The organism is Paenibacillus sp. 01T424, assembly GCF_056398745.1.
Genome location: NZ_JBFTPZ010000052.1, coordinates 1 through 48,036, shown reverse-complemented (window position 1 = coordinate 48,036; position 48,036 = coordinate 1). Strand labels below are relative to the sequence as shown.

General features: G+C 45.8%; 32 protein-coding genes and 1 pseudogene. 6 read left to right on the top strand and 27 right to left on the bottom strand.

Annotated elements, in window-relative coordinates; translation table 11 throughout:
* Positions 1-1,011 precede the first annotated feature (1,011 nt).
* On the top strand, positions 1,012-1,941 hold the full coding sequence (locus tag AC1DPK_RS29130; RefSeq protein WP_477512445.1) for a LacI family DNA-binding transcriptional regulator: 930 nt from the start codon (positions 1,012-1,014) through the stop codon (positions 1,939-1,941).
* A 121-nt stretch (positions 1,942-2,062) separates the two neighbouring features.
* Positions 2,063-3,340 carry an MFS transporter gene (locus tag AC1DPK_RS29125; protein WP_477512443.1) on the top strand — a complete coding sequence of 426 codons (1,278 nt, stop codon included), beginning with the start codon at positions 2,063-2,065 and terminating at the stop codon, positions 3,338-3,340.
* A 20-nt stretch (positions 3,341-3,360) separates the two neighbouring features.
* Here the strand turns inward: AC1DPK_RS29125 and AC1DPK_RS29120 are convergent, their stop codons facing one another.
* Positions 3,361-5,232, bottom strand: a complete 1,872-nt coding sequence (locus AC1DPK_RS29120) for a beta-L-arabinofuranosidase domain-containing protein (protein ID WP_477512442.1) — start codon at positions 5,230-5,232, stop codon at positions 3,361-3,363.
* A 146-nt stretch (positions 5,233-5,378) separates the two neighbouring features.
* Here AC1DPK_RS29120 and AC1DPK_RS29115 point away from each other — a divergent pair, with 146 nt between their 5' ends.
* On the top strand, positions 5,379-6,197 hold the full coding sequence (locus tag AC1DPK_RS29115; RefSeq protein ID WP_477512441.1) for an SDR family oxidoreductase: 819 nt from the start codon (positions 5,379-5,381) through the stop codon (positions 6,195-6,197).
* Between the two features lie 92 nt (positions 6,198-6,289).
* Here AC1DPK_RS29115 and AC1DPK_RS29110 read toward each other — a convergent pair whose 3' ends face one another.
* The 17 genes from AC1DPK_RS29110 to AC1DPK_RS29030 all read right to left on the bottom strand — a co-directional run bounded on the left by AC1DPK_RS29110 (position 6,290) and on the right by AC1DPK_RS29030 (position 31,158).
* Positions 6,290-7,435: a glycoside hydrolase family 76 protein gene (locus AC1DPK_RS29110; protein WP_477512440.1), complete on the bottom strand. Its 1,146-nt coding sequence runs from the start codon at positions 7,433-7,435 to the stop codon at positions 6,290-6,292.
* A gap of 32 nt (positions 7,436-7,467) precedes the next feature.
* On the bottom strand, positions 7,468-8,535 hold the full coding sequence (locus AC1DPK_RS29105; protein ID WP_477512439.1) for a glycoside hydrolase family 76 protein: 1,068 nt from the start codon (positions 8,533-8,535) through the stop codon (positions 7,468-7,470).
* Between the two features lie 246 nt (positions 8,536-8,781).
* Positions 8,782-9,924, bottom strand: a complete 1,143-nt coding sequence (locus AC1DPK_RS29100; protein WP_477512438.1) for a GntR family transcriptional regulator — start codon at positions 9,922-9,924, stop codon at positions 8,782-8,784.
* A 126-nt stretch (positions 9,925-10,050) separates the two neighbouring features.
* On the bottom strand, positions 10,051-11,160 hold the full coding sequence (locus AC1DPK_RS29095) for a glycoside hydrolase family 76 protein (protein WP_477512437.1): 1,110 nt from the start codon (positions 11,158-11,160) through the stop codon (positions 10,051-10,053).
* A gap of 44 nt (positions 11,161-11,204) precedes the next feature.
* The gene (locus AC1DPK_RS29090; protein ID WP_477512436.1) at positions 11,205-12,146 is read right to left on the bottom strand and encodes a carbohydrate ABC transporter permease; all 942 of its coding nucleotides are present in this window, start codon (positions 12,144-12,146) and stop codon (positions 11,205-11,207) included.
* Between the two features lie 5 nt (positions 12,147-12,151).
* Positions 12,152-13,117 (bottom strand): carbohydrate ABC transporter permease, encoded by a 966-nt coding sequence (locus tag AC1DPK_RS29085; RefSeq protein WP_441878535.1) that lies wholly within the window; start codon positions 13,115-13,117, stop codon positions 12,152-12,154.
* 24 nt (positions 13,118-13,141) lie between these two features.
* On the bottom strand, positions 13,142-15,742 hold the full coding sequence (locus AC1DPK_RS29080; RefSeq protein ID WP_477512435.1) for a DUF5696 domain-containing protein: 2,601 nt from the start codon (positions 15,740-15,742) through the stop codon (positions 13,142-13,144).
* A 29-nt stretch (positions 15,743-15,771) separates the two neighbouring features.
* The gene (locus AC1DPK_RS29075) at positions 15,772-17,898 is read right to left on the bottom strand and encodes a YIP1 family protein (RefSeq protein WP_477512434.1); all 2,127 of its coding nucleotides are present in this window, start codon (positions 17,896-17,898) and stop codon (positions 15,772-15,774) included.
* A gap of 21 nt (positions 17,899-17,919) precedes the next feature.
* The gene (locus AC1DPK_RS29070; RefSeq protein ID WP_430055165.1) at positions 17,920-18,792 is read right to left on the bottom strand and encodes a carbohydrate ABC transporter permease; all 873 of its coding nucleotides are present in this window, start codon (positions 18,790-18,792) and stop codon (positions 17,920-17,922) included.
* Between the two features lies 1 nt (position 18,793).
* The gene (locus AC1DPK_RS29065; RefSeq protein ID WP_076268836.1) at positions 18,794-19,756 is read right to left on the bottom strand and encodes a carbohydrate ABC transporter permease; all 963 of its coding nucleotides are present in this window, start codon (positions 19,754-19,756) and stop codon (positions 18,794-18,796) included.
* A gap of 39 nt (positions 19,757-19,795) precedes the next feature.
* The gene (locus AC1DPK_RS29060; protein ID WP_477512433.1) at positions 19,796-22,615 is read right to left on the bottom strand and encodes an extracellular solute-binding protein; all 2,820 of its coding nucleotides are present in this window, start codon (positions 22,613-22,615) and stop codon (positions 19,796-19,798) included.
* A 176-nt stretch (positions 22,616-22,791) separates the two neighbouring features.
* A complete protein-coding gene (locus AC1DPK_RS29055; RefSeq protein ID WP_339206816.1) occupies positions 22,792-24,297 on the bottom strand; it encodes an ABC transporter substrate-binding protein in 1,506 nt (501 codons plus the stop codon).
* A 91-nt stretch (positions 24,298-24,388) separates the two neighbouring features.
* Positions 24,389-25,654: a glycoside hydrolase family 125 protein gene (locus AC1DPK_RS29050; protein WP_477512444.1), complete on the bottom strand. Its 1,266-nt coding sequence runs from the start codon at positions 25,652-25,654 to the stop codon at positions 24,389-24,391.
* Positions 25,655-25,900: 246 nt separating this feature from the next.
* Complete coding sequence (locus AC1DPK_RS29045; protein WP_477512432.1) at positions 25,901-27,562, bottom strand: alpha-amylase family glycosyl hydrolase; 1,662 nt, start codon at positions 27,560-27,562, stop codon at positions 25,901-25,903.
* A 4-nt stretch (positions 27,563-27,566) separates the two neighbouring features.
* Positions 27,567-28,406 (bottom strand): sugar ABC transporter permease, encoded by an 840-nt coding sequence (locus AC1DPK_RS29040; protein WP_076268893.1) that lies wholly within the window; start codon positions 28,404-28,406, stop codon positions 27,567-27,569.
* Between the two features lie 2 nt (positions 28,407-28,408).
* Positions 28,409-29,722, bottom strand: coding sequence for a carbohydrate ABC transporter permease (locus tag AC1DPK_RS29035; protein WP_076268830.1), 1,314 nt, complete (start codon positions 29,720-29,722; stop codon positions 28,409-28,411).
* A 125-nt stretch (positions 29,723-29,847) separates the two neighbouring features.
* Entirely contained in the window at positions 29,848-31,158 is a 1,311-nt protein-coding gene (locus AC1DPK_RS29030) for a sugar ABC transporter substrate-binding protein (RefSeq protein ID WP_441878547.1), read from the bottom strand.
* A 495-nt stretch (positions 31,159-31,653) separates the two neighbouring features.
* Here AC1DPK_RS29030 and AC1DPK_RS29025 point away from each other — a divergent pair, with 495 nt between their 5' ends.
* Together AC1DPK_RS29025 and AC1DPK_RS29020 are read left to right on the top strand one after the other, a co-directional pair.
* The gene (locus AC1DPK_RS29025; RefSeq protein ID WP_076268828.1) at positions 31,654-32,682 is read left to right on the top strand and encodes a LacI family DNA-binding transcriptional regulator; all 1,029 of its coding nucleotides are present in this window, start codon (positions 31,654-31,656) and stop codon (positions 32,680-32,682) included.
* Between the two features lie 4 nt (positions 32,683-32,686).
* Entirely contained in the window at positions 32,687-34,630 is a 1,944-nt protein-coding gene (locus AC1DPK_RS29020; protein ID WP_477512431.1) for a glycoside hydrolase family 15 protein, read from the top strand.
* Between the two features lie 109 nt (positions 34,631-34,739).
* Here the strand turns inward: AC1DPK_RS29020 and AC1DPK_RS29015 are convergent, their stop codons facing one another.
* Together AC1DPK_RS29015 and AC1DPK_RS29010 are read right to left on the bottom strand one after the other, a co-directional pair.
* On the bottom strand, positions 34,740-37,031 hold the full coding sequence (locus tag AC1DPK_RS29015; protein ID WP_477512430.1) for an alpha-amylase family glycosyl hydrolase: 2,292 nt from the start codon (positions 37,029-37,031) through the stop codon (positions 34,740-34,742).
* 146 nt (positions 37,032-37,177) lie between these two features.
* Positions 37,178-38,197: a LacI family DNA-binding transcriptional regulator gene (locus AC1DPK_RS29010; RefSeq protein WP_477512429.1), complete on the bottom strand. Its 1,020-nt coding sequence runs from the start codon at positions 38,195-38,197 to the stop codon at positions 37,178-37,180.
* A 414-nt stretch (positions 38,198-38,611) separates the two neighbouring features.
* On the opposite strand from AC1DPK_RS29010, the gene AC1DPK_RS29005 reads away from it, so the two are divergent.
* Positions 38,612-39,058: a Dps family protein gene (locus tag AC1DPK_RS29005; RefSeq protein WP_430055183.1), complete on the top strand. Its 447-nt coding sequence runs from the start codon at positions 38,612-38,614 to the stop codon at positions 39,056-39,058.
* Positions 39,059-39,151: 93 nt separating this feature from the next.
* On the opposite strand, the gene AC1DPK_RS29000 is transcribed toward AC1DPK_RS29005, so the two are convergent.
* The 7 genes and pseudogenes from AC1DPK_RS29000 to AC1DPK_RS28970 all read right to left on the bottom strand — a co-directional run.
* On the bottom strand, positions 39,152-41,899 hold the full coding sequence (locus tag AC1DPK_RS29000) for an ABC transporter permease (RefSeq protein ID WP_477512428.1): 2,748 nt from the start codon (positions 41,897-41,899) through the stop codon (positions 39,152-39,154).
* Between the two features lie 2 nt (positions 41,900-41,901).
* Positions 41,902-42,579 (bottom strand): ABC transporter ATP-binding protein, encoded by a 678-nt coding sequence (locus tag AC1DPK_RS28995; protein WP_477512427.1) that lies wholly within the window; start codon positions 42,577-42,579, stop codon positions 41,902-41,904.
* A 97-nt stretch (positions 42,580-42,676) separates the two neighbouring features.
* Positions 42,677-43,987: a sensor histidine kinase gene (locus AC1DPK_RS28990; RefSeq protein ID WP_477512426.1), complete on the bottom strand. Its 1,311-nt coding sequence runs from the start codon at positions 43,985-43,987 to the stop codon at positions 42,677-42,679.
* Entirely contained in the window at positions 43,984-44,688 is a 705-nt protein-coding gene (locus tag AC1DPK_RS28985) for a winged helix-turn-helix domain-containing protein (protein ID WP_441878562.1), read from the bottom strand. The genes AC1DPK_RS28990 and AC1DPK_RS28985 overlap by 4 nt, the downstream gene beginning before the upstream one ends.
* 136 nt (positions 44,689-44,824) lie before the next feature.
* Positions 44,825-45,457, bottom strand: coding sequence for a fumarylacetoacetate hydrolase family protein (locus tag AC1DPK_RS28980; RefSeq protein ID WP_477512425.1), 633 nt, complete (start codon positions 45,455-45,457; stop codon positions 44,825-44,827).
* A gap of 45 nt (positions 45,458-45,502) precedes the next feature.
* Positions 45,503-47,452 carry an ABC-F family ATP-binding cassette domain-containing protein gene (locus AC1DPK_RS28975; protein ID WP_477512424.1) on the bottom strand — a complete coding sequence of 650 codons (1,950 nt, stop codon included), beginning with the start codon at positions 47,450-47,452 and terminating at the stop codon, positions 45,503-45,505.
* Between the two features lie 158 nt (positions 47,453-47,610).
* Positions 47,611-48,036: pseudogene (locus tag AC1DPK_RS28970) on the bottom strand (class II fumarate hydratase); the annotation flags it as partial.

Here is a 48,036-nt window from a genome sequence, read left to right as displayed (position 1 = left end):
CCTATGTGTGCTTACAGACCAGTAACCATAGCTAGTTTCTCGCTGTAAGAACACATACGTGCTTACAGCCTCTTTTCCACCTTCCGCATACGCCGAATTCGCTCAATAAGCATCTATGTGTGCTTACAGAACAGTAACCATAGCTACTTCTCGGCTGTAAGAACACATACGTGCTTACAGCCTCTTTTTCTACCTTCCGCATACGCCGAATTCGCTCAATAAGCACCTATGTGTGCTTACAGACCAGTAATCATAGCTAGTTTCTCGCTGTAAGAACACATACGTGCTTACAGCCTCTTTTCTACCCGCCGCATGCGCCGATTTCGCTCAATAAGCACATATACGTGCTTACAGACCAGTAACCATAGCTACTTCTCGGCTGTAAGAACACATACGTGTTTACAGCTTGTTTTCTACCCGCCGCATGCGCCGATTTCGCTCAATAAGCACATATACGTGCTTACAGACCAGTAACCATAGCTAGTTTCTCGCTATAAGAACACATACGTGCTTACAGCCTCTTTTCTACCTTCTGCATACGCCGATTTTGCTCAATAAGCACCTATGTGTGCTTACAGGCCAGTAACCATAGCTAGTTTCTCGTTGTAAGAACACATACGTGCTTACAGCCTCTTTTCTACCCGCCGCATGCGCCGAAATTACTCAATAAGCACCTATGTGTGCTTACAGTCCAGTAACTATAGCTAGTTTCTCGTTGTAAGAACACATACGTGCTTACAGCCTCTTTTCTACCCGCCGCATACGCCGAATTCGCTCAATAAGCACCTATGTATGCTTACAGCTGTTACTACTACTCGTTACACCGAGATACGTCTGAGGAAATCTTTAATAAATTGAGTCTAGACATTTAATTGACATTCATGCAATAATTACTTAAACGATTAAGTGACTACTTTTAAGCATGCCATTTCCGATTTAATAATCCAACAGTCATTATCAAGCTTTAGCAAGCTCTCACGATTCCAATCGTATTAAGGTTGAAGGAGTTGTATCCCCATTAAAAAAGCTACGCTTAAGGACATTGCAAAGGCTGCTCAAGTATCTGTAGCTACTGTCAGTTATGTACTCAACAATGTCTCCAATCAGACGATACCTGAAGAAACAAAATGCCGTGTCCTCGATGCCGCCAAGCAATTGAATTATGTACCCAACCTTGCTGCCAGATCGCTGGTCAAGCAAAAGTCTGGATTGATTGGCATTCTGATTAACAGAGCGGAAAATGAAGGCTTCTGGAAGCAGTTCCGTTATTCTCAGTTTATTAATCGGCTGGAGCGGCTGCTGTCAGATCGCGGCTACCACGTTGTATTATTCAGCTTGGATGCCTCAAGCCCAAATCTCGATATTATCTCGGAACGCAAGCTGGACGGCGTATTTGTTGTTGATGTTAAGGAGGAAAACTTCCACCTGATTTCTAGCCACTTCTCTACTGGCGTCCCTCTAATCGTGGTGGACAGCATGATTGAAGATCCCTTATTTTATAAGGTTAATTACGATTATACTGATGCCTTCACTCATGCATTCGCATCGCTCTTACAGCCTAAGGAGAGCTTTTTGATAATCGACAGCTTCAACAATGCAGACCTCGTTAACCATATTTGTACTCATTCAGGAATAGGACGCAATCAAATCCACGTTATGGACGAAGAGCATGACTTAAAGGCATTCCTAGAACACAATTCGGATCGGACCGGCATCATTCTGAACGAATTTGTTGCCATCTTAGCAGCTAAGTACGTTGATCCAAAAAGCTTAACTGTCATTTGCACGGCAGGCTGTCCAGAAATCGCCCCTGCTTCCGCTTCCAAGATATCGTTTGGCGATCGCAAGCCAGAAGAAGCGTTCCAGCTTATGATGCAGCTGCTGAATGATCTGAAGACTGGCCCTGCAAACAAATATGTTCTTGTAAAAGCTGATATATAAGCAAACGCAGAGTAATCTCTGCTTTTTCTAGGATAACTTAAACGATTAAGTCATCCTCTATATCCTTAATAACTGCTGTTAATTATTAACCAAGTCAATCATTCTTATAGGAGGTTATATTATGCTCGGATTAGCAAAAGAATCAAGTGGCGGCGCTCCTAATCTTCAACCGCAAGAAGGTACTGCTTCATCTCTGTGGAAAAACCGAAATTTCATTGCCGTATTCTCCAGCTACAGCCTATCGCTGCTAGGCAATACCTTTCATAGCATTGCGCTAAATCTGTGGGTGCTGCAAACGACAGGAAGCGCCAAGCTCATGTCCGTTGTACTCATTACCCATCTCGTAATCAGCATGCTGTTCGGTTCCTTCGCAGGTACGATTGCGGATCGTACCGATCGTCGAACGTTAATGTGGGTGACAGATATTATCCGTTTTGTGCTCGTCGGCGCTATCGCTGTACTTGTTTACCTGCCTAATATACCGTTTATTTTTATCGTTATTTTGACCGCCATCGTCGCTTTTGCAGGGGTCATTCGAACGCCTGCCTTCCAGGCTTCGCTCGTCGAGATTATTGATAAAGAACAAATAACCAAGGCCGTTGGGGTAATCAATATATCGGATAACATCATCCGAATATCTGGCTTTGCTCTTGGAGGTATCGCTGTTGCTGCATTTGGCGGGGCATTTGCAATTGCAATCGATGCAGTAACCTTTCTGCTCTCAGCAGCGCTGCTACTCTTCACGGGCAAGTTCCCCTATGCAGCAGTTCGAGATACGGAGAAGGCGCAAACCACCTTTAAAGAGGATCTCAAAGCAGGCTTCCGTTACGTATGGACGGATCCATTTGCCAGAGCAGCAGTTATTTTATTACCGGTAGTTATGTTCTTCTTTCTGTCCACCTTCATGCTCATTCAAGTCATGGCCGTCAATGTGTGGCATGCAAAACCGTTTGTATTCGGACTTATGGAGGCGTGCATCCCGCTCGGTTATGTCGTGGGCTCCATTCTGATTATTAAGCTGGATACACGGTTAAAAGGCAGAGGAAAATGGATCATTGGAAGCATGATCCTCATGGGGCCTATGTTCATCGCCGTATCACTAATGTCATCTGCATTTGCAGCATTGCCGCTTATCCTTCTGGTTGGCTTCCTCTTCTCCTTCAGTACGACGATCATCTTTATCGCACTTCGGGTAGCCATTGATCCTTCGATGCAAGGCAGAGTATTTGGACTCATCGGTGCTCTAACAAGCGTTGCGCCGCCTGTCGGCTTAGCCGTATTCTCAACCCTATCTGATATACACGGACCTGCCGTCATCATAGCGATAAGCGGCGCAGCAATGCTCATTATTGGCTGCTTCTCCTACATGTATATGAAGGAGATGCGTCACTTCAACTAAACGAATAGACGGACAACGTTTTAAGATTGAATAACTGGGAACTCGGCGATCCGAAGTCGCGCGCAGCCGTACGGGATAAGCGTAATTTCTTCCTCGGGTTCCTTGCTAGCAACAGGCCCTATTGGCAGAGTGCCAGCCGAATTAAGCTCCATGGTCCATTGCGGGATCCGGCGACCGTTCATTCGCAAACGTATCGGTGCGTTCTCAGCTGCGAAGGGCTGCCTTACCATTGCTGCGGCTTCCACAATAGGTTTTCCCTGTTCATTTCCCTTCAGACTCACTCCATAATTCCATGGCGACTCCGGGTAAATCTCCCAGTCATGATAAGGCTCGTATGTGCGATGCTTCTGCCAGCGCTCCTTGATTGGGATAACGAACATAAGCGCTCCGCGCTGCAAGCCGGCTGCACCGTTAGCTCTGCTGATCGTGCGTACCTCCATTGGAAGCCGAAGAGTCAGCTCATCGCCATCGTTCCAAACCTGCCGCAGCGTAGCAAAACCTTTTTCGATGATCATAGAAGGCTGCTGTTGTCCGTTGATCAACAGAACCGGCGCGCTGCACCATTCCGGTATTCGTAATTTAATCGGGAATTCAGCTGGCTGATTTACATGCACTGTCATCGTTATCGTTTCTCTAAATGGATATTCCGTAGCTACACGTATGGAAACATCGGTACTTGTGTCGATGGCAGCTGTGATCGTACAAGGAGCATACGCGATAGCAGCCAAACCGCCATCCTCCGTTGCCATCCACAATCTTGCCGTATATTTCGGCCATCCTTGATGCATGTTAGCGGTGCAGCAGCCAAAATGCGGCTCAATGCCAAATAGATTGGCTTCATTGTTGTTTTCCGTCCAATTGCGTTTGGCATGCGTACACATAATCTGGTTAGCCTGCTGGTCATATTGATGAACGGTCCAATCCGGGCTGATTGCGGCAGGCAGTGCATTATAAGCAACCTTCTCCAAAATATCACCGAAGGAGCCATCGCCTGTAATCCGAATCAAATGCTCTAAGGAATGCATATATTCCACCACAGAGCACAGCTCCGTACCTTGGCTAGGATGAGTTCCTGCAAGCCACTCGTCACCAGAAAACATGCCGTTAACTTGGCCATGGTAAGTCATCACGCTTGAGATCCCTTTGTATGCAGCTTCGATATGCTGCTTATCCTTTGATTGCATGTAGCGGAGAGCTGGCTGCTTGAATGACATCGCTACGTTAACAACATGAACCCTGTGATCAAATGCCTTCTGCAAGTACCAATAAGGATAGTCTTCATACAGGCCTATCCAGTCCAGCGTTTGCTCCTGAATCAATTGCGAGAGCTCAAGCAAGAAAGGCTCACCGGTGCGATTGTACAACCAATAAATGCTGATGAGATTTTCGCCGCCTCTAGCCTTTGCCCATTCCTGCAAAGGACGATTCGGCAGCTCCGCAAGCTGATATTTGAAATAGTTCATCAAGAATGGTTCTACCCGTTCATCACCAGTATGCTCAGCGTGCTGAATCAGCACCTTGAGCATAATCATTCGGCTCCACCAATCTTCATTTGCGGCTGGCCCGAATTGTCCATCCTCGCGTGCGCTTGCAAGCGTCCATTCGATCCACGGCTTTACTTTGGCCTTAAGCTTGTCCTCATCAATGAGATAAGCAAGCGGAAGTAGACCGTCCAAGTAGTAGGGTCCTCTTTCCCAGCTGTCTCCGTCTCCTCCAAGCCAACCGCTATTTGGCCCGACATAACTCCAAAATTCATCTAGATGCCCTGTCATCCCCTCGCTTTGAATCTCCAGCTGGTCTCTAAGCCAGCCATCCGGCTTAATCGCACCAAGCGGCAGCTCTTGAAAAGGGGTCGAAGCAAGCGGTGCACGGTTCAAAAATATAGCGCTCAATTTGTCATCTCCTCTATGCTGCTTATGTAGTTGAATTTCATCTAGCCATGCTAGTGATCCTTAACCCGTTTCCTTAAAGAATAAATGATTTGCCCCAAAGGAATACTAATTTGGAAATAAGCTAGTAATGGAGGGAATCGTTAGTAATGAACAATGCAGCTAACCAGAAGGATTCCAGCTCTTCTCAGCTTCGTGTAAAGGATAAGGTTGCGGTCATCACTGGAGCTGGTTCCGGCATAGGACGTGCAGCCGCGCTGCGTCTCGCACAGCAAGGAGCAAAAATCGTTCTTCTCGATCTCATTCACAACCGTACTGAAGAGGTAGAGCAAGAAATTAAGGAATTAGGAGGCGAGTCCTTCTTTATCGATACCGATGTTGCCAATGCTGAACGGATGCAAGAAGCGATCCAAGCTGCCGCAAAGCATTTCGGACGAATCGATATTGTGTTCGCTAATGCGGGCATTAACGGCACTCTCGCTCCTATCGAAGATCTGTCGCCCGAGTCATGGGATGAAACGCTAACAACGAATCTAAAGGGAACCTTCCTTACCGTCAAATATGCAATCCCCCATATGAAAAAATCCGGCGGGAGCATCATTATAACGAGCTCTATTAATGGCAATCGTGATTTTTCAGGTGCCGGCATGGCTGCTTACAGCTCCTCCAAGTCAGGTCAGGTAGCTTTTGCCAAGATGGCTGCTCTAGAGCTTGCCCGATATAAAATACGTGTGAATGCCATTTGTCCTGGAGCCATTCAAACGAACATTGGGCAAAACACCCATCGGACTCCTCAAGTAGATAAAATCACCATACCCGTGAACTACCCTGAAGGCAGCCAGCCTCTTGAGCATGGTCCCGGGCAGCCTGAGCAGGTCGCCGATTTAGTGCTATTTCTAGCATCACAGGAATCCAGCCATATCTCTGGAACCGAAATTTACATCGATGGGGCAGAAACCTTGCTATAGAAAAAGAAGCATACAGGGTTGGAATGCCTTAGGGAGGATCCCTAAGGCATTTTCTACTACGCTAAATTGAGGGCTAAATCACATCACTCTGATCACTTTTTCGTATCAGCTGCCAGCTGAGCGTGGATCGTAACCAGCGCCGCTTGCTCCAATAGTTCAGTTGAACGATTCGGATCGATTTCAATGACTCCCGTCTGAGGGTTCCGAAGCGTCGTCCACACCTCATCCGCATAGTTCTGTATATAATCTTTATACTTCGATTTTTTGTTCATGTCATCCAGCAGCAGCAGATTTTCAAAAAAGATTGAATTGAAAATAATCGGCTGTGTGTAGAGGCGCGAGCTGCCATAAAATTTCAAAGCCGCATCAGCGATGCTTACTGCTTTGTTCAAGTACGATTTTTCACCTGTTGCTTTGTATAAAAGTACGCTGGCTCCAATCATCGTTCCTTGATTATAGGACCATTGTGTTTTATTAATATTTCCGTTTAGGTCAATATGGTCCCAGTAAAGCCCGTTAGGCGCCAGCATGCAGTCATTTACCCAGTTATACATTTTCTTCGCCCAGTCTAAATAGTATGTATCCTTGCTGATTTCATATAAATACAGTCCTATTTGAGCTGCAGGTGCATTCGATACGGTATTCCGATCCTTGCTCCACGATGCCTGTGTCCAAAAAACGCCGCCAGGGCAAGCATGAGAGGCATCCGTGTCCCAGCCAGATACTTGCAGCTCAAATATTTGCTTTGCTCTATCTAAAGCTGCAATATCACCAGTAATTCGGTAAATTTTTATAAGTTCTATTGCGATCCAATCATTATCATCATAAAAGATGTCCCCGCCTCCGCCAAGCGGTGCACGTACGTAAGAATCGTAGCCTGCAGGTGTCTTCGTGTCATTCCAATATGCAGCTAGACCATCTAATCGATTCTGAATGTCGGTTTTGTATTTCTCGCCAACCGCAGGTATTTTCGCCAAAGCTACAGTTGACTGCATCGTCCCTGCATAAGGCCAAACATAGGAGTATTGGTTGTTCCCAGAATGTGGGCTGTTCTCGCTGTAGAGCTTGGTGTCTGGCTGATAGAAGTAGGTTTGTAGAGCCTGATAAGCCGCTTCAGCCCGTTCTGCATTTTGATTTTTATTCGGTTTGGCCCAGACGCTTTGACCGGACGTCATTAATAAAACAACAATCGACAATGCAACAAAACGGAACGTCTTTACTGGTTTCGGTGTACTCATGATATACCTCCCAAGGATCTACTTAGACTACTCTATATTAATCCAGACTTCTCCAAAGCTGCTGCCGTTTCGAGCAGGATCACGCCGCTAAGCTGTGTGCTGAGCTCGATTTCTTCTTCAAGCGATTCATCCCACCGTTTGCTGAAAAGAATATCCCCCCGGCTCGAAACGCTGCTCCATAGGGACGATGCGTTTGCATACAATACATCTGCTACTTCACTTCCGCTGCCGCTGCCCATCGCAAGGGCCAGCTCGCCTGCGTAACGAACAAAAATGCCTTTAAACAAGCCAGCATCCCCGCCGCCTTCTGCCGGTAGGACATTAGCTTCCTGCGAAGCAAACTCCTCCACAGACGCCTGCCATGTCCGAATAGCATCTTCAAGATAACCTTTTTCGCCCGTAATTTTGTACAGCTCAACTGCTGCTCCAATGAATACGCCCTGGCAATAAGTGAACTTCCAATCCTTATCAATAGTTCCATCGCCTAGACGGTTAGCGCCATCCCACACGAAACCGCTTTCAGGATCAACAAGCACAGCTTTCTGCCAATCGTAAATCTTGATTGCCCATTCTAAATCTTCCTGCTTGCCGAATACCTGATATAGACGTGCAGCCAAAATAGCCGCAGGAGCATTAGCAGGCGTGTTTTTATAATCCAGCTGCGTTTTCTGCCAAGCAATTCCGCCGCCGACATGGTCATTCCATCCCGTCTTAATATCCTCCCATAGCAACTTCGCAGTGTGCCCGTAGGTTTCATCTTGATCAATCAAATACGCGCGAAGCCAGCCAATTGCCATCCATTCCATATCATCGTATAGATTGTTAGGCCATTCTCCGCCGTTTCTCTCCAGAAGGCCTTGATGAAGCATAGCCAACCTTTGCTTATAGATGGAATCACCCGTACGGTTCCATCCATCCACCTGCGTTTCAACCGCATGGGCCATCCACCAATAATGAAAAATCGTGTTGCACGCTCCGCCGGGACATGGAGTCTTAATGTCATACAAGCTGATACTTGGGTTCCAGAACTGAGAATCCAAAGTTCGTTGAGCCTGCTCCGCTCTCATATCCCAGAACGCAGCTTTTACGTTGTTTGCCATCTTCCTCTACCTCCGTTTCACTTTGATCCATTAGGTTTCCCGCGACCTGCAAATTGCTTTAACACGGGATTACGTCCTCTTTGAAAATGTACAATATAAAGCACTTTCAAATAATATACTATATTTCACATGTTAATATGTCAATATGTCATCTTTACATTTCAGACTGTAATTTTCTACAAAAAAAGGCCGTTCCAAGAGCCATATTGGCAGCTCTAAGAAACGACCCTTTATTCTGATCTGACATTAGATAGATACGGTAGAATTTCCTTGAACAATCTCATGCTCCACAATATTGTTCAATTCCGTAGTCTCATTATTCCAAACACGCTGTAATATTTCGACAGCTCTCCTGCCTGTATCACGCTCGTTCTGGCGAACATGAGTAAACAAATAATCGCCAAACGGCTGACTCGGAGAGTCAAAGCAAACAATTTGATAGTCTTCCGGAATCCGTTTCTTTAGGGACAATAGCGCTTCCCGTAAAATAAGAGCAAGATTATATTCCGTAACGACATACGCATTAAGATCCTTATTAATTTCCACGAAATGGCGTACCGTCTCAATATCATACTGTACTTTAATCGTTTGAAACGATTGCGGCAAAGAGCTGTATAGATTCGTCATAATATGCTCAGGTTTAGGTGTAAACCCACGCTGCATGCACGCATCATTAAAACCTTGTATTCGGTCTTCAATCGTCGTCGTATTGTCTGCAGGCGTCGATAAGAAACCGACATGCCGACCCTCTTGATTCAGCAAAATATTCGTAAGGTCGAAGGCTGCCTTTCTGTTGTCTGTATACACAGCGGTAGCCGCAATCCCCTTCAAATATCTGTCCACTAACACAATAGGGAAACCGTTTAATACGAGTCTAAGCACTTCAGCATTATAGTGCTCGCCGTGGCCTGGGAATACGACAATGCCATCGACACCCAGCTTCACAAAAGCACGAATGGCAGCTTCTTCTTCATCACGATTATCGTAAGTCAGCTTCATCATCATGACGCAGCCGCTAATCGCGCATTGCTCTTCTATTCCGCGAATAAGATCAGCACCAAACGAATCGCCAAAGTCGGGCAGAATCACACCTACAATGCGCACAACCTCATCTTCCGGCCTCGCTTCTACGCTTTCTGACTGCTTCTGCAGCTTCGTTTCTTGCAGATCAGGCAAAACCTCCGCCACAAAGGAGCCCTTCCCTTGTATTCTCTCAATGAGTTTATACTGCGAGAGCATCTCCAGCGCTTTCTTAGACGTAATTCGGCTAACGTTAAATTGGGCAGCAAGTTCTTTTTCCGAAGGAACACGCTCCCCTTTTTTCAATTCGCCGTCATTGATTTTTTGAAAAATATAATTATAAATCTGCTCGTATAAAGGATTATCCATTAGCCGACCTGCCTTGTCATAGTATCTTGATATATCAACTATACAACTTTATTATCACGACATCAATATATGAAAAGGCGAAATGGAGCAACGACGCTGCCGTCGCTCCGCTACGTCAATACTAACTTATTCCGAATCTAGTCTTTCTATTTTGGCTGCAGCTTCTATTAAGAAAACTCCGCTCAATTGCACGGATATATCCAGAGGCTCCTGATGAGGCATATCCCAAGCGGGGCCAAACAAGCCAATTTCCTTCGTGCTGCCTTTCGAGAGCAGTGTATCCGCATTATGAAAGATCATTTCTTTAATTCGGACGCTTTCGTTGACTTCATACAAATGGATCAGATAACGAATGAATATGCCTTTGAACAGTCCACCGTCTCCGGTTCCTTCTTCCTTCATCATTCCGGTCTCAGCAACCGTATGATATTTCATAGCCGAGGCAGCGGTTTTCTCCGCATCTGCCAAATACGTCTTGTCATTTGTATGCTTATAAAGCTCAACTGCTGCGCCTATATAAGTGCCTTGGTTATAGGTAAATATCCAATTCTTATTGACATTAAGATCACCATTCTCTTCCAGCTTAAGGCCATCATACACAAGACCGCTTTCAGGATCAACCAAATTTTCCTTCTGCCAATCATATATCTTTTTGGCCCACTCCAGATCTTCCTTATCGCCAAAATACTCATACATCCTTGCGGCTAAAATAGCTGCCGGCCCGTTCGAGCATGCATTCCGGCTGTCTCGTTGATCCTTCTTCCAAGCCATGCCGCCCAGCTCATCTTCCCACCAAGCGGTCTTAATATCATTCCACAGCTTTAGCACATAACCTTTAACCGTCTCGCTTTTGGTTGCATCATAAAGCCTTAGCGCTGCAAGAGCGAGCCATTCCATATCATCATAAAATTCATTAAACAATGACCCATTTTTTTTAATAATGCTTTTGACGATCCCCTCTGCCCTATCGGTATAAGCAGCATCACCCGTTCTCTCATATCCATCCATCATGGCATCCACGGCATGAGCCTTCCACCAATAGTTAAGGCTCTCCTCGCGTTCTTTGCTATAAGGATAAGCGTTGTTCATCAGCTTCCCATTCTCATTCCAATAATGCTCGATGAGCTTCTCTTCCGCCCATTCCGCATGATTATTGTAATTTTCCAAGCGCTCCTCATTTCCATTGCAGCCTGTCAAGAAAAAACTGCCGACAAGCAGCATGCATATGCTTTTCATAAATTTCACCTCATCCGTCCCTTCTTCTTGCAGGCTTCCGCCTTTTAACCGACAATACCGCTATGTTCAATACCCTCTACGAGGTATTTTTGCGCAAACAAATACACAATGATTAATGGCACAACAACTAATAATGACATCGTGTTCGTTAAGGTGGCGGTCAGAGGCTGACCCTGCTTCAGTCCAATGGTGGCGCCCTCTAGCATCAAGCCTTCAAATCCAACCAGCAGTGAATTCGATAACAGCTTGAACTGGCTGAAGAACATCGAGGAATAGAAGCTATCCGTCCACTGCCACGAGAAGGAAAATACAAAGATCGTAATCATCATGGAAAATGAGAGCGGAAGAATGATCATGCTGAACGTCCGAAACAAGCCCGAGCCGTCCACATAAGCCGCTTCCTCTAATTCTTTCGGTATTCCTTTGAAATATTGCCGCATGATCAATATATAAAGCCCATTTTTGAATCCAAAACCAATCATCGATAAAATCGCCATCGGCCACATCGAATCCATCAGCCTAACTGTCCCTCCTGTAAAGGTAGACATCAGGCCGTATAAATCAAAGAAGCTGAACTTCATATAAAGAGAGATCATATACGTTTGCGGCGGAATTAAAATCGTAAGCACTACTAAAGAAAATATGACGCTTTTTCCTTTAAAATTAAACCGCGCAAGCCCATAGCCGACCATCGTACAAACCAGCATTTGAATAATACCGCTTAGAAAGGAAATGCCGAACGTGTTCGACAGCCCTTTAAAAAAGGACGTATATTCGATGACCGTTTTGTAATTAAACCATGTAAACTGCCTTGGGATGAAGCGCACCGTGCCATCTATCAAATCCTGCGGGCTCATAAAGCTGTTAGAGAGCTTTACGAGCAGCGGATATAAGATGAGAAACGCCAGCCCAATGAGAAGCAAATAGCGAATAACCGACCAGAACAAGCCATTTATTGCATGCAGATTTAAATATTTAGCCCGCATATTTTTCACTCCCTATTCTGATAAAAGACGAATCTGCTGACAAAAAAGCCAATGACGACAAGGAATACGGCTGCTACCAGAAAATAAATCCATGCCATAGCCGAGGCTGTTCCATATTGGCCAAGCTTCATCGCGTTCGTAATACTGTGCATAATTTGGTTTTTGCTTCCCGTAAAGGAATCAATAATCGAATAAATGATATTGACTAGAATCAACGGACTGATCAGCGGGAATGTAATTTTCCAAAAGCATTCCCAAGCGGAACAGCCTTCGATTTTGGCCGATTCGTAGATGGAGGAGGAGATTGCCTGCAGTCCTGCCAAGAAAATAAGAATTTGCACACCTGAACTATTAATGACGGCAAATATATTTTCCGCAGCGCCAACCGTTATATTAACGAGTGCCGGACTGAAATCCAGCATTTGGAACATATATTTTTTTAGCTCCAGATTGCTGAACATCCCGCCTGCCGATTCATTCACGATAGACGCGCCCGTATCAAGCCCTGGGATACTCTGATAAGCATTCATAATCGAGTTGCTTAAATCAGCTTTATCAATGATTCCAGTTGCCAAAATAACGGGCACGAAAAAAATCGCTCTAAAAATTCCTCGGCCCTTCATTTTCATATTTAACAAAACGGCAATAAACAAGCTGTACATGACGATAATCGGAATATCGAATAACATGTTCTGAACAGCACCGTAAAGCTGCTTGTTAAAGTTAGGGTCCACTCTTAAAATTTGATGGTAATTGTCCAGCCCAATGAATTTTTCCGAAAATCCGCCTTGGGTTAGAAGATTTACATCCATGAAGCTAAATCGCAACGAATCAATGAATATACCCAGAAACAGCAGGAGAAATCCGAGTACAAAAGGACTGACAAAAACCCAGCCCATCAGATCCCTCTTCTGCGTCACGGTTAGCCTAAACCTTTCTTTTTTGTTTATGGCTGCAGACAATTTGTTCATTGCCGGTGATCCTCCTCGCTTGGTTTAAGGATTAATGACCGCGTAACCCAATCCATCTACTGCGGTACCCTCAACCTCAATTCCTTTATCGCTGTAATTAACAATAATCGCTGTACCATTTTCATAAGTTGTTTTGTAAACCTCTTCACCAAGCCGCTCATGATTCACGATCGCCTGATCCTGAACATGCTTCAATACATTGTTCATTTCTGCATAGATCGCTGCAGCGCTCTCCTCCCAATCATCAAACTGGGAAGCGTACAAATCATCGAACAACGAAGCATCCTTCAGCAGGCTGTTCTCCCCGTAATTCAACTTGAAATAGACACCGCTGCCGTATTCCAGAGCTTTCAAAACAGCTGGACGCAGCTCGCTCGCTAGGTTCAAGGCTTCGCTCGCGTACCCAATATAGCCATGCAGCGCGATTTGAATAAATGGTACCTGCGCATCTGCTATCGAGAAGGAGCTGTCCTCATCAGGCAGGTTCAAAATATGATTAACATAAGGAAAGGTGTACGCGTTTCCGTCGTCTGTAATAATATCCTCATAATCCTCTTTTGCTTTAGCTAAAACGTCTGTCGTTATTTTTTTTGTGTCCTGTCGATTGATTTGAGCGCGGTTCTTAAAGTTGGAGTTCAAGCTTTCTCCCATCGTCGATAAGGAAAGTGCCTTTAAACCAAGCGAATGATAATCTTTGGAAAATTTATTGTAATAACCTGAAATTTTGTCCGGATTAATTCCCCACACGCTGCTCTCATACTCAAGCGTAGCTACATTGAACAACCCTTTATAGCTAGTTTTCTGAAACAAGGAACGAATGCTGTCCTTTTGCGGCTTAAAGCCATCGAATGCTTTATTAGAAGAAACAAATAGCATATCCACATCCGGGAACACCTTTGCCCCCAGCTTCTCCGCTTTCTCTGACAGCTTGCGCAGTCCCTTTGCACCGCCGAGCACGGACTCTACCTTCATTTTTGTAGGTGCGGTATGGCTCATGCCTCCGTTATACCATCCGGTATAGCGAAACTTAATGTTTTGGATACCGCTTTGCGACAGCTCATCCAGCATTAGTCCCGCTTGATCGAAGGAAGTAACTGCCACTTGGCTGCGAAACGGAATACCCAGCTTCCGCACCATCTTATCGACAGAACCCATCGTATCCAAGTAGAACGGAATGTTCTCTTCGGCGCTCACTTTGCTCAAGCTTCCTTTATCAACGAGATACTGACGATATGCCTTTGCCATTCCAACGTAATTTGCATCGTCGCCTGTAAGGAAGAAGTACTTCATGACGATGTTGCCGGTATAAGCATTTTTCTCATAAATAATCCAAGGAGCCTGTTCAAAAGCATTTTTGGCAATAAAAGAGTCTTTATTTCGAATGGTGAAGTTAGCATACGCCGTGTTATAGGAGTGATTAATGCCGCCCATAACGCCATTAATATCCGCTACCGCATCGCCCTCTTCAATAACCGAGAATAGCGCTGCTCCATCCTTCTTGATGCCAAACACCGGCGCTCGAAACTCTTGTTTGAAGCTGCCTCTTGGCGACTGCGTTAATGCATAATCCGGCCCGTACATTTTCCCTGTCGTTAATAGCGTATTTTTGCTTGCATCATTATTGAAATTGAGGAGCGTTCCCGAGCCGTCTGGAAGGAATACATACCCCTCCTCGCCGGTTTGCCCTGCACCGAAATAATTCAGCAAGGAAAGCTTCACAAGATTAAAACTGGATTGATCATATTCAATGCCGCCGTTATAAAGAGTGACCGATAGACCGCCGTCCGCAAGCACGTAATCAAGACTCATTTTAAAATAAGGGAATACGGAATCATCTCCGTCAAATCCAACCTCGGCGTAGTCCTCCTCCTGCTTCTCGTACGTATAACCTGCTTCCTTGACGTAGTTTTCCAATACCTTCTTGTCCCGCTCCTTGACGGAGGTTTTCAGCACATAAATATCTTCTTTCTCCAAAACAGGGTATTTCGCGATCAGCTCCTTGCCTTTGCTCCCTTCTACATCAGCACGACTGTAGAGGATATAGTAGGCTAATAGCTTCTTCTTATCCCGATCAGCTTCCATATGATCAAGAACATTTTGCTCAAATTTGGACTTCGTAATTTGACGCGGCAGCAGCATGCGCTGTTCCTCGCGCCCGATAACCATGTCCACCCTTATGCCGTTATCAATCTTGCCCCAGCTCACCTGATCCAGCTTCATCGCATGCGTGTAGCTGTTCATTTCCAAGTCGCCTTCTTTGCCTTGCACATTATAGACAAGCTTGACCTGCGACATAAGCTCCTGTTTCATCGCATCACTGGCTTTCGGGTCTTCCAGAGCACTTGGCGGGTTGGAATAAAATTTGCTTCCCGTCGCTTTATCTTCAACCGCCACGCCGCCCGATTCATTATCGAAGTACAGCAGGAGGCGATCGTTCTCAGCAGCAAGTGCCAATCCGCCATCCTTTACAGCTTTTTTCATGTTTGGCGGGCTTGCTTTTGCTGCAACTGCTGTTTCTGCTGTTGTTGCTTCAACTGCCTCCGCCGTTTTCCCATTTGTCGGTATCCCGAGCGTAATGGCAACCACTATGACCAATAGCCTAGAGATAATCCCCTTGGCATTCATATCGCTGACCTCCTATCCACCATCTTGTTCTACAACCGAAACGTAATTTCATTGATGATCGTCGTAATAAAGGAATTCATATTTTGCAGGATATTAATGAACAGCACCGTAAGGAAAGCAATGAAACCCATTCCTACTATTGAAATAGCAGAGGTATAGAAATTCTTGAATGGACTGTAATCATTGGTCACCAATACACCTATAAATATGAGCCCGAGAGACCAGCCTAACGCTAGGGTTGTAAAAAAGGTAATAAACTGCTGCTCTTCCAAAACAACGATGTTGCTGAATAGGGTGACAGGAATCGTAATGATCACCATTGGGACTAACGAATAGGAAGACGCGATAAAAATATCTTTAAGGCTTCCTTCACCATCCATCAATGTTGTAAGACCCCAGTTTGCACAGCACCATAATCCAAATGGAATAAGGACGCTAAGCAGCGTATCCCAAAGCTCAATAACACGCCAGTCGGAAGGGTACAATATGTATCCGCCTGCCAGCTGTTTAAAGATGTCTACAGCCATAACGGCTGCAACAATAATGACAGCGGCACGAACGCTGCCTCGTTTCTCATGCTTCAAATCCCAAAACCCGTCAAACGGATGGAACATCACATGGAAGGAATAAAGCAGCTCTTCCCACAGCGTTCGCTTGCCGGGCTTTCTCCAGCCTGCTGTGTTGACCTTCTTGGCATATTTGAAAAATCTGTACACTAACCATAGAATGGCTGCTGCGACTATTGGAATGAGGATAATAAATTTGCTTACTATTTCTTTCCGATACTCCGCAAAAGCTTTGAAATAATGATCCCAGTCATTAGCCAGCTTGTAATTATGCATCGCTTCCTTGTATTCTTCTTTGCGCATATTGGACTGCGCCACACCGGAATACGCCATCTCAAGCGTCGGATTCATCTTCAAAACCCGCTGCCATGCAGCGATGGATTCATCGTAATTGCGATTCTTGCGATGATGAATCGCTGCTGCAATGTTAGCGCCGTATTCGGTCCGCCTAAATACAGTCAGCTTGCTTGAATCCTTATCCAGCACAAGCAGATTATTACTCTGGTAAGCGAGTGCTGAAGCGCTTTGGAACACGCCGTCCTGTGTTCCATATCCTCCAAATACATAAAGAAGATTGCCATTATCGTCGTAAGTAAAAATCTTATTTTGCGAAGAATCGAGCGTGCTGTAAGCCCCGTCCTCTGCCAAAGCTACATCAATAAAACGTGAAACCTTGTCGGTTGTTTGAATATCTCCAGCAGGCGGAAAAGCGCCATTTCGTTTCAATACATCGATGCCTGTATTGTTCAGCCGCTTAATTGGCGCATGCTTGCTCGATTTATCCCGGTTAATGAGCGCGCTGTATTGGTTTCTTGCGTGGATCGCACTGCTCGTAACATAAGCGAAGCCAAGCTCATCGATCGTAATGTTGTTATACTCGGTCGGCACGCTTTTGGCCGTGCGGCTCTTCTGCTCCTTGGTCGTCACCAGCTTCCAGAACAAATCGGACACTTTGGGCACTACCTTCTCCGCTCCGACAAAACCTTCGAATCCTCCGTCAGCATTCAGAGCAATAACACCCATGTTTGTGCTCTTCGAAATCACATAGATAAGACCGGATGGATCAACACCGATTGCTGATGGCTCGTAAATAAAGCCGGCAGGAAACACATCCGAATCCGGTGCCTCCAATATTTTCTCTACGCTTCCATCCTGATGAAGCACGACGATTCTAGCGTTTTTGGAGTCGGCAACGTAGATCAGCCCCTCCTCTGACACAAATATGCCGCTTGGCGTGTTGAACTGATCCTTCGTCACGCCGTCTTCATGGACAAACTCCGTAATTTCTCGTTTTATTCGGTACTGTTCATCGAGAATAATAATTCTGTTCGATCCCGTATCTGCGATATAAACCGAGTTATTGTTGTCTACAAACAAATCCAGAGGCTGGTTCAGCCCAGCGCCCTCGATTCCCATCGCCTTGGCGTTTAACACTTTGCCTGGCACATAAGCGTCAGGAGAAACGAGATACTCCCCGTCATAATCATAAAAATAGGTTTTATATGGAACCATGGCGGAAGCTGATTCAATACCGAAGCTGCACAACAATAATAGTGCGGCAAAAAACAAAATCCACTTTTTTCTAACCACCGCATTCTTCCCCTTCCATGCCTATTCTTTCATGCCTGATGCAGACATGGTCTCTATAATCTTCGACTGCGAGATGATAAACACGATGATAGGCACAATCATCATCAGCACCGCTGCAGCCGATCCTGTTCCTGTACGCGCAATTCCGCCGGCTAAGATTTGGGACAACGCATAGTTTAAGGTTTTCAGCTCCTCGCTTTGGATGAAGTGATTCGCGCCGATTCCCCACAAACCTTGCATGGAGAAGATGATGAGCGTCAGCCAAGCAGGCTTAACCATCGGCATAACGATTGACCAGAAAATCTTCCATTCGCTGGAGCCGTCAATGCGAGCCGATTCCAAGATGGCGTCGGGAATCATCTGATCCATAAACTGCTTCATGAGATACAAACCGAGCGAGGATGCAAATGCCGGAACAATAATAGCCTGATACGAATCAATCCAGCCTAACGAAGAAATGATGATAAAGTTCGGTATTTGGGTAACGACACCGCTAAACATAAGCGAGAGCACGACCGTGCTGAACATGATTCCTTTGCCAGGAAACTTATGCTTGGATAAGACATAAGCGCATAAGGAAGCGATGACCACATGGCCAGCCGTACCAACAGCTGTTATAAATACAGTGTTAAAGATATACCGGCTGAAGGGCACCCACGAGTCGCTCATGACTGCGAGCAAATCTCTGAAGTTATCTAAGGTTGGGTTGTTTACTAGAAACCGCGGAGGGAAAAACCAAATCTCCTCCAATGGCTTAATCGAATTTGAAATCGCATATACCAGTGGCAGCATCATAAAAATGCCAAACAGCAGCAAAAACAAATAGATGCCAAAATCCGCAAAAAAGGAACGTTTAATGCCGCTCTTGCTTCGATGAAGCTTGATTTGAATCACTTCATTCACCTACCTTTGCCAGAAGCATTTGCACAATCTTATTCGCTCCAATCATGATGATAAATAGAATGGTAGCTATAGCAGAGGCATAGCCCATCTCATAACGTATGGCGCCGTAATCCTCCAAGTGGTTAACGATGGTATGCGCTGCATAGCTGTTGCTTGGCATGCCGCACAATGCGGTAACAATGGCGCCGGTGCCGAATGCGCCGGTAATGCTCATTACCGCCCCGAACATAAGCTGCGGCTTCATCGAAGGCAGCGTGACGTACCAAAGCTCCTGCCACCGATTTTTAACACCATCCATAGCCGCTGCTTCATAAAGCGTTCGATCTATCCCCTGCAATCCCGCAATAAAGGAAAGGAAGCTCGTTCCAACGCTGGTCCATAAAGCAACGATGACGACAAGAGTCATCATATATTTCGGATTCTCAAACCATAGAATAGGCGAAGATATGACATTATAACGAAGCAGAATAGCATTGGCATAACCATAAGCGTCCTTGTTGAAGAAAATGCCCCAAACCAAATAAATGTTTCCTGAAATGGATGGCGCGTAAAAAATTAAAGTCAAAATCGTTCTTAGAGACTTCGGCAGCTCATTAATAAGCCAAGCGAACACTAGGCACATGATATAACCGATCGGACCTACCATCACAGCTAGCAGGAACGTATTTCCGATCGCTTTAATGAAAATATCATCGCCTAGAAACAGCCTTATATAATTGTCCATGCCAACGAAGATAGGCGCTTCAAGCAAGTTAAACGAGAAAAAACCTAAAATCAATGAAATAATGACGGGCAGAGCGGTAAAAGCAAAAAACAAGATCATGTAGGGAGCAGCAAAGAGGTAGGACACTTTATTTTTTTTAATCGACTTCCAGCCCTGCTCCAATTTTCGCAAGACCGGATTGCCCTGCCTCTTAGGGTCAACAGCTCCTGATATCACCAAATCTCTACTCATGAATGGGTCCTCCTGAATCAGTAAAATCGCAAGGCAGCATCATTCCAACTTGAACTCCCGCCTTTTTCGCGTTATTTCAGTATTAACTTCTTTCACATAGTCCAGAAGAGATTCAGGATCTCCGTTGTTATACGCCGTTGCGGCAGCAAATCCAATACTTCGGGTCACATAGTAACCGCCCGGCACCTCCGGTGTACCTGTTGCGAACGACCACTGCGTCATCAAATGGTCATACTCTGTTTTTGTCCAAGGCATATTAACAAGGGCTTCCATATTGGCGGTCGCTTGTTTGGCTGCCTTGCCGAGAATCGCTTCCATTTCCATTCCGAATCTGGACTGCGTCTCTGCACTCGTCCACCACTCCATAAAGCGCCATGCGTCATCCTTGTTCTGGACGCCCTTAAGCATCATGATCGCTGTCCCCGTCGACGGCGTCGCCCGGTTCAATTGTCCATCCTCCATCACCGTTCCAGGAAGCGGAGCAAATTCCCACAGTCCTTTAATTTCAGGAGCAAACGCGATTAATTGGTTGTATGTCGTATAATCCGCGATGCCTATCGGCATTTCCCCAGTTCGGAAGCGGTTGCTGAAATCATAATCCCTCGGAAACTTATAGGTCGTGAACAGCTCCGTCTGCTTCTGGAACGCATCGATCGTCAGATCGTCTTCCAGCGTTGAGCGGCTGCGCTCCTTGTTGTAAAGCTCCCCATTTTTCTGATACAAAAAGATTTGCAAGCCGGTAATATCCGCCGGAAAACCAATTTGCATATTTTGTTTCTGAATTTCCGGTATTAGCTTGTAAAACTCATCCCATGTCTCTGGAGCCTTCAGCCCCATATCATGCAAAATATCTTTCCGATAAAACATCATGGGAAACGATTGCGTTTCCGGCAAAGCGTATACTTTTCCGTCTAATTCGAAGGGCACTAATGCACTAGGATGGAATCTAGAGGCAATAGCATCATAGTTCGGCATGTCTTTGATGTTCTCCACCGCATGTCTTAACGCGTATTGAATAGGGTCGGCAGCTAGATTTCCCATCGCCACATCCGGCCCCGTACCTGCGAGCACCGATGGCAAAAGCGTTCCTTCCGTTACCAGCTTGAGCTTTACGTTTATGCCCGATTCCGGCGTAAACGTGTCATTGATCATTTCCCTAATAATTTGCGATTGATCGCGTCCAGACGTCAGCCATACTTCGAGCGGCTCTCCTTTGGTTTCACCTTCTGTATTCAAGGCATTGTAATCCACAAAGAAAGACATCGAAAAAGACTTCGCTTCAAACATCATTTTTTTGAAAAAGGATGCATCCGCTTTTGGCAGCTTCTTGGACAACGGCATCACGCTAAAATAATCGACCGTTAAAGGCTGCTCGCCTACCGTCAAGATCCACGTACCAAGCGCGCCTACATTTTCTTTAAAAGGGGTAAACGTCTTCGCAATATTGGCTTCCGGATTTTTAACCATTTGCTCGAGCTGGAAGGCGACTTTATCGAGCAGCACCATGTTTTCGCCTTTTTGACCAACCAGCGCCTCCATGTCAGCCGATACTTCTCTAAGTATCGCGGCATGCTCCCTCATGGCAGCTATGGCATCCGGTATTAATTTCTCAAAGCCGTAATCACGATACAAATCCGGCTCAGCGCCGGTTATCATCAGAATTTGCCGATATACGGCATTCAGTTGAAATAAACTATCATCAACCCTGTTCAGCACATCAGCCAAATCTCCGAGCGTGACCTCCATCGTCAGCTCATGCTCGCCCGGTTCTAGGTAAAAAGAAAACGCCTGATCGTCGTTCCCCAACGTTTTCACTTGCCAGTTGTTCCCGTATTTAAATTTCACAGCTTTCGCTTCTTTAAACGGTACGGCTCCATCCAGCAAAATTTTACGGTTGACGTACATCCCAGCTAATTTGTTTTGCTTGAATCTCGTTGCAATCTTGTACAGGCCCGCTTCCTCTACCGTGAATCGGTAGCTGATCCATTGACCCGGCATTTTCCATTTATCGCCGCCTATGCTATTCAAGCGAAGCTTCGATGGGTCCTGCGGCTCGGTTATAGCTGATGAGCGATCGGACACCGGATATAGCGTATTATCAGATTTCTCAAAGCTGTTTTCCGCTTGAACCTTAATTGTCTCGGCGTCCGCTTCCTTATAGCCTTTTGCTTCATAACCCGCTTTTACTTCATCATAGGTCGGAAGCTCCTCCGCTTTATAAATACGAACGGTATTTAAAACCACCGATTCCCTCACCGATTCGAATCCAATGGTATGCTTACCTTTTTCCAAATAAAATAGTAATGGATCGTTATAATAGCCAAGCAAATCATGCAACAGCACCGTTCTCCATCTAGGCGCTTCCGTCTGTTTCGGCCTAATGTCATTTCCTTTTTTGTCTTGCGCAACCTCGCTTTTGTCCTTCCAAACCCGTGATAAATTTATGTATTTCGCTTCGTTATAGGGTACTTCACCATCAATTGATATCATTCTTTCAATGGAATTGCCTTTCCCATCTATCGGGTAATAAAGCAGTTCTACATTGTACATGCCACTCTCAGGAACGTTAATTTCCCATTCAATCTTTCCGATTTCGCCCGTAAGAACAGATTTGCCTTCCTTTCCTTCAAAATGATCGAGGGTTTTCAAATCTCCCTCCGCATTCGTGTACGCATCTGCCTTGATCACAATATCCGCATTTCCAGCTTTTTTATCGGCGTGCTGTTCAAGATAGGTGCGGTAGCTTTGCAGCTTGATTAAGTTGTCATCCTTGCTTGCAAATGCCGCATGCGGCCATACAATCACCAACAAACATAAGGCGATTGCTGCAACTGATAATTTCGCTATTTTATTATTCATAAACGTTCAACTCGCACCGTCATATTTGTTTCCTCCATATAGACAGAGATTCATTGCCTTTTCGCGAACGATAGGGAAAGCAGCCTCATTTTTTTGCAAAAAAAAGAAAAGGGGCTGTTGCGCTAGCAGCAATCGTCATCTGTCTGACAGCCCCTTTATCTATTTGGTGAAAGCTGCTATTCTGCCTTTTTCTCTTCCTCAGGCTTCGGTTCAGGCTCTACGAATTCACCTTTCAGCCTTAAAGCAAGCTCCTCAAGACCAATATTTACAGCATCCTCGATTTCCGCTACCTTGGAGGCAGGCTCCAGGTTCTGATCGTAGAACCCAACATCGGGAATGAGTGCCAAACCACTGTGTACATTGCCTTGCATTTGCTGACCGATGAACGCCATGTCCGACACACCATAATTTTTCAGCTGTAAGAGCGTTTGAAGCGATTCCTCATCACGCAACTGCGTGAGAGCAATTTCATCCATCCAAATTTTCTCTTCGCTTTGTGCTTTCCACGCTAGTGCATCCAAGATAAGCCCTGTTTTATCAAGCTCTTTGTTCGTTACCGGCACTGCGATCGAAGGAGCATCATGGCTTACCCAATCAAGGTAATCGTCTGTGTTGTTGCCCATTGGCAATGGGATAAAGCCAAAGTCACTTTCCATTTCATAAATCGGATCAATAACGCCTCTGCCTCTGGAGTAGGCTAAAAACAGCGATTTCCCTTCTGCAAAAGCTTTCACGTAAGCGTCCATATCCTCGCCTTCGTTTTTCGGGAAGAACGTATCGCCTTTTTTCGCCATCTTCTTAATCATTTCAATCGTCTCGTATGCTTTTGGTGTATTTACTGCATATTTCATTTTTCCATCACTGGCGATATCAATGATTTTATTGCCGGATGCCAGATAAAGCGCTACAGAAATATCCCAGTCATGTCCAGTCGCCAGTCCATAACGGTCATTGCTGTCCATCACGCCATCACCATTTAGATCACGTTTTGCCGCTTGCTCCATCTCGAGCATTTTCTGGAATGTCCATTGTTTGTTTTTTACCAGCTCATAAGGATTTTCAAGACCTAGCTCTTGAATAATGCTTTTGTTGAATGCCAGAACCCATACTTCATCCCCTTGGTTAGCGAATGGAGCTGCTGTTCCATATGTTCTGTTGTCATAAGTGAGCAAGAATGAAGTGTTGTATTCCTTCCAATAATCTTGATCCATCCGAAGGTTAGGAATCGTATTCATGTCCACAATACGCTTGCCGTTGATATGTCTTCCCAGCTCCCAAGTAGGAGCAACGATGATGTCAGCGTATTTGTCGCCCGCCAGTACCGCCGCGCCAAACTCTTCCTCGGAATGTTTTCTCACTTCAATTTTTACGTTGTATGTTTCTTCTACCCACTTGATTCGATCAATAATGGCATTGGCGTGATCAGAGCTTCCTTCTTGCGGGAACCATCTGTTCGCATTGTTATCCGCAACGATAAATTTATAACCGCCTAAATCTTTTACTGGAGGAGCTCCGTCATCTGGTGTTGCTTCCGGACTTGGCGAGGCTGTGTTTTCTGCCTTGTTCGTTGCTTCAGCCGTCTCCTTGTCTTTGCCTCCGCCGTTATTACTTGTGCAAGCACTCGCAAAGATGGAAATAATGAGGACGCATACGACTAACAAAAACATTCTCTTTTGTTTCATTTTTCTGCCCCTTTCAAATCTTTTATTTGTTATGCAAGTCCTGTCCTCAGCGGAGTCAGGCCCGCTCTAACACAAGTGGAGGTCAAACCAATTAAAAGAGATGCTGTTTCTTGTCTTCTACGAGTTTATAAATAAGTTCACCGAGTAAGCTGTTAGCCCATGCAAACCACGGTCTCGTGAATTCATTCGGATTGTCTACGTGAAAACCCTCATGCATAAAACCAGTACCGCCATCTGAGCTGATTATCGTTCTTAGAAGTTCTTGTATTTCTGCGTCGTTGTCTGAAGTGAGCGCTTGCATGACTAGGCTGATATGCCATATGTAATTCGTGGGAGTATGTGGGCTTCCGATCCCTCTAGCTGCTTTTCCTGCGTAATAATAGGGATTCTCTTCACTTAAAATAAACCTTCTCGTATTCTGATAGATGATATCCTCTTTGCTTGTATATCCGAGATAAGGAATCGACAGCAGGCTTGGCACATTAGCATCGTCCATCAAGTTGTAATTTCCTAAGCCATCTGTTTCGTAAGCGTATATTTCGCCAAACGTTTCATGCTTGTATATCCCAAATGCTTTGATGCCGGCATCGATTTCGCCACCTAATTTCTTGGCTGCGAGCGCCAGCGTTTCGTCTTTGTATATGTCTTGGGCGATTTCTTCCACATATCTCAGCACAACAACAGCGAACATATTCGCAGGAATCAAATAATGATATTTGCACGAATCGTCGCTTGGCCTAAAACCCGACCATGTCATCCCTGTATAGGCAACGGGACTCCCTTTTCCATCGTGGCTTAACGTATCCGATTCTGGACAATTAAATCTTTGGAAGCTGTAGCTCGATTGTTCTGCATGCTTCTGCTCGACTGTCCAAAGCCCAATAATTTTGTTAACCGCTTCTTTAAAAGCATCATCAAACATTGCGGTGCTGTTTGTGGCCTTCCAGTACAAATAAGCGAGCTGTATCGGGTAACATAGGGAATCAATTTCATATTTTCTTTCCCATACCCATGGATTGCCCTCGGTTGCATCTTCCGTATGTCCCCTGTTGTCCGGGCCTTTATTGAATGCGTTTGCATAAGGATCAATCTGGATATATTGCATTTGCCTTTTGATAAGTCCCTCTATCATTTTCTGATAGTGGCTGTCTGAAACAGCCAGTGGAATATAATGCCGAACCTGAGCTGATGAATCACGCAGCCACATGGCTGGTATATCACCCGTAAATACAAAAGTGGTTCCATCCTCTAGCCATTCCGTCGTCGTCTCCAGCGTGTTATAGAAGCAGTTTTTATAAAACTTAACGATTTCAGGCCACTTTTCCAGAGATGAAATCAATGCGTCACTCTTTTTCATATCGGTAATAGACAGATTCATTCGCAAACATTCCTCCTAATGGTGATCCTTCTACAAGTTGGATAAAGCTTCGTGATAAGCGCTTACAAATAGTATATTATAAACAATATGTCAACATGTCAATATACCAACTAGTAATTTCCTTAATTTTTTTTACAAAATTTGAATACAAATGGGCTGGAATCGCATTGGAACGCACAAAAAAAAGAGGGAGCAGCATCGGCGGTGCAGCTCCCTCTTACCGTATTATTTTAATATGACTGTGGTGTAAGCCGGAATGGTCAGTTTCCCATTATCCAACTTTGCCCCATCATTGCTTGAGCGAATGATCCCCTCGTATGATCCAAAAGTTTTGGATGGCTGAAGATCAGCCATCTGATCCTCGCCCGATAGATTGTGCACAACGAGCACTCTCTCGCTAGCAATGACGCGAACATATACACTTAGCTTCTGATTGGCAGGCTCCAGCTTAAACTCGGCTATTCCGCCATTGCGCAAAGCGGGCTCCTCGTTCCGCCACTTTATGAGCTCGCGATAATGGTTTAACAGCGAATTCTTATCTGCTGTCTGTGCCTCAACAGATACCGTCTCGGCATTCCCATTGAATCGCGATTTCTCCCAAGTGGTTTGGCCTTCTCCTCCACTTGCTGCGCTATACCAAGGCATTGGCTCACGAATGTATTCATCCGGCTTAGCCCCTTTCATGCCCAGCTCCTCACCATAATAAAGGTACGGGGTGCCTGGCAAAGTAAGCAGCATTGCAGCAGCCATCTTGGCATGATTAATATTGCCGTTTAAAACCGTCATGACACGATTCTGGTCATGATTGCTTAGGAACGGCGCATCAACAAATGTACCACCAGATGATTTCTCGTAAACGCCGTATGCACGTCCTAGAGAATAAGCTAAGTCTGCATCCTTCTCCGTATCGGCCGCACTCAGCAGCCGACCAGCTAGATCAAAGTGGAATGCGGAGTTCAGCGCTTGGTCAAAGTAAGGCGCAATAACCGTTAGTGAATCCCAAACCTCTCCGATCAGATAAGCATCTGGCTTCACTTTGTTCATGCCAGCTCGGAACTCTTGCCACCAAGCTTTATTTTTCGCTTGAATCTCAGGCGTGCTGGCCGTAGACGCGAAGTCGCCGTAAATATGCTTTGCCGCATCAAGGCGGAAGCCGTCCAGCCCCTGCTCCAGCCAGTATTGTCCGATCTTAATCAATTCCTCGCGAACCTTCGGCTCGTCAAAGTTCAGATCGGGCATGCCTTCCCAGAAGACACCTAAATACTTGAGACTGCCATAGCTATGCCATGGATCACCACCAACTGCCCCATCTGCTCTAACCTTCTCACCTTGTTTAGCAAATGTGTACCAGCTGCGGTAAGGACTGTTCTCATCCTTTAATGCTTCTTTGAACCAAGGATGTTCCTTGCTCGAATGATTAACGACAAGATCCATAATAACTTTAATATCGCGCTTATGCGCTTCATCCAACAGCTTCTGCAAACCATCCAGCGTGCCGTATTCCGGATTTACCGCATAATAATCGGTTGTATCATAGCCATGGTAGCTTGGCGAAGCGTTAATCGGCATTAGCCAAATACCGCTAACCCCAAGCTCCTTTAAGTAATCAAGCTTAGCGGTTACACCATTCAAATCGCCGATTCCATCTCCGTTCGTATCATAGAAGGAACGGACAAATATTTCATAGTATACGCCGCCAGGCTGCTCATCTACTGTGTAAGCAGCAGTGGAAGCTTCCCCGCTTGCACCTTCTTCATCCGCTTCTGCAGAAGCTGTGCTACTTGGTTTATTATTGTTCGCCGCCTCCTCTGAAGAGCAAGCAGCGAGCATAATAAAGATTAGCGAGCATAACAGGACTATCGCATAACGCAAACGGCTGCGGTTCATTCTCTTATCCTTTCGAAGCGCCAGACATCAGCCCTTGTACAAGGAAGCGCTGCAAGAAGATGAATAGGAGAGTAATCGGGATCGCAATCAACACCGCACCCGCGGCAAACAACGTGAAGTTGCTGTTCTGATAATTGCTTACAAGATCCCACATTCCTACAGCAAGTGTCCAGTTGTCTTTGCTTCGAAGTACCAATCTTGCAAAGATAAAGTCTACCCATGAACCAGCAAATGTAGTCAGCGCTACATAGGTTAACATCGGACGCGACAGCGGAAGCATGATTTTTACGAACACCTGCAGATGAGTTGCTCCGTCGATCCGAGCCGCTTCATCCAAGCTCCGAGGAATCGTATCGTAAAAGCCTTTAACGACAAAGCCACCGAGCACTGCACCAGCAGAATATACGATAATGAGCGCCGCATGTGTATCGAGCAGGTTAAGCTGCAATAAGAAGATAAAGATAGCGATCATACTCATGAAGCCAGGGAACATGCCCAGTACAAGCATAATCGTCAGTGTCATCTTACGGCCGCGGAAGCGGAAGCGCGACAACGCGTACATGCTGAGCGTGACCAGAATCGTAGAGAAGATCATCGTCAACGTCGCAATTTTGAGCGTATTCACGTACCAAACACCGTATTGGAAGCTTGGATTCGTAAATAACTCCTTATAATGAACAATTGTGAATGTATCAGGAATAAGACTGTCGCTAAACAGAGCCGTGCCCGGGCGAAGCGAGGATAGCAGCACCCAAAGAGCAGGATAGATAGCGCACACAGCTATAAATATTAGAACGACATAGCTAAGTGTCAGGCGCACAATATTGGCGGTTTTCCGGCCCATTTTCATTGAATCATATCCTCCTCTTTAAATGACCGTGAGCGGCGATAGTTATAAATAGAGAACGACGCTACGATCAAGAAAATGATGATACCGATCGCGGATGCCATATTGAACTGACTGTTGTTCAGCGTTAGCTTATACAACCAGGTTACAAGCAAGTCCGTGCTGCCGGCGTACTGGTAATCACCTTTAACCGGGTCACCGTTCGTGAGCAAGAAAATAACGTTAAAGTTATTCATGTTGCCAGCGAACTGTGTAATCAGAATCGGTGCCGTCGAGAACAAAATAAATGGCATCGTAATAATACGGAATTTCTGTATGCCTGTTGCGCCGTCAACATCGGCAGCTTCGTACAGGTCTTTCGGAATTGCAGTCAATACGCCTAGAATAAGTACCATTGAAACCGGGATACCAATCCACATATTAACGATAATAACCGTTACCTTTGCCCAAAATGGATCTGTCAGCCAAGGCAGCTTGCCCATACCAAAAAACTTTAAGTATTGATTGATCGGACCAAATTGTCCATTAAACAAATTTCTCATGACGAGCAAGGAGATCAATTGCGGAATGGCATAAGGAATAATGAACAATGTCCGCCATAGCTTTTTAAAACGAATGCCTTTTTGCTCAATTAGCAGCGCAACTAACAAACCGCCGAAATACGTCGTTACCGTTGCAATAACAGCCCATACAATCGTCCAAGTAAATACGCCAACGAATGTATGGCTCCACGTTTTCAAAGTCAATAGATTAGCAAACGTTTGGAAGCCTACCCAGTCAACCAGCTTAGCTGGCGGAATATGATCAGGCGATGCGTAGTTGGTGAAAGCAAGCATAATCATGAAGATAATCGGCATGATCGTTAGAAACAATACACCGAGCGCCGGAAGCGTAAGCAGTAAGTGCGGAAAATTACGATCCGTTACATAAGCCCACGTCTTCCGAAAGCTTGCTGGCGCCACTCCTGCGTCTCTTTGCTTGCCGTTCAGATAAGCATCGCGGATATTCATAACATAGATAAAGACAAATAGCAGGAATAAAATTAACGTTATTAATCCACTGATTAGAAGAAAGATCGAATGGTCTCCCTCTACACGAACACTGATTTTACCTATTTTCTCAAGCCCTTGCGTTTTCTCTCCGAGCGTGACAACTCCCCAAATCGCTCTTCCTAGGTTTGGAATAAAATACATGAGCGCCGCTGCTTCAACAGCAAGCATAATTAAGCCTTTTATAAATTGGCGGTTATACAATTGGCCAAGACCCATTACGAGTAACGACAATATAGCCGCGGTGCTGCGATGACGATTCATCCCGCCTGGCTCCCTTCCTTTCATATAAAAAAACTTGTTGCAACTTGCTAGTATGGAAAGTATCGCTTATAAAACATCGGTTCACCCGCCGAAGGAATTCGGCGGGTGAAACCGTTGATATGATGTTATTTCGATGCCGCTGCGCCGTTGTTAGCGTCTTTAATTTGTTGCACGGCATTGTCTAAAGCTGCTTTTGCATCTTTGCCGGAGTTCCATACGTCAGAGAATGCTGCTCCGATAGGAGTCCATACATTGCCCATCTCAGGGATGGAAGGCATTGGCGTCGATTGGTTGAATTGCTCCAAGAAACCTTTTACCACTTCATTGCCTTGTACAGTAGGATCTGCTGCTGCTTCTGTGTTCGCAGGAATAGCGCCTGTCAGTTCAAAGTTTTTCAACTGAGCTTCTTTTGTAGATGCATAGTAAGAGAATAGACGTGCTGCATTCGGGTATTTCGAGAATGAGTTAACATACCAAGCTTTAATGCCTGAGAAGGAAGAAGCCGGTTGGCCGTTGATGCTAGGCAATGGAGCTACGCCGAAATCGATGCCAGCGTTTCTGTAATCGCCGATAGTCCAAGGTCCGTTAATATCCATTGCAAGTGTACCGCCGATGAACAAACCTTTTTTAATATCGTAGTTGATATCGCCAGAGTTAAGCGGCAAAATGCTGTCTTTCAATGAACCGTAGTATTTCAAACCAGCGATTGCGCCTTCTGTGTTAAGGCCGATATCGTCTTTGTTTTGACCGTTATCGCCGTATACATAACCGCCAGTTGAGATGAACGGATAGCTGAAGTAGAAGTTTCCTACATCCCACATAAGACCGTATTTGTTGTTTTTCGTATCGTTGAACGTTTTCGAGAATGCTACTACCTCATCAAACGTTTTTGGAGCTTCTTTGATTAGTGCTTTGTTATAAAACAATGCGTATGTTTCTACCGAGCGCGGGTATCCATAAAGCACGCCGTCATAAGATACTGCATTTACTGCAATTTCCGAGTTTGCGCTTCTTGATTGCTCTTCATAGTAGTCATTTGGCAAAACCAATCCAGCTGTTACTGCTTTACCAAGGTTATCATGAGGGAAAAGAACAACGTCAGCGCCAAGACCTGCAGGGCCGTCTGTAACCAGCTTGTTTACTTGATCGCCTGCGCCGATTTCCTCGAATTTAATTTCAATGCCGTATTTTGCAGTGAATTCCTTCGCGATGGCTTCAACGAAAGGACGTTCCTCTTTACTTTCCCATATAAGCAGTGATGCGCCTTCTTCAGGAACGATTTCTTCTGATGCAGTACCTTCGTTAGCAGGTGTATTATTCGTTGGAGCATTTGTTGCATTTCCAGTTTTCTCTGTGTTTTCTGCCTTATTTGTTCCACCACAAGCGGAAACGATAAACAAGGCTGTGATTAATGACATTACAAACCACTTTTTCATGCTAGGTGATCCCCCTCCATAATGTGTTTCATGCCTTTTTTTTGAATTCGCGGCGTTCCAACAATTCCTCAAGCTCTTTTCTAATAGGCTGCATTCGCACAAACGTTTTATTCATCGTTCTGAAAAGCTTACTTCCATCATAAATTGGTAAGCTCAACAATGCGCAAACGTTTGTACAAATCATACTAGAAAATAATTTGTGAGCGGTTTTTATGCCGTTTCACAGCTGAAAACATGGTGGAATTGTTTTGAAAGCGTTCTATTCGTGGATTCATCATACAACAAGGTGCACGGTTTGTTAAAACGTTTGCACAGTTCAATATTCCGCTTAAATACGGAGTTATCTTCAATTTTCTTCGATATTCTCCTTCTCATTCAGTTTTTCAATATTTGTGAAACGCTTACTTTAGATATATATTTACTTTTAGGCAACAGTTGCATTAGGATGAAGCATATAAAGCAAGCACGTTTGCGCGGGTGGGGGTTCAACTTAATATGGTAACCATTAAAGATATTGCAAAAGCTGCAGGGGTATCTCCTTCCACTGTATCAAGAGTCGTCTCTAATCATCCTAGAATTAGCAAGGCAACCTCTCAGAAGGTCAAACGGTATATGGAAGAAATGGGCTACCATCCTAACGTGATGGCGAAGAGTCTGGTATCAAAAACAACACAAACCTTAGCCATAATGCTGCCTCGACCAGCTGAAGAGCTGTTTCAGGACTTTTTCTTCGGTGAATTGCTTCGCGGAATATTGACGCAATCAACAAGAGCGGGATACGATATGCTGCTTACCGCAGCGACGTCGCCAAGCGACGAGACGGAAACCGTATCACGTCTTGTATTCGGTAGACGAGTTGACGGCGTTATCTTGTTATCCTCTCGGGTAAATGACCCTTTAATCGACCTATTGGACAAACATAAGTTTCCTACTGTATTAATAGGCCGCACAGAAAATCGGCCTAATATATTATCAGTCGATAATAACAATGAGCAAGCAGCTTATGATGCGACGCAGCATCTCATTGTCCAAGGCCATGAAAGAATCGGTTTTGTTAGCGGTCCGCCATCGTTAACCGTTGCACATGACCGGATGGAAGGCTACCGCAGAGCCATGTCCGAAGCCGGTTTGCCTGTTCGATCCGAATGGATCGTTGAAGGCGAGTTTCTTCAGCAAAGCGGCTATCGTGCCATGTCATTTATGATGAGCCTGCCCGAAAGACCTAGCGGCCTTGTTGTCATCGATGATGTGGTCGGATTCGGCGTATTGCGCGGCCTGACAGAGCTTGGGTACAAGGTGCCTGATGATCTTAGCATCGTAAGTTTCAATAACATTGCATTGTCCGAACTTGCAACACCGCCGATCAGCTCAATAGATATCGGAACCTATCAGCTCGGCTACACCGCATCACAAATGTTGATTCGTCTTATCCAAGAAGAAAGCATACACCAGAACAGAATGATTATTCCCCATAGGCTGATCGTTCGCGAATCATCGATTCAAACCGTATCCAAGAGGAGTTGACAGCATGTCAAATAAAAAACCATTTTTAGTGGATGCCATTATCGGCAATTCCAAGTTTCTCGCATCGCTTGGCCGCACAGGCAAAATGTATCGCCTGTGGTGGCCGAACATTGATTTGCCGCAGCATGTAGACGCTATCCGCACAGGAATTCAGTGGGCGCAATCCCCTGTTTCCTGGTTTGATGAAGAAACGAACGGCTTCACTCATGAGACGGCATATGTTGCAAAAACAAACATTTTGCAAGTGAATGCTCGTACTGACCAACAGCCCGTTCAAGTGGGCAGCTTGCATTTTGCTGTTCCCGGCCAAGATATTATCGTTCGTGAATACACGTTCACAAACGTCAGCGATCAAGCTGCTTCCTTCTCGTTTATCGTTCACTCTTCTTTTCTCGTAAGCGAGAATAATCTATATAACACAACTATGTTTAATGCCGCTGAAGACTCCTTGGTTCATTTCCGCCATAAGTATTATTTTGCGCTTTCAAGTGCAAACGTATGCACAGGTTATCAATCAGGAATCAACTGGGATAACGTTCAGCATGGTGAGTTGAACGGCAATAACATTGATATGAAACCAGATGGTGCCTTGAACTGGCGTATCAATGAGCTTGCAGCAGGCGCATCCGTAACGATTCCCGTCTATATAACAGCCGGCCATGATGAAGAAAGCGTACTGCAACAAATGCGTACTGCAAAAAGCAAAACAAGCGCAGAATGGGTTCAAGAAACGACAACCTACTGGCATGAATTTTTGGCTGCCGCTGCCCCTTGTCCGATTGGCGACAACGAAATCTCAGATCTATATGACCGATCCCTGCTTATGTTCAAGCTCATGTCCGATGAGCAAACGGGCAGCATTATCGCTGCTCCAGAATTTGATGAAAATTTCACGCGCTGCGGGGGTTATTCCTACTGCTGGGGCCGAGATGCCGCATTCATTACGACTGCGCTTGATAAAGCAGGTCTTGGCGCTCTGTCCGACAGCTTCTATGCATGGACGCTTTCTGCGCAATCACCAGATGGTTCATGGCAGCAGCGGCATTATCATGATGGCAGCTTAGCGCCGTCATGGGGTTTGCAAATTGATGAAGGCTCGTCGATTCTTTGGGGAATGTGGCAGCATTATTTGGAGAAAAAGGACTCTGATTTCGCTAAGCAGGTATGGCCTGCTGTAGAGAAAGGCGCATCCTTCTTGATGAGCTTCCTCGATGCAGAGAGCGGCTTGCCGAAGCCTAGCATCGACCTGTGGGAAGAGCGTGAAGCGTCGCATACGTACTCCTCAGCCGCTGTATACGGCGGGTTGACGGCAGCAGCGAGCTTTGCCGAGCTAGCAGGCAAACCTGAGCTTGCAGCTGAATGGACTGCTGCTGCGGAGCGGATATCAGCAGCGATCAAAGAGCTATGCTGGAACGAGGAAGGCGGCCGATTCTACCGCGGAGTTGACCTAACAGTAAACGCAGGCAAATACGAGCAAGCCTTGGCAGCTGGCTCAACTGGTTATGTGACTGAAAGCAATAAAGGCTACAAGAAGCATGTTCTCGATCATGATGCTGTAATTGATATCAGCCTGCTTGGCATCGCTGTACCGTTTGGAGCGGTAGCGGCAGATGATGACTCCATGCGCCGCACTGCTGATGCTGTTGAAGCTGCATTGACTGTACCGGGCGTCGGCGGCATTAAGCGCTATGAGGACGATATCTATATTGGCGGTAACCCATGGATTCTCACTACACTATGGCTTGCTCACTATCGCATTCAAACCGGCAGCATTGATGAAGCGAAGCAATTGCTGAAGTGGGCGATGGACCATCGTACGGAGACCGGCCTCCTGCCAGAGCAAGTAGACAAAAACACCGGCGAAACCGCTTGGGTTGTCCCGCTTACTTGGTCGCATGCCATGTTTATATTGACGATTTTCATGCTTGCGGAAGCGGAAGCAAAGTAAAGTAAAACCTGCTCTATCCGATTTTAAAAAATCACAAATAAATGAAACCCCGACGGTTGCTTGAACCGTCGGGGTTTTTTATGCTTGAATTCCGCGCTGCTGATTTACATCAAGACCAATTGTAGACGGCAGTATCAGACGTGCCTGTCGAACTCGCAGGTGAAGTAAACGAGCGGTTCGTTCCACTCTCCCAGATGACATTGCCGAGACTGTCCTTCTTAATGAACTTGAATTCAAAGGTCGTCCCTTTCGGCACACTTACCGGCAGAAACCATACTGGATAGTTCGGATTCATCATCGCTTCCGTCGATTTAGCTGCATCCCAGCTGCCAAGCTCAGGAATGCTGCCGACGATATGAATATTTTGTCCAACTGTCGTTGTGGCATTGACCTTAAAGATGACCTGCACCTGATCACCCGACAGTACCTCGTAAGTAAAGCTATTGCTGACATTTGTTCCTTTCGTAACCGTAATGCTGCGTGAACCGGCAGCTACAGCTGGAACGACAGCTTCGATAAACGTATCATTGTTAGATACGATTGTTGCAGCAACCGTACCGAATTTCACGGTAGCCGTGCCGCCTAAGCCCGTTCCGTAAATATAAACGGTATTGCCTGGGCGTCCTGAGGTAGAAACAACATCTCCGATTCTTGGAACCGTAGTGCCAAGCGATGGATTGTACGCCAAAATGTTAACCTCGCCGCCTGAAAGCGTGAAGCTGGAAATTTTATTTTGACCTGATACGCTCGTAACCGTATTCGACGCGCCCATTAGCAGCCCGGACAATCCATCTGTGTAAGTTCCTACAGGCAACGTTGTATTAATTGCAGGAACCGTATACGAAATATCTGGCTGTCTATTTACAGCGACAATCACTTGCTTGTCGTAGAACTGACGCTGGTAAACGAGAACATTGTCTGTGCTGTACAGAATGGAAGTTGTACCATAAGCGATCGCTTCGTTGGACTGACGCAAGGCCGATAGATTCTTGATCACTTTGAAAGCCGTTGTCGTCTCATCGAAAGCAGCCGCCTTCTGCATAAATGAACGGCCAGCAATATCGCTGCTGTCCGCGGAGGACATATACTGCTCCGTACCATAATAAATATTTGGTGTTCCACGTGATGTCATAAGCGTTGCAAGCGCAGCATGATAAGGCTTATTGTTCGATTGAATATAGCGGAACCGCGTAACGTCGTGGTTGTCCAGGAATGTTACCGCTTGATTCTCATAGGAATAATCGGCGCTCGTTTGTGTCAGCATATTACCGAAAGTAGACATCGTCTCGGTGAAGTTGCCGAAAGCATTTGTTGCAGAACGATAAAATTCAAAATCAAGATTATTCACGCCCGTACGGTCAGGGAAGGTACGGAATTCATCATATTTCGGGTCAGGTCTGCTAATAAAAAATTCACCAAAATGAGTGAGCGGTCCGCCTGCAGCGGAGTCAATGGCGTCTTTCAAACCTTTCGTGAATGCAGGATTCATATGCAGCGTTGCATCATGGCGGAAGCCATCAACGCCCTTCGATTTCCAGAATGTCGCTGCCTTCTCCAAATGCGCAACTACATTGGCATTCTCTTGCGAGAAATCCGCAAGCGAGCCGAGTTCCTTATGACGGAAGCCATAACGAGAATTGTCGCCTGCGCGATCGCCTAATCCGTGAAACCAGCCGTTTACATCATTATTCGGGTCGGCGATTAGGTTTTCTATTTTGCCATCGTTGTTGTAATCGTAAGGGTTGCCAGCAGCATTAAAGGCATAATTGCCGCTTGCGTCTTTATCCGGCTCATAGAGCTTGCCGTCTTCTGGAGAATTGCCGTTAGTCGGGTTTTGCCAGCGGCTCGTATGATTCGTTACAAAATCAATGACCAGCTTCATTCCTTGATTATGGAGAGCATCACGAAGATTCTCAAAGTCCTTCATGAGCCCAAAATGCTGATTCGTCGCAAAATAATTGCGAACATGATAGCCATGGAAGCTCGTCCATTTATTCATGCTGCCGCCAGGCTGGTAATCCTCAATTACTGTATCTCTATTCTCGTAGGGTGCGGATATCCAAACAGCTGTTACACCCATATTTTTCAAATAAGGAATTTTGTCGATAATCCCTTGCCAATCTCCGCCTTGATAAAGCTTTAAATCATTGCCATCCCCTTTACCATCGCCATTCGCATCATCAAATAAAGCAGCGGAGGAGCCAGCAGGGATATTATTGCTTGTGTTGCCATCATAAAATCGATCCGTAATAATTTGATACACCGTATCCTTTGGCGTAACTGGACTAAGCGCGGACGATGCGGTTAATGCCTCTGCTTCTCTTGGATTAACACTAATTGCCGGCAATACAAGTGCTGCTGCTAATACGAACAAAGCTAACCTTTTCCCTATAACCTTCATCCATTCAACACTCCCCACTATTTTGAAATGCAGATTTATTGCCTAGTTCAAAAAATACCCTCCGTTTAGACGCATGATTTCACCTAGGCTCCTAGAAGTTTGGCATCACCCCCTTCATAGATTGCTGCTTATCACGCTGCTTCTGTTCATTTCTTTACTGCTGTGCTTTGCCTAATGGTCAGCTCGACTCCAATTACGACCTTGCGATCGACAGCAGCATCCTTATCCATTTGTGCAGTCAGCAATTTCACAGCCGTCTGTCCTTTGAGCACAATATCCTGATGAACGGTCGTTAAGCCGGGCACCATATAATGGCTGTTCTGATTATCGTCAAAACCCATTACGGATACATCACGCGGCACAACGATACCGAGATCATGCAAGCCTTTAATTAATCCAATAGCGAGAACATCCGATAAAGCGAATACAGCCGTTAGCTCCTGTCCTCTTGAAGCGATTTGAGATGCCGTGCGATAACCGCTAATGGAGGAGGTAGGAACCTCGAAAACATGGTCGCTTTGGTAGGCCATCCCTGCTTCTTCCAGCGCTCTCTTATAGCCGAGCCACCGTCTATGATTAACGCCTTCTTCCAGCAGTGTCCCGGTCAATAATGCGATGTTCTGGTGTCCAAGTGATAGCAGATGTTTTGTTCCGATATAACCCCCAAGCTCATCATCCAACCCAACTTGGTACAGCTCATTGTTTTTTAAATAGCTATCCATAAACACACAAGGCACATTCAACTCTAAAATTCGCTCGTATATCGGTGAACCCTCAAATACGCCAATAATGATCAAACCATCCAAATGGCGCTCACGAACGAATGAAAAGGTTTCATCCGGCTCTACCCCAACAAGAAGGACATGCAGCTTCTCATTCCGTGCCCCTTCTTCAATGCCCGTAACAAGCTGCCAATAAAACGGATTGTCATGCAGTCTGCCTTTCTCCAAGAAAGGGACAATGACCGCTATTAGCGATGATTTCTTATCCTTTAAATTGCGAGCGGACATGCTTGGCGTGAAATTCATCTCAGCGATAGCTGCTTGAACCGACTGAACCGTGTTAGGCGCTACTCTGCCTGTTCCATTCAGTACGTTGGATACCGTAGCAATCGATACTTTTGCGCGTTTAGCAACATCTTTAATCGTTATTCGTTCCTGACTCATGACGAACCACCTTTACAATAATTAAACGTTTCATCTACGTTAAACACTTATGAACAAAGAGTTTAAATTAGGAGATATATGAAATTAATAAATAATTGATTAAACGTTTCATTTAATAATTCATACTATATTTTATCCTGTATATTTCTGTCAATCATTATTTTGTAAGCGCTCTACTTTGTCCCGTCAGATGGCCTCTTCTACTCCGTAATAAAAAGAAAAATGAGCTTCAATGCCAATAAGATGTTTCAACTCTAACAAAATGGTGTATACATATTGACAGACATCTTCTAGTTTGTAATAATTATAAACAAGGAGTTAGTCTAATTTAATTCAGAATTTGCAATCAACCTTTCCATTTTTGTATTCACTGACTGCAAATAGCGCAAACTACCATCAGAAAGGATGATCATTATGACAACACCTACAACTGTACAACAACATTTGAATCGCCAAATCGCCAACTGGAGCGTACTTTACATCAAGCTGCACAATTATCACTGGTACGTAAAGGGCTCCCAGTTTTTCACTTTGCATGCAAAATTCCAAGAGCTTTATGAAGAAGCTGCGCTTCATGTCGATGAAATCGCTGAACGTTTGCTTGCCGTGAAGGGTACGCCTATCGCAACCATGAAAGATTATTTGAAAACTTCAAGCATTGAAGAAGCATCCAATAAAGAAGATGCGACGCAAATGGTTGAGCAATTGATTAAAGATTTTACAACCGTAATCGGTGAACTGAAAGACGGCATGGAGGCCGCACAAAAGGCTGACGATGAAACAACAGCCGACATGCTCCTTGCTATTCATACGACACTTGAGAAACATGTATGGATGCTTACCGCTTTTAATGGAAAATAATTGTTGCTCGTCCTGTGCAAAAAGGAGCTTCGGCAGTAAACTCACTGTCGAAGCTCCTTTATTTGCTTAGTGTTCTAGCCTGATACATCCATTTTAATCGCTGCTCATTTTGAGAACATCAACCGCTTTCAGCTTGAGTGCTGCCCTTGCTGGCGTAATATTAATAAGCAGAGAGGCCAGCAGCAAGCCAGCTATAATGGGAAAAACAATATCGAATGGATACTCATATAGGAGAGCCGACTTATCGCCTTTCAAATCCTCTTTCACACTCTCGACAAACATATGAACCCCGCTAAGGCCTATCGCTAGGCCTGACAACAAACCCATCAAGCTTATAACAAAACCTTCGATAAACAGCATCCAAAATATGGACTTGCCGGGAACGCCGATGCAGCGCATCATTCCGATCTGTTTGCTCCGCTCGCGCACAGCTCTAAACAAAATAATCGCAAGACCTAGCAAACCAATAAGAGCGGATATAACCGTAAAACCTATGAATCCATAGCCAATTTGTTTATTAATCAATTGCTCCGCTGTATTTTGTACATAAGGTACATGAAAGGCCAGTACGCCTTCAAGTGCAAATCTTTCCTCCAGCTCCTTGGCCAGCTTAATGTCTTTATAATCAAATTGGAATAAAACGAAACCAAGATCGGTTTGGTTGGGCCATTTGTGACCAAGCGGACGCAGCTCATCTACAACTTTTTTGTTCATCAAGGTTGTGCCATAGAAATCTATTAACCCGGAAGCTGCGTCGTTATTTAAAAAACCAGCGATAATGAAATCTCGTTTCTGTGCCGGAACCCATGCTTCTTCTCTCGATCGGAGCTTGCTCTTATATACAGGAAGCGTAATCTTATCGCCTGCCTTGAGATTTAATAATGGCTTAGGAAACTTCTCTTTATAATAGTCAGGCAGGATTACATATGCAGGGTCATTCAGTACAGCCTGCCATGCTTCAGCATCGCTTGAGAACGCTGGCGATCGCGCATTTAATGCAAAGTTGTTATTAAGCAGGAGCTCCTTCGTAACGGGTATGATAGCTTGAGCTATGCCGTTCTCCTGCATACTAAGCATATAAGGCTCCACGACAACTTTCCCCTTCATATGCTCCTGTATCAACGGGTCAGCAGCGGCAACCGCTTCAATTTTATCCTTCTCCAGCTCAGATTGGTATACCGCATAACCACCAAAACCTAAGACAGTTTGATTTATGCGATCAACATTCCCGCTAGCCTGTATAAGCTGCGTAATGCCAACCAAAAATGTAATCAACATCATAACAAGTGCAAATAAAAGCGCTGCTGTGTACGTTCGTCCTTTATGTTGATTCGGGTATTTAACAGCAAGGAGCATGGATATCGGCGGAACACCAATAAGCCGCAGCAGCTTTTGCAGCGGGACAGTCATTTTCCCCACTACATTAAGCGCGATAAATAACACTGTAAACACGGATGCTATCCAAGTAAGCACAATGGTAAGCATGTTGTCATTCGTTAATTCAGGCGGATCGATAAATGCAAATATAAAATGAACGCAAGTAGCGGATAAACCCGCAGCGATTACCCAGCGGTTTCGCGTTCGTTTCCACCCTTTCGCTCGCAAGGTCCCGCTGTCCGCTGAAGGCCCTCGCAGCGCTTCAACAATATTGAATCTGCTTGCTTTACGAGCTGTTAATCCAGAAATGAAAAGAAGGAACAACAAGGTTGCTGCGAATACAGCTGCTGCTGTTAGGATTGAAACATGAGCTGTAATCGGCACAACGAGACCAGCCATTTGAGATAGGTCCGTTGCATAGAAGCTATAAAAAAATTGAATCAATCCATAACCGCCAGACAACCCAATCAGCGTACCAAGCAGCGCACTAGCTGCTGACAGCAAGAGCGCCTCAACCATAAACATCGCAGATATATTGTCTCGCGAGAATCCGATCGCTCGTAGAATACCATACATCTCCCGCCTGGAATCGCCAATCATGACCAGCACCTGCCGCATAAACAGCATGCTCGATATAACGGCTACAATACTGATCATGCCAATAATGATCGAATAGTTCATATCATCGACTTCATTTTTATATTTGCTTTTCAAATTTTCTACATTGTAGGTGTGGCCTGAAACAAAAAACATGCCGCCCAAGTTTACAGATGGATCAGAGTTTCCCGCCAGTATAGCCTCATAGCCATCTCCAGCTTGGCCAGACATTTGACGCACAGCTTGCTCCGTACCGATTATTGTACCGGCAAATGCACCATATTCTTGGTAGCCAGTGAGTCCTCGCTGCTCTACTACCGCACGAATGCGAAATAACTCTTCTTTGCCTGAGACAGTAACCTTAAGCGCGTCACCGACGTCAACATGCAGAAGCTTGGCTATGTCACGGTTAATAATAAGCTCATCGTCAGCCAAGCCATTTGTCCATAAGTTTTCATAGGCAGGATCAAATCTAACAGCTTCCTTCATAGAGAAGCCCATAAACAGCATATTTTTCAGAATGGATTGCTCACCCGTATTTGCAGCCTCAGCAAAAACAGCCGCTTCCGCCTTTACATAGGGAAGAATTGTATAGTCGCTTTTTCGTGAGAAGTCTACTAAAAATGCAGCCTCTTCCGCGGAGAAACCGTCAGAATTAAGCTTCTCCGGCGTTAGCTTCCAGTTGATCGGGCCTAGATGCCTCTCAATCCAAGCTGCCCCGCTTCGCTCGACCGATTCATAGTTTACAGCACTAATGGCGATCAGCATAGCCCCGATGGCTCCAGCCATTATCGTGATCAACGTCTGCTTCCATTGTTTTCTCAGATGACTCAGCGCCATTCGCCATACAAGACTAGACGTTAGCATGACTAAACGCCCCCATCATGGATAACACGTCCGTTTTGCAATCGAATGGTGCGTGATGTTCGGTTAGCTACTTGTTGATCATGCGTCACAATAACGATCGTTGTGTTGTAATGGCGATTGAGCATCTCCAGCATCCCAATGATTTGATCCGCCGTTTCCGTATCAAGCGCGCCTGTAGGCTCATCTGCCCAAATGATATCGGGTCTCCCCACAATAGCTCTAGCGATAGCAACTCGTTGATTCTGACCGCCCGATAGTTGATTAGGATATTGATTAGCTTTATCAGACAGCCCAACCTCTTTGAGCGCTTCAAGCGCTCTCTCTTTGGCCTTATTGGCATCACTGCCTGCGGCAATAAGCGGCAGCGCCGTATTCTCCCAAGCATTCAGCACCGGTATGAGATGATAGGATTGAAACACGAACCCCATCTTCGCAAGCCGCAGCTTAGCGATCTTTTCGTCTTCCCATGAATGGATGGGCGCGTCTCCAATCCATACTTCACCTTTATCGCTGGACTCGATGCCTGCCATAATATGCAGCAGCGTTGATTTGCCGCAACCGGAGGCACCCGTAATGGATACCATTTCTCCTTTATTAATTGTAAAAGATACGTCCCTCAGCGCTCTGACCGCTGCTTCTCCCTTGCCATACGTCTTACATAATTCCTTTATCTTTATCATCTCTTCAATCCTCACCCCTTGTTCCATTGAATGCTATCACTTTATCAAATCGATATGCATTCTTAATGGAGCAAATATGCAGAACTTGTGCAGATGGCTAGTCTTTTATGATGGGGAGGCTTAACGTAAACGCAGCTCCTTTGCCATAGCTGCTCGACACATCAAGCGTTCCGCTGTGGGCATGCGCGAATTGCTTCGCTATAGCGAGCCCAAGGCCCAGCCCTGAGCCGCGTTTGCTTGCTCTAGCTTGCCCAGCTCCTCTGTAAAAGCGGTCAAAAACAAAAGCAAGCTCCTCCTCTTCAATTCCCAAACCATCATCGATGATCGTCAATTCCGCATATCCAGCTTTTAAGCTGAGCTCGATTCGCAGCTCATAGCGTGCATGCTGCAGCGCATTCCCAATCAAATTAATAATAATTTGCCTGATCCTTGCTTCATCCGCATAAATACGAATATCATGCTCCATATGTACCGTTGCCTGTATTGTATGTTCATCCGATTGAACGACAAGCGTCTCAGCAACCGCCGCTGCTAGCGCGGTAAGTGAAAACCAGCTTTTGCTTAAGGACAAATGGCCAGATTCCGCTAGCGACAGCTCCTGTAAATCTCGAACTAACTTAGTGAGACGCAGCGTCTCATCATGAAGCGATACAGTACGCGCTAATGGCAGCGGCAGTCCCTCCTGAATGGCATGGTCCAGCTGCGTCCGCATAACTGCAATCGGCGTTCGAAGCTCATGAGCAATGTCAGCTACCATCGTTCGCCTAACCGTTTCTAAGCGTTCTACGCGCTGCACAAGCCCATCTATTTGATCGAGCGCATCCGTGAGCTGCTTGTCCCCGTCTATACGATGATTTGCTGATAAAGAGGCTCGCTCCCAAATTAACGCCGCTATTCGCCGCTCCGTTTGTTTTGAAACATTGTGCGAGCGTTGAATAACCCATAATCCAATGATGTATATCAACATAGCGAGCAACAGCGGCGGCAATACCATTCTCATACTTATAAGTTTCTGAGCTGTAGTCGATACCTGCGTATACCCGACAATCGAGCCATTTGAGAGTACGGCTATTTTCCGCGCGTCTTTATCCGTATTTTGCTTAATGACAAGCGTGGCTGTCTCGGTTACAGCATCTTTGTCATAAACGATAATGGACAGCGACTTGTGTCCGGAAATCATGTAACGATCATGCTGAAGCCGATCCTCAAGACCGATCCAGCTTCCCGTCGACTCATAAAAAAGCTTGGCGTATCCATTCCAAAACAGCTGCGTCTTCTTAAGCTCAGTCCGATCGATGCTGTTCATCATCCATGAGGTACAAATAAATGCAACAACGACAGCAATCATACATATGTAAATTAATCTAAGCTTCTCACGCTGCATGCTTGTACTGCTATAGCTCTTCACAGTACTTCCTCCGTAAAACGATAGCCAACTCCATACACGGTTTGAATGAGCTCACGCTTCTCATCGCCGCCTTCCAGCTTACGCCTCAAATTGCGAATATGTGAATCGAGCGTTCGCTCATAACCGAGAAAACCGTCGCCAAGCGCCTCATCCATCAAATGTGTTCGTGTAAACACTCTGCCTGGATTTGCCGCGAGCTTCCACAGCAGCAAAAATTCAGTACGGGTCAAGTCAAGTTTGTGCTCATTGAGCACAGCTGTGAAGCGCTGCTGATCGAGCATGAGCGGTCCTCTATAAATAATCGATTCATCAGGCGCAGGAAGGGATGGCTCGCCATGCTTGCTTGCTCTGCGCATAACCGCTTTAATTCTCGCACTTAGTTCACGAAGCCCAAACGGCTTCGTCAAATAATCGTCCGCGCCAAGCTCCAGTGCCAGCACCTTATCGAATTCATCACCCTTGGCTGTTACCATAATGAAGGGCAGCTTCCACTCTTTTTCATTACGCTTGCAAATGTCTATTCCGCTCGCTCCACCGGGCAGCATCCAATCTACTAGCAGCAAATCCGGATTCATCTGCTTAATGAGCGGCTCCGCTTCGGTCAATGAGGAAGCGCCATAAACCTCCACCGATTCTTTCCGCAAATAATCAGCGCATTCCTGAAGCAGCTGCTGCTCATCCTCAATCCAAACGACTTTCATCTTACACTCACACTCCCCTAAATAAATTGTTGCATAAAAAAACAGTTCTTCCAAGTAGGGAAGAACTGTCTTTTCATACAAATCTATGGATGTTCGCTAAACAAACTCGCTGCCGCGAAATGATAATCAATTGATCTTATACAAACTTTACGCTGCAGCTGCCTACAGCTGTACCTGCCCATAATGCTTGCAGCTGGTCACCATCATGCAAAGCAGCCACCCCTGCTGGCGTTCCTGTGAATAGAAGATCGCCGGCGCCAAGCCCGTAATGCTCTCCTACGAATTGAATCAGCTCCGATACGCTGAATAACATATCGCTGACTTTGCCGCGCTGCGCCTCTTCGCCATTTCGCAAGAGCACAAACTCGTTTTCAGCAAGAGCCGCTGCACCTGGATAAGGAAGCCATTCACCAAGCGGAGCTGAGTTTTTAAACCCTTTGGCCGCAAGCCATGGCTGTCCCTTAGCCTTCAGCTTGGACTGAACGTCACGAAGTGTTAAGTCCAAACCAAGCGCCATGCCGTCAATGCATTGTTCTGGATCGATGCCCGGCTCATACCCACGGCCAATCCGCAGTACGATTTCAAGCTCAAAGTGCACCTCGCCTACATTACCGGGAAGATCAACGGTGTTGCCTGCCATTGGAACAATGGCATGCGACGGCTTTGTAAACACGAGCGGCTTATCAGGCACCTCATTGCCAAGCTCCAAAGCGTGAAGTTTATAATTTCGACCGATACAATAAATATTACGAATCTCATTGCTGCTCATGAACAATGCCGCCTTTCTATTTCAACTAAGTTAAATCGGTTTCGTTTACTTCTGGGCAGCAATTTGCTCAGCCAATTCATTCAGTTCTGCCCAGCGGTCCATTAGCTTCTCCAGCTTTTCTTCCAGCTGCTGCTGCTCTGCTGCCAGCTCTAGGAGACGAGCAGAATCGCTGCTTGCAGCTTCCATGCGTGAGGCGATTTCACTGATCTCGGTTTCCGCAGCCTCAATCCAGCCATCAATTTGCTCAAAGTCCTTTTGATCCTTATAGGACATTTTGAGTGTACGTCCCTTAACCGCGGGTTTCGCAGCCGCTTCTGTACTTTTCAACTCTGCGCTCGAAGCCGCTTTTGCAACGGCTGTGTCGGCTGCAACCGCTGATGGCGTAGTTCCAGAGCCGTATTTCTCAACAAACGCTTGGTAATCCGAATAGTTGCCGGTGTGATGTGCAATCACGCCATTGCCCTCGAACGCGATAATCTTGTCTACTGTCCGATCAAGGAAATAACGATCATGAGAGACAACGAACACCACGCCCGGGAAATCGTCAAGATAATCCTCCAGCACTGTAAGTGTGGAAATATCCAAGTCATTCGTCGGCTCATCGAGCAGCAGCACATTCGGCGCATTCATTAACACGCGCAATAGCTGCAAGCGGCGCTTCTCGCCGCCGGACAGCTTCGAAATCGGTGTCCACTGCATCGTAGGGGAGAATAGGAAACGCTCCAGCATTTGTCCCGCCGATATGGTCGAGCCATCAGCCGTCTTTACTTGCTCAGCGCCCTCGCGGATATATTCGATCACCCGCAAAGATTGATCCATCTCTTCATGCTCTTGCGAGAACCAGCCCAGCTTGACTGTTGTACCAAGGTCCACGGTTCCTTCGTCTGGCGTTAATTGCCCTGTAATCAGCTTCATTAGCGTTGATTTCCCGCTTCCGTTGCGGCCGACGATGCCTACTCGGTCCTCTGGAACAGCAATATAGCTAAAATCGCGAATAAGCGTCCGATCACCAAAGCTTTTTTTCACATTTTCCATTTCAAGGATTTTCCGGCCAAGTCTAGTCGAAGCTACCGATACGTCCATCTTCCCGCCCGCTTGCTTCGGTGCATCTGCCTTAAGCGCCTCAAAGCGATCGATACGCGCCTTTTGCTTCGTCGATCTTGCTTTAGCTCCTCGTCTGATCCAAGCGAGTTCATTGCGCAGCAAATTTTGACGCTTCGATTCTGTCGAAGCTTCCCGCTCCTCGCGGTCCAGCTTCAGCTCAAGGAAACGACTGTAGTTTGCTTGATAGAAATGGGCTTGGCCTTTATCGAGCTCGATGACGCGGTTACTGACACGATCAAGGAAATACCGATCATGCGTAATCATGAGCAATGCGCCTCTGCGTTTTTGCAGCATGCCTTCGAGCCAAGCCACGGAATCATTATCGATATGGTTCGTAGGCTCATCCAGAATGAGCACATCGGAAGGAAGCAATAAAGCAGCAGCCATAGCGACACGCTTGCGCTGGCCGCCGGACAGCGTCTCTACCTTCGCTTCAAAATCATTAATGCCAAGCTTTGACAGCGCCATCATCGCATCGCTCTCCAGCTGCCATGCATCAAATTCATCCATAAGCTGATTTGCCTTAATCAGCTTATCTTGCAGCGCTACATCGCTTGGATTAAGCTCAATCGCTTCCATTGCCGCAGCATAAGCCTGCACAGCTCTTAGCTGAGGAGAATCTCCGCCAAGCACATGCTCCAGCGTCGTTTCGTTCGGAGCAAATACCGGATCCTGCGCCAGCATTCTAACCGTTACCCGGTTGCCGATCGACACTGTGCCTGAGTCAGCTTGTTCTAGGCCCGCAATCACCTTAAGAAAGGTGGACTTTCCCGTGCCGTTCACACCAATGATGCCGACTTTGTCGCCATCCTCTACGCCAAATGTTACATTTTCGAACAATAGCTTCTCGCCATAGCTCTTCGTTATATGTTCTACAGACAATAAATGCATGAGACAAACCTACTTTTTTGGAATAGTATTGCTGCGATTGCAGCCCCTCGTATCATACCATAAAAAGCCCATATCATAACATGAACCTCTGTACAGCAAAAAGAATCAGCACCTTGTCCCATGAGACAAGAGCTGATCCTTTCTTATTTCGCTGTTTATTAACGCTTTCCGATCATGTTCTCGGGACGAACAAATTCATCGAATTGCTCTGAAGTAAGCAAGCCGCTCGCGATAGCCGACTCCTTCAATGTTAGTCCTTTTTTGTGAGCGTTTTTGGCAATGGCAGCCGCATTCTCGTAGCCGATATGCGGATTAAGCGCTGTGACCAGCATAAGCGACTGATCTAGATTACGTTTGATTACCGCTTCGTTTGGCTCGATGCCAACCGCGCAGTTGTCGTTGAATGAAACCATGCCATCAGCAAGAAGGGCTACTGATTGCAGGAAGTTATAGATGATAACTGGTTTGAATACGTTTAGCTCGAAGTTTCCTTGGCTTGCTGCCATCGAAATAGCCGTATCATTGCCAATCACTTGGCATACTGCCATCGTCAAAGCTTCGCTTTGCGTTGGATTAACTTTACC

Coding starts and splice junctions, on each gene's coding strand:
- AC1DPK_RS29125 (WP_477512443.1), top strand. CDS start 2,063: ATGCTCGGATTAGCAAAAGAATCAAGTGGCGGCGCTCCTAATCTTCAA.
- AC1DPK_RS29115 (WP_477512441.1), top strand. CDS start 5,379: ATGAACAATGCAGCTAACCAGAAGGATTCCAGCTCTTCTCAGCTTCGT.
- AC1DPK_RS29110 (WP_477512440.1), bottom strand. CDS start 7,435: ATGAGTACACCGAAACCAGTAAAGACGTTCCGTTTTGTTGCATTGTCG.
- AC1DPK_RS29105 (WP_477512439.1), bottom strand. CDS start 8,535: ATGGCAAACAACGTAAAAGCTGCGTTCTGGGATATGAGAGCGGAGCAG.
- AC1DPK_RS29100 (WP_477512438.1), bottom strand. CDS start 9,924: ATGGATAATCCTTTATACGAGCAGATTTATAATTATATTTTTCAAAAA.
- AC1DPK_RS29095 (WP_477512437.1), bottom strand. CDS start 11,160: ATGAAAAGCATATGCATGCTGCTTGTCGGCAGTTTTTTCTTGACAGGC.
- AC1DPK_RS29090 (WP_477512436.1), bottom strand. CDS start 12,146: ATGCGGGCTAAATATTTAAATCTGCATGCAATAAATGGCTTGTTCTGG.
- AC1DPK_RS29085 (WP_441878535.1), bottom strand. CDS start 13,117: ATGAACAAATTGTCTGCAGCCATAAACAAAAAAGAAAGGTTTAGGCTA.
- AC1DPK_RS29080 (WP_477512435.1), bottom strand. CDS start 15,742: ATGAATGCCAAGGGGATTATCTCTAGGCTATTGGTCATAGTGGTTGCC.
- AC1DPK_RS29065 (WP_076268836.1), bottom strand. CDS start 19,756: ATGAGTAGAGATTTGGTGATATCAGGAGCTGTTGACCCTAAGAGGCAG.
- AC1DPK_RS29060 (WP_477512433.1), bottom strand. CDS start 22,615: ATGAATAATAAAATAGCGAAATTATCAGTTGCAGCAATCGCCTTATGT.
- AC1DPK_RS29055 (WP_339206816.1), bottom strand. CDS start 24,297: ATGAAACAAAAGAGAATGTTTTTGTTAGTCGTATGCGTCCTCATTATT.
- AC1DPK_RS29050 (WP_477512444.1), bottom strand. CDS start 25,654: ATGAAAAAGAGTGACGCATTGATTTCATCTCTGGAAAAGTGGCCTGAA.
- AC1DPK_RS29045 (WP_477512432.1), bottom strand. CDS start 27,562: ATGAACCGCAGCCGTTTGCGTTATGCGATAGTCCTGTTATGCTCGCTA.
- AC1DPK_RS29040 (WP_076268893.1), bottom strand. CDS start 28,406: ATGGGCCGGAAAACCGCCAATATTGTGCGCCTGACACTTAGCTATGTC.
- AC1DPK_RS29035 (WP_076268830.1), bottom strand. CDS start 29,722: ATGAATCGTCATCGCAGCACCGCGGCTATATTGTCGTTACTCGTAATG.
- AC1DPK_RS29030 (WP_441878547.1), bottom strand. CDS start 31,158: ATGAAAAAGTGGTTTGTAATGTCATTAATCACAGCCTTGTTTATCGTT.
- AC1DPK_RS29025 (WP_076268828.1), top strand. CDS start 31,654: ATGGTAACCATTAAAGATATTGCAAAAGCTGCAGGGGTATCTCCTTCC.
- AC1DPK_RS29020 (WP_477512431.1), top strand. CDS start 32,687: ATGTCAAATAAAAAACCATTTTTAGTGGATGCCATTATCGGCAATTCC.
- AC1DPK_RS29015 (WP_477512430.1), bottom strand. CDS start 37,031: ATGAAGGTTATAGGGAAAAGGTTAGCTTTGTTCGTATTAGCAGCAGCA.
- AC1DPK_RS29010 (WP_477512429.1), bottom strand. CDS start 38,197: ATGAGTCAGGAACGAATAACGATTAAAGATGTTGCTAAACGCGCAAAA.
- AC1DPK_RS29005 (WP_430055183.1), top strand. CDS start 38,612: ATGACAACACCTACAACTGTACAACAACATTTGAATCGCCAAATCGCC.
- AC1DPK_RS29000 (WP_477512428.1), bottom strand. CDS start 41,899: ATGCTAACGTCTAGTCTTGTATGGCGAATGGCGCTGAGTCATCTGAGA.
- AC1DPK_RS28995 (WP_477512427.1), bottom strand. CDS start 42,579: ATGATAAAGATAAAGGAATTATGTAAGACGTATGGCAAGGGAGAAGCA.
- AC1DPK_RS28985 (WP_441878562.1), bottom strand. CDS start 44,688: ATGAAAGTCGTTTGGATTGAGGATGAGCAGCAGCTGCTTCAGGAATGC.
- AC1DPK_RS28980 (WP_477512425.1), bottom strand. CDS start 45,457: ATGAGCAGCAATGAGATTCGTAATATTTATTGTATCGGTCGAAATTAT.
- AC1DPK_RS28975 (WP_477512424.1), bottom strand. CDS start 47,452: ATGCATTTATTGTCTGTAGAACATATAACGAAGAGCTATGGCGAGAAG.